General features: G+C 70.2%; 37 protein-coding genes (1 of these 37 only partly in view). 17 read left to right on the top strand and 20 right to left on the bottom strand.

All coding sequences use genetic code 11. The features are described 5' to 3' along the window. Positions 1–157: 157 nt before the first annotated feature. Positions 158–934 carry a 3'(2'),5'-bisphosphate nucleotidase CysQ gene (locus tag Q1A98_RS17905; RefSeq protein WP_299575963.1) on the bottom strand — a complete coding sequence of 259 codons (777 nt, stop codon included), beginning with the start codon at positions 932–934 and terminating at the stop codon, positions 158–160. A gap of 18 nt (positions 935–952) precedes the next feature. On the opposite strand from Q1A98_RS17905, the gene Q1A98_RS17900 reads away from it, so the two are divergent. The 3 genes from Q1A98_RS17900 to Q1A98_RS17890 all read left to right on the top strand — a co-directional run bounded on the left by Q1A98_RS17900 (position 953) and on the right by Q1A98_RS17890 (position 3,825). Further along, the gene (locus tag Q1A98_RS17900; RefSeq protein WP_299575962.1) at positions 953–1,840 is read left to right on the top strand and encodes a DNA-formamidopyrimidine glycosylase family protein; all 888 of its coding nucleotides are present in this window, start codon (positions 953–955) and stop codon (positions 1,838–1,840) included. Positions 1,841–1,850: 10 nt separating this feature from the next. Further along, positions 1,851–2,591: an SDR family oxidoreductase gene (locus Q1A98_RS17895; RefSeq protein ID WP_299575961.1), complete on the top strand. Its 741-nt coding sequence runs from the start codon at positions 1,851–1,853 to the stop codon at positions 2,589–2,591. A gap of 112 nt (positions 2,592–2,703) precedes the next feature. Then, positions 2,704–3,825, top strand: a complete 1,122-nt coding sequence (locus Q1A98_RS17890; RefSeq protein ID WP_299575960.1) for a diguanylate cyclase — start codon at positions 2,704–2,706, stop codon at positions 3,823–3,825. Between the two features lie 4 nt (positions 3,826–3,829). On the opposite strand, the gene Q1A98_RS17885 is transcribed toward Q1A98_RS17890, so the two are convergent. Genes Q1A98_RS17885 through pgi form a run of 4 tightly spaced genes read right to left on the bottom strand, consistent with a single transcriptional unit; the run spans position 3,830 to position 8,628 of the window. Next, a complete protein-coding gene (locus Q1A98_RS17885; RefSeq protein ID WP_299575959.1) occupies positions 3,830–4,537 on the bottom strand; it encodes a hypothetical protein in 708 nt (235 codons plus the stop codon). Positions 4,538–4,597: 60 nt separating this feature from the next. Beyond that, complete coding sequence (locus tag Q1A98_RS17880; RefSeq protein ID WP_299575958.1) at positions 4,598–5,527, bottom strand: mechanosensitive ion channel family protein; 930 nt, start codon at positions 5,525–5,527, stop codon at positions 4,598–4,600. Between the two features lie 43 nt (positions 5,528–5,570). Continuing rightward, positions 5,571–6,875, bottom strand: coding sequence for a hypothetical protein (locus tag Q1A98_RS17875; protein WP_299575957.1), 1,305 nt, complete (start codon positions 6,873–6,875; stop codon positions 5,571–5,573). Between the two features lie 7 nt (positions 6,876–6,882). Then, positions 6,883–8,628, bottom strand: a complete 1,746-nt coding sequence (gene pgi / locus Q1A98_RS17870) for a glucose-6-phosphate isomerase (protein WP_299575956.1) — start codon at positions 8,626–8,628, stop codon at positions 6,883–6,885. A 142-nt stretch (positions 8,629–8,770) separates the two neighbouring features. On the opposite strand from pgi, the gene Q1A98_RS17865 reads away from it, so the two are divergent. Both Q1A98_RS17865 and Q1A98_RS17860 read left to right on the top strand, forming a co-directional pair. Beyond that, complete coding sequence (locus Q1A98_RS17865) at positions 8,771–9,625, top strand: Stf0 family sulfotransferase (protein ID WP_299575955.1); 855 nt, start codon at positions 8,771–8,773, stop codon at positions 9,623–9,625. After that, entirely contained in the window at positions 9,622–10,503 is an 882-nt protein-coding gene (locus Q1A98_RS17860) for a formylglycine-generating enzyme family protein (protein ID WP_299575954.1), read from the top strand. The genes Q1A98_RS17865 and Q1A98_RS17860 overlap by 4 nt, the downstream gene beginning before the upstream one ends. Positions 10,504–10,517: 14 nt before the next feature. Here Q1A98_RS17860 and Q1A98_RS17855 read toward each other — a convergent pair whose 3' ends face one another. Together Q1A98_RS17855 and Q1A98_RS17850 are read right to left on the bottom strand one after the other, a co-directional pair. Next, positions 10,518–11,657 (bottom strand): PQQ-dependent sugar dehydrogenase, encoded by a 1,140-nt coding sequence (locus Q1A98_RS17855; protein WP_299575989.1) that lies wholly within the window; start codon positions 11,655–11,657, stop codon positions 10,518–10,520. Between the two features lie 129 nt (positions 11,658–11,786). Beyond that, positions 11,787–12,407, bottom strand: coding sequence for a TetR/AcrR family transcriptional regulator (locus Q1A98_RS17850; RefSeq protein WP_299575953.1), 621 nt, complete (start codon positions 12,405–12,407; stop codon positions 11,787–11,789). A gap of 212 nt (positions 12,408–12,619) precedes the next feature. Here Q1A98_RS17850 and Q1A98_RS17845 point away from each other — a divergent pair, with 212 nt between their 5' ends. From Q1A98_RS17845 to Q1A98_RS17835, 3 genes are read left to right on the top strand one after another with little or no spacing between them, the layout of a single operon-like run. After that, positions 12,620–13,423: an SDR family oxidoreductase gene (locus Q1A98_RS17845; protein ID WP_299575952.1), complete on the top strand. Its 804-nt coding sequence runs from the start codon at positions 12,620–12,622 to the stop codon at positions 13,421–13,423. Between the two features lie 37 nt (positions 13,424–13,460). Further along, positions 13,461–14,993 (top strand): long-chain fatty acid--CoA ligase, encoded by a 1,533-nt coding sequence (locus Q1A98_RS17840; protein ID WP_299575950.1) that lies wholly within the window; start codon positions 13,461–13,463, stop codon positions 14,991–14,993. A 27-nt stretch (positions 14,994–15,020) separates the two neighbouring features. After that, entirely contained in the window at positions 15,021–16,016 is a 996-nt protein-coding gene (locus tag Q1A98_RS17835; protein ID WP_299575948.1) for an LLM class flavin-dependent oxidoreductase, read from the top strand. Between the two features lie 8 nt (positions 16,017–16,024). Here the strand turns inward: Q1A98_RS17835 and Q1A98_RS17830 are convergent, their stop codons facing one another. Next, on the bottom strand, positions 16,025–16,789 hold the full coding sequence (locus Q1A98_RS17830; protein ID WP_299575946.1) for an SDR family NAD(P)-dependent oxidoreductase: 765 nt from the start codon (positions 16,787–16,789) through the stop codon (positions 16,025–16,027). Between the two features lie 102 nt (positions 16,790–16,891). Here Q1A98_RS17830 and Q1A98_RS17825 point away from each other — a divergent pair, with 102 nt between their 5' ends. Further along, positions 16,892–17,740, top strand: a complete 849-nt coding sequence (locus tag Q1A98_RS17825) for a helix-turn-helix transcriptional regulator (RefSeq protein ID WP_299575945.1) — start codon at positions 16,892–16,894, stop codon at positions 17,738–17,740. Between the two features lie 10 nt (positions 17,741–17,750). On the opposite strand, the gene Q1A98_RS17820 is transcribed toward Q1A98_RS17825, so the two are convergent. Next, positions 17,751–19,136 carry a sulfatase gene (locus Q1A98_RS17820; protein WP_299575943.1) on the bottom strand — a complete coding sequence of 462 codons (1,386 nt, stop codon included), beginning with the start codon at positions 19,134–19,136 and terminating at the stop codon, positions 17,751–17,753. Then, positions 19,133–19,456: a chorismate mutase gene (locus Q1A98_RS17815; protein ID WP_299575941.1), complete on the bottom strand. Its 324-nt coding sequence runs from the start codon at positions 19,454–19,456 to the stop codon at positions 19,133–19,135. Before Q1A98_RS17815 ends, Q1A98_RS17820 begins: the two co-directional genes overlap by 4 nt. Before the next feature lie 35 nt (positions 19,457–19,491). On the opposite strand from Q1A98_RS17815, the gene Q1A98_RS17810 reads away from it, so the two are divergent. Then, complete coding sequence (locus Q1A98_RS17810) at positions 19,492–21,324, top strand: hypothetical protein (RefSeq protein ID WP_299575939.1); 1,833 nt, start codon at positions 19,492–19,494, stop codon at positions 21,322–21,324. Positions 21,325–21,328: 4 nt separating this feature from the next. Here Q1A98_RS17810 and Q1A98_RS17805 read toward each other — a convergent pair whose 3' ends face one another. Beyond that, positions 21,329–21,718, bottom strand: a complete 390-nt coding sequence (locus Q1A98_RS17805; protein WP_299575938.1) for a nuclear transport factor 2 family protein — start codon at positions 21,716–21,718, stop codon at positions 21,329–21,331. Beyond that, entirely contained in the window at positions 21,715–22,557 is an 843-nt protein-coding gene (locus Q1A98_RS17800; RefSeq protein WP_299575937.1) for an NmrA family NAD(P)-binding protein, read from the bottom strand. Before Q1A98_RS17800 ends, Q1A98_RS17805 begins: the two co-directional genes overlap by 4 nt. Before the next feature lie 50 nt (positions 22,558–22,607). Here Q1A98_RS17800 and Q1A98_RS17795 point away from each other — a divergent pair, with 50 nt between their 5' ends. Together Q1A98_RS17795 and pcrA are read left to right on the top strand one after the other, a co-directional pair. Beyond that, positions 22,608–23,222: a TetR/AcrR family transcriptional regulator gene (locus Q1A98_RS17795; RefSeq protein ID WP_299575936.1), complete on the top strand. Its 615-nt coding sequence runs from the start codon at positions 22,608–22,610 to the stop codon at positions 23,220–23,222. Positions 23,223–23,281: 59 nt separating this feature from the next. Further along, positions 23,282–25,765 (top strand): DNA helicase PcrA, encoded by a 2,484-nt coding sequence (gene pcrA, locus Q1A98_RS17790; RefSeq protein WP_299575935.1) that lies wholly within the window; start codon positions 23,282–23,284, stop codon positions 25,763–25,765. A gap of 239 nt (positions 25,766–26,004) precedes the next feature. Here the strand turns inward: pcrA and Q1A98_RS17785 are convergent, their stop codons facing one another. Next, a complete protein-coding gene (locus tag Q1A98_RS17785; protein ID WP_299575933.1) occupies positions 26,005–27,039 on the bottom strand; it encodes a M23 family metallopeptidase in 1,035 nt (344 codons plus the stop codon). A 441-nt stretch (positions 27,040–27,480) separates the two neighbouring features. On the opposite strand from Q1A98_RS17785, the gene sucC reads away from it, so the two are divergent. From sucC to Q1A98_RS17770, 3 genes are all read left to right on the top strand, one after another. Further along, positions 27,481–28,644, top strand: a complete 1,164-nt coding sequence (sucC, locus tag Q1A98_RS17780) for an ADP-forming succinate--CoA ligase subunit beta (RefSeq protein WP_299575931.1) — start codon at positions 27,481–27,483, stop codon at positions 28,642–28,644. Positions 28,645–28,657: 13 nt separating this feature from the next. Continuing rightward, positions 28,658–29,560 (top strand): succinate--CoA ligase subunit alpha, encoded by a 903-nt coding sequence (gene sucD / locus Q1A98_RS17775; RefSeq protein ID WP_299575929.1) that lies wholly within the window; start codon positions 28,658–28,660, stop codon positions 29,558–29,560. A 79-nt stretch (positions 29,561–29,639) separates the two neighbouring features. Further along, entirely contained in the window at positions 29,640–30,656 is a 1,017-nt protein-coding gene (locus tag Q1A98_RS17770; protein WP_299575928.1) for a zinc-binding alcohol dehydrogenase family protein, read from the top strand. Positions 30,657–30,760: 104 nt separating this feature from the next. Here Q1A98_RS17770 and Q1A98_RS17765 read toward each other — a convergent pair whose 3' ends face one another. From Q1A98_RS17765 to Q1A98_RS17735, 7 genes are all read right to left on the bottom strand, one after another. Continuing rightward, positions 30,761–31,306: a class I SAM-dependent methyltransferase gene (locus Q1A98_RS17765; protein ID WP_299575926.1), complete on the bottom strand. Its 546-nt coding sequence runs from the start codon at positions 31,304–31,306 to the stop codon at positions 30,761–30,763. A 185-nt stretch (positions 31,307–31,491) separates the two neighbouring features. Continuing rightward, the gene (locus Q1A98_RS17760) at positions 31,492–31,980 is read right to left on the bottom strand and encodes a DinB family protein (RefSeq protein WP_299575924.1); all 489 of its coding nucleotides are present in this window, start codon (positions 31,978–31,980) and stop codon (positions 31,492–31,494) included. A 41-nt stretch (positions 31,981–32,021) separates the two neighbouring features. Continuing rightward, the gene (locus tag Q1A98_RS17755) at positions 32,022–33,464 is read right to left on the bottom strand and encodes an ABC transporter permease (RefSeq protein WP_299575922.1); all 1,443 of its coding nucleotides are present in this window, start codon (positions 33,462–33,464) and stop codon (positions 32,022–32,024) included. 107 nt (positions 33,465–33,571) lie between these two features. Further along, positions 33,572–34,339: a heliorhodopsin HeR gene (gene heR, locus Q1A98_RS17750; protein WP_299575920.1), complete on the bottom strand. Its 768-nt coding sequence runs from the start codon at positions 34,337–34,339 to the stop codon at positions 33,572–33,574. Between the two features lie 200 nt (positions 34,340–34,539). Further along, positions 34,540–36,153: a carboxylesterase family protein gene (locus Q1A98_RS17745; RefSeq protein ID WP_299575918.1), complete on the bottom strand. Its 1,614-nt coding sequence runs from the start codon at positions 36,151–36,153 to the stop codon at positions 34,540–34,542. 33 nt (positions 36,154–36,186) lie between these two features. Continuing rightward, positions 36,187–36,777, bottom strand: coding sequence for a TetR/AcrR family transcriptional regulator (locus Q1A98_RS17740; RefSeq protein WP_299575916.1), 591 nt, complete (start codon positions 36,775–36,777; stop codon positions 36,187–36,189). Positions 36,778–36,833: 56 nt separating this feature from the next. Continuing rightward, entirely contained in the window at positions 36,834–40,391 is a 3,558-nt protein-coding gene (locus Q1A98_RS17735) for an indolepyruvate ferredoxin oxidoreductase family protein (RefSeq protein WP_299575914.1), read from the bottom strand. A gap of 139 nt (positions 40,392–40,530) precedes the next feature. On the opposite strand from Q1A98_RS17735, the gene Q1A98_RS17730 reads away from it, so the two are divergent. Together Q1A98_RS17730 and Q1A98_RS17725 are read left to right on the top strand one after the other, a co-directional pair. Continuing rightward, entirely contained in the window at positions 40,531–42,555 is a 2,025-nt protein-coding gene (locus Q1A98_RS17730) for an acetoacetate--CoA ligase (protein WP_299575912.1), read from the top strand. A 132-nt stretch (positions 42,556–42,687) separates the two neighbouring features. Then, on the top strand, positions 42,688–43,451 hold the 5' portion of the coding sequence (locus Q1A98_RS17725) for a DUF5336 domain-containing protein (protein WP_299575910.1). Its footprint extends 658 nt past the window's final position; only the first 764 of its 1,422 coding nucleotides appear in the window; its start codon is at positions 42,688–42,690; its stop codon lies off the right edge, out of view.

The following is a 43,451-nucleotide window of genomic DNA, read 5'->3' as shown; positions in this document are numbered from 1 at the left end:
CCGCGAAATCCACCACCACATCACCGCACCACATGCCCCGCTGGCGACTTGACTCTTATAGGAGCATCGCTCGGCGGGATCTATCGCACGGTGGGCGGGATGTACCGCACGCTCGACGGGATCGGGTGCACGCTCGGCGGATCGGGGTGGGGGCGGTTCAGAAGATCTCGTCGAGGGCGGCGAGGACACGGTCGGCGATCTCGGGCCGACAGATGACGAAGTCGCGTACATACGGCCGAGGGTGGTTGTAGCGCAACGGCGTCCCGTCGAAGGTGCTGCAGTGCAACCCCGCTGCGGCGGCCACACCGACGGGTGCGCAGTTGTCCCACTCGTACTGACCCCCGCCGTGGACGTAGGCGTCGGCGTCGCCTCGGACGACGGCCATCGCCTTCGCGCCCGCGGAACCCAGGGAGTAGGGCCGCAGTGCGAGTCGGTCGGCGACCCAGCTGGTCTCGTAGGTGAGGCCGTGGCGCGAGACGACCATCCGGCCCGACGCCTCGTCGGGGATCGCGACGTCGTCGGTCGAGAACAGCTCACCCGTCGCCGGTAGTGAGACCGCGCAGTCGGTGGGTACACCGTCGACGGTCAGGGCGACGTGCACCGCCCAGTCGTCGCGGCCGGCGGCGTACTCGCGGGTGCCGTCGAGCGGGTCGATGATCCAGACCCGCTGTGCTCCCAGGCGTTCACCGGTGTCGCGGGCCTCCTCCGACAGCACCGCGTCGCCCGGACGGTGCCGACGCAGCACCGCGGCGATCCAGGCCTGCGCCAACGCGTCGCCCATGTCGCCGAGGAGACGTCCCTCCAGCAGGCTGTCGTGGCGCGCGGCGACCAGCAGCTCACCCGCGCCCTGCGCGATCGACGCGGCCAACCCGGCGTCGTCGAGCGTCGCCCGGACACCCCTCGCCCCGAAGTCCGCCCCCGGAGTCCTCGCCATCAGTGCAGACTAGATGCCATGCCGGAGCTGCCCGAGGTGCAGGCCATCGCCGACTACGTCGACGGTCGCGCTGCCGGACTGCCGATCCGACGGGTCGACGTCGCCTCTCTCGCCGTGTTGAAGACCGCCGACCCGCCGTACTCCGCCCTCGCCGGGAGGGTCGTCGCCCGGGTGGGCCGCATCGGCAAGTACCTGGTCATCACCACCGACCCCGCCGAGCCCGGACCCGACCCGGATCCGATCCATCTCGTCATCCATCTCTCGCGGGCCGGGTGGCTGCGGTGGTCGACGTCGCTGTCGCAGACACCGCCACGTCCGGGCGGCAAGGGGCCGATCGCGCTGCGGGTGCACTGTGGTCTGCCCGGGGAAGGGTTCGACGTCACCGAGGCGGGCACCCAGAAACGCCTCGCCGTGTGGATCGTCCGTGCCGTCGCCGACGTCGACCGCATCGCGTCCCTCGGACCCGACGCGCTCGCCCTGACGCGCGAGGAGTTCGCCGCCCTGCTCGCCGGGACCGGCTCGCGGGTCAAGACCCTGCTCACCGACCAGCGGATCATCAGCGGGATCGGCAACGCCTACAGCGACGAGATCCTCCACACCGCGAAGCTCTCGCCGTTCGCGACCGCGAAGTCCCTCGACACCGACGCCGTCGAGCGGCTGTGGGTCGCCATGCACGCCGTGCTCTCCGACGCGATCGTCCGACTGGAGGGCCAGGAGGTGGCGACGATGAAGTCGGAGAAGCGATCCGGGCTGCGCGTGCACGCCCGGACCGGCATGCCCTGCCCGGTGTGCGGCGACACAGTGCACGAGGTCTCCTTCGCCGACCGCTCGTTCCAGTACTGCCCGACCTGTCAGACCGGCGGGAAGGTGCTCGCCGATCGACGGATGTCGCGGCTGCTCAAGTAGATTCCCCCCGGTGACCCGACAGTCGATCCTCATCACCGGTGCCAGTTCCGGTCTCGGCGAGGGCATGGCCCGCGCCTTCGCGCAGCGTGGCCGCTCCCTTGCACTGGCCGCTCGCCGCGTCGACCGCCTCGAGACCCTCGCCGCCGAACTGTCCGGCTCGGCACAGACCGTCGAGGTCGCCGAACTCGACGTCACCGACACCGACCGTGTTCCCGTCGTCTTCGACGACCTCGCGAACCGACTCGGCGGGCTCGACCGCATCATCGTCAACGCCGGCCTCGGCAAGGGCGCCCCGCTCGGAACCGGCCGTGCCGACGCCAACATCGAGACCGTCCAGACCAACCTCATCGGCGCGCTCGCGCAGGTCGAGGCGGCCATGGCGATCTTCCGCGCCCAGGACCACGGCCATCTCGTGCTCATCAGCTCCATGAGTGCGGTCCGCGGCCTGCCCAAGGCGCAGACCGCCTACTCGGCGTCGAAGGCCGGCCTCACCGCGATCGGCGAGGGGCTGCAGGCCGAGCTGCGCTCGTCGCCGATCCGGGTCAGCATCCTGCTGCCCGGGTACATCTCCACCGACATCAACGCCGGCGTCCGCAGTCCGATGATGGTCGACCGGGACAAGGGTGTCCCAGCCCTCGTCGCCGCGGTGGAACGCGAGCCGCTGCGCGAGGCGGTGCCGCGGTGGCCGTGGACCGCCGTCGACCTGGCGTTGAGCCACCTCCCGGGGGTCATCACACGCCGCATGGTGTGACTGCGGTGTGAGTTAGCATCAGCGCACGTCGCAGGTTGTGCGGCGTCACAGTGCACGGCGGGTGTGACGGCATGCCCGGGTCGCAGGGGGCGAGGGCGATGGAGGGGGAGTCGTGATCCGACTGCCCGTGGCGCTCGAACAGCTCGGTTGGGTCCTCGGCCACTGGTGGCGTCGCAGCGACCAGTTCGCGTTCCTCAGCGCATATCTGGCCGACCGCCAGCTCATCGACCCCGCGCGGCTCCTGGTCGCGGTCACCAGCGGCCTGCTGTGCCTCGTGCCGATCGTCTACGTGAGCGGCGGCGACACCTCCGGTGTGTGGACGGCGATCGGCGTCGTCAGCGCGGTGCTCGGCGTGGGGGCCGCCGCGATGTGGGTGCTGCTGCCCTGGCCGTCGGCGACGCGGTCACGACTGTGGGTCGTCGCGTGTGACGTGGCGACCGTCGCCGGGATCGTCGCGCAGTCGAAGTCCCTGGGCGGGATCTACGGCTGCACGGTGCTCGGGGTGATCGCCGGGTACATCGCCGTGTTCCACGGCGCCCGCATGCTGATCGGCCACCTGCTGCTGTCCGTCGTGACGACGGTGCTCGTCGCCTGGTGGACGGTGGAGTCGGGACAGTCCGGGACCGCTCTGGCCACCGTCGCCGTCGCCCAGGTGATCGCCGCCCTCGTCGCCGTCCCGATCGCCACGCAGTTCCTGCTGGAGACGCTCTCGTCGGAGGCGGCGGCGTCGGAGGTGGACACGTTGACCGGTGTCCTCAACCGCCGCGGCCTCGACCGCGCGCTCGAGCGGATGACGGCGATGAACGACCGCGGGGTCGCGATCATCGTCGCCGACCTCGACAACTTCAAGGAGATCAACGACCGGTGGGGACACCGGCACGGGGACGTCGTGCTCGCCGAGATCGCCGCGCGACTGCGTCAGGCGGTCGGCACCAGCGGAGTCGTCGCGCGGATCGGCGGCGACGAGTTCGTCATCGCCGACAGCCTGCGCTGGACCGATCCGCAGCGCCTGGCCAACCACGTCCTGCACACCATCGCGACGGTGACCGATCCCGTCGTCACCGCGAGCGTCGGGGTGGTCCACATGACCGGTGACATCACCGGTGCCGGTCGCCTGATGACCACGTCGCTCTACACCGAGCTGGCCGACGCCGCGATGTACGAGGCGAAGCGGTCGGGCGGGAACACCGTGCGCACCCGCGTCCACCACCACCAGGGTGGTCAGTCGTGGTGACGCCTCAGGAGGTCGGCGCCGCCGACGCGGCAGGGGTGCCGGGCGCCGACCACACGACCGGGGTGGCCTTGTAGTCGTCGGCCGGGTCGGTCGTCGTCTGGGCCCAGTAGATGACCCGGTTCAGCTCGACGCCGTTGTCGGCGACGGCGATGAAGCACGTCGCCCACGACTGTCCGCGGGTCGGGTTCTTCGGCGGGTCCGTCTGCACGCACTGGCGCAGCCCGTCGGGCGGGTCGACGGACCGCGTCGCGGTCTTGCCGTCCGGGCTGCCCGCCAGACCGACCACCGACGGCACGTCGACGATGCGGTCGACCAACGAGGTGACCGTGACGTGCACGTAGAAGGGGACGCCGCCGTCGGTCACGGACTCGGGGAGGTCGCCGGACACACCGGGTTCGATCCCCGTGACCGTCACCATCGCGAGCTGCCCACCGGGCCGGAACGCGTTCGCGGGCAGGTAGGCACTCTGTCCGAACTGCAACGTCGCGCCGGGCGCGGTGCGGTCGACGGGACCGGCGGGGGCGGTGACGTTCGCCGACACCGGCACGGACACGCTGGGCCGCGCAGGAGTGCCCGACTCGTCGGCGGTCGTCCCCGAGGTGCACCCGGCGACCAGTGCGGCCGCACCCGCCGCGGCGACCACCGCGCCCGCCCATCGGGTGGGCATCCGTCGTATCGATCGGGCGGCGGCGGCCGACGGCATCGCTGTCATGGTCAGATCGTAAAGGCCCAGGTGCGTCGGACCGGCGATTGCTGCGGCGCCGCGTGCCCGTCAGACGTCGGCGGCAGCGAGGGCGGCTGTGGCCGGGCGGGCGATCTGGTGCTCGTCGAACGCCAGGAGAACGGCTTCGCGGATGCGGCGAGCCACCGCCCACTGCGCGCTGGGGGAGGTCGTGACCGTCATCCGCAGCGTGACCGTGGTCGCCGAGATGTCCTGCACCCCCAGCATCTGCGGCGCACCGAGGACGTCGGCGGCGACGGCGGCGTCGCGTACGGCCTCCCGCGCCGCGCTCAGCGCGACGACCTGCGCCCGCGCGACGTCGGCGTCGTGGCCGACCGGGATCTCGATGCGGGCGACGGCGTGGTCCTGGCTCATGTTGCCGACGCGGACGATCTCGCCGTTGCGGACGTACCAGAGCGTGCCGTCGATGTCGCGGACGGTGGTGATCCGCAGTCCGACCGTCTCGACCTCCCCGGTCGCCTCGCCGAGATCGACCACGTCACCGACGCCGTACTGGTCCTCCAGGAGCATGAACACGCCGGACACGAAGTCCTTCACCAGGTTCTGTGCGCCGAAGCCGATGGCGAGCCCGATGATCCCGGCCGACGCCAGGAAGGGGGCGATGTTCACCCCCACCACCGAGAACACCGAGAGGACCACCCAGACGAGCAGGATGACCGAGACGACGGACTTCAGGACCGAGCCGATGGTCTCCGCGCGTTGTTGGCGGCGTTCGACGACCGTCGGGTCGCGCAGACCGGCCGGCGTCCGGTCGCGCAGGTGCCGGACGAGGGCCGGCACCGCCTTCGGCGACTCGGGGCGGACGCCGCGGGGCCGTCGCGTCGCCCGGTTGATCATCCGGTGTGCCACCCAGCGCACCAGGAGGGCGACCACCAGGTAGACGGCGATCCGGATGGGCGTCTCGATCAGCCAGTGTCGGTTGGTCTCTGTCCAGGTGAATGCGAGTGTGTCCGTCGTCATCGGCCCCGACCATACGGATCGGACAGGACGAACGAAACCGGGCTCACCAGGGTCGGTGGCGAAGCCCCCAGGTACGCAGCGTCTTTGCGATCACGTCGTCGTCGGTGACGCCCGTCAGATCGAAGGCGATGGTGACGCGCGCCGACGACCGTGCCATCCACGCCCCGACACCGACTTTCGCCGCGGACCGGTTCGTCGTCACGGCGCGCACCGCGAGGCCGTCCGACGGGTGACCGCCCACGCCGAGGAACGCGTCGGGCAGCACACCCAGGCTCGACGCCAGGCCGTCGTCCATCCCGGGGTCGCCGGTCACGCGGGCGGCGATCCGGTCGCCGACGAGCTGCATCAGTTCGTCGGGCATACCGCCGGGCGAACCGATGACCGCCGCCAGCGGATCCGACGGCCGGGCGTCGGAGGCGACGGCGTGCTCGCGCGCGCGGGCCGCGACACGGCGGATCCGCTCGGCGAGGTCGGGGAGTGCGTCGTCGGCGGCGACGGTCACGACGGAGCTGCCGACCGACCCGTCGGGCATCGCGACGGGCACGGCGACCCGTACCGTGTCCCGGTTGTGCACCGACCGCGCGCACGCGGCCACCAGCGCGACGAACACGGCGGTGGCCGTGGTGTTCTCGCGCTCCACGACCGCCGCGAAGTCGTCGGCATCGACGTCGACGACGGTGGTGCGGTGCACTGCCTGTGCGAGCGTGGGCGTGGCCGCCGCGGTGGTGTGTGCCGCCCCGAGCAGCTCGTCACGGACCGTGCGGTCCACGCAGGCACGGGCGAGCGACATCACCACCGCGACCACGACGTGGAACCACAGGGTGATCGCGTCGCGGAGGTCGTCACGCAGTCGCGGCGGCGCCGGTGGTGGCGGGGGATCGCTCACCGTGGGGCCGGTGGCCAGCGACGCCTCGGCGATCGCCACCATCCCCACACCGCCGGTGACGAGATGTGAACAACTCAGCGTGACAACGGATCCGCCGCCCTCGACGTGGCCGAGCGCGAGTTCCCACACGGGTCCGTGGTCGACGTTGAGCGGGGTGCACGCCCGCTCGTCCGCCCAGGTGACCACGCTGTCGGACGGGATCGGGATCTCGTCGACCACGAGTGGCGTGACGCGCGCGCCGCCGACCAGGCACCGCCGCGCGAAGGGCACCCGCGACGAGTACACCCGGCGCGTGAGGGCCCCGGCGGACAACGCGGCGTGCATCGCGGCGAGGTCGTCGGGCTCGACGCGTTCGGTGAACCGCCAGACACCCTGCATCACCGACGATGGACCCCGCCCGTGGTGGCCGCGGTAGAACATGTCGTCCACCACGGAGAAGCGCGTGGCCGCCGGCTGTGTCACGAGAGGATCAGACGCTCCGACCCCGGTGCTCGCGGTACCAGCGGATCAGCGCGTCGGTCGACGAGTCGTCCTGCTGCGCAGGGGCCTCCGCCTGTTCGAGGACGGCCAGCAACTCCTTGGCCTGGGTCTTGCCCAGCTCCACACCCCACTGGTCGAAGGAGTTGATCCCCCAGATCGCGCCCTCGACGAACACCTGGTGCTCGTAGAGCGCGATGAGCTGGCCCAGCACCGACGGCGTCAGCTCGGGCGCGATGATCGATGTCGACGGACGATTGCCCGGCATCACCTTGTGCGCCACCACGTGCGGGTCGACACCCTCGGCGGCGATCTCGTCGGCGGTCTTGCCGAACGCCAGCACCTTGGTCTGCGCGAAGTAGTTGCTCATCAGCAGGTCGTGCATCGACCCCGGCTCGCCGCCGTCGGACGACTCGACGGGCAGATCGTCGGTGGGGGTGGCGAATCCGATGAAGTCGGCCGGGACGAGACGCGTGCCCTGGTGTAGCAGCTGGTAGAAGGCGTGCTGTCCGTTGGTCCCCGGTTCGCCCCAGAAGATCTCACCGGTGTCGGTGGTGACGTGGTGGCCGTGGGAGTCGACCGACTTGCCGTTCGACTCCATGGTCAGCTGCTGCAGGTAGGCGGCGAACCGCGCCATGTCGTTGGAGTACGGCAGCACCACCCGCGACTGAGCGCCCCAGAAGTTGTTGTACCAGAGGCCGATCAGGCCGAGGATGACCGGCGCGTTCTGGTGCAGCGGCGCCGACCGGAAGTGGCGGTCGACGACGTTGAACCCGTGCAGGAAGTCCGCGAACGCCTCCTTGCCGATCGCGGCCATCACCGACAGCCCGATCGCGGAGTCGACCGAGTAGCGGCCGCCCACCCAGTCCCAGAACCCGAACATCTGATCGGTGTCGATGCCGAAGTCGGCGACCTTCTCGGCCGCCGTGCTGACGGCGACGAAATGCTTGGCCACGGCGTCGTTCTTGGTGTCCGACTCGTCGAGACCGAGCCCGCGGAGCAGCCACGCGCGCGCCGCGGCCGCGTTGGTGAGGGTCTCCAGCGTGCTGAAGGTCTTCGACGCGATGACGAACAGGGTGGTGGCCGGGTCGAGGTCGGCGAGGGTGCCGACGAGGTCGGCGGGGTCGACGTTGGAGACGAACCGACAGGAGATGCCGGCGTCGGCGTAGTGCCGCAGCGCCTGGTAGACCATCGCCGGGCCGAGGTCGGACCCGCCGATGCCGATGTTGACGACGGTGGTGATGCGCTCGCCGGTGTGGCCGGTCCACTCACCGCTGCGCAGACGGTCGGTGAAGGCGCCCATGCGGTCGAGGACCTCGTGGACGTCGGCGACGACGTCCTGCCCGTCGACCTTGAGCGTCGCCTCCCTCGGCAGCCGAAGCGCGGTGTGCAGCACCGCGCGGTCCTCGGAGGTGTTGATGTGCTCGCCCCAGAACATCGCGTCGCGCTTGTCCTCGAGGTGGGTCTCGCGGGCCAGCGAGAACAGCAGGTCGAGCGTCTCGCGCAGCACGCGGTGCTTGGAGTAGTCGATGTGGAGGTCGCCGACGTCGATGGTGAGCTCGCGTCCGCGGTCGGGGTCGACGGCGAACACCTCCCGCAGGTGCATCGCGTACACGTGCGGTTGATGGGCCGACAGCTCCCGCCAGGCGGTGCTGCCGGTCACGTCGTGGTCGTGCCCCGACTGGTGGTCCTCGGGCCTCGGCTCGGCCTGGTTCCTGCTCGTGCGCTCGCTCGCCATGCATCCGACCCTTCGAACTCGCGGTCCCGCGATGCGGGGTCCCCCCGGTGATGCCCAGCCTAGTGGCGTCGGGTTCGGATCACCGTGGGCGGTGTGGGGTACACGGGGCGCGCGTCGATGGTCCGGCTTCTAGTCTGGGGCGGTGAGCGGACCCGATCGTCCCGAACTCGATCGTGCCTATCTGGTGTGCGCGAGCCAGCGCAGCGGTAGCACGCTGCTCGTCGAGTCGCTGCGCGTCACCGGCGTCGCCGGGCGTCCTGCGGAATTCTTCGAGTACCTGCCCGACACGTCCCTTCCGCCGCAGTCGCCGGACTGGTTCGTCGGCGTCCACGACCCCGCGATCGACGCGCTCCTCGCACCCGTGCGACCCGGTCGTCCCGACACCCGCGACGCGTGGCACTGGCGCGACGACGTGCGCGCGCAGGGTGTCGGCGCGAACGGAGTGTGGGGCGGCAAGTTGATGTGGAACCAGACGTCGGTGCTGTGTCACCGGGTCCGGGACCTGCTCGGTGGGCGGGAGCCCCTCCTGCGCGAGGCGGTCGGTGCGGTGGTCGGTGTCGACCCGGTCTGGGTGTACGTCCATCGCGCAGACGTCGCCGGCCAAGCCGTGTCGATGTGGCGGGCGGTGCAGACCCAGGAGTGGACGGCCGGCGCGTCCGAGCGCGACAAGCACGCGCAGTACCACCTCGGCGCGATCGCCCATCTCGCCGAGTACATCGTCGCGCAGCAGCGTGCGTGGGACGGCTGGTTCGCCCGGGAGGGGATCGATCCGGTGCGGATCGAGTTCGACGAACTCGTCGCCGACCCGACCGCGACCACCGGCCGGGTCCTCGACGTCCTCGGCCTCGACCCGCAGCTCGCGCCGCCCCCACCGCTGCACCGGCAGGGCGACGACCGATCGCGCGAATGGGTCGCGCGGTACCGCGAGGAGGCCGCCGAGCACGGCTATCCGGTCTCGACCGCGCACCCCCACGCCGTCCCCGCCACGGAGCGGTGAGCGCGCGCCACGTCGTCGACCAGCGCCCGGTGCCGGGCGGACGGTTCGCGATGGGTGACACCCACGGCGAAGGACTCCCGCCGGACGGTGAGACGCCGGTGCACACGGTCGTGATCGAGGGGTTCGCCGTCGACGAGACCACGGTCCGCAATCGCGATTTCGCCGCGTTCGTCGCGGACACCGGCCACACCACCACCGCGGAGACGGCGGGCTCGTCGACGGTGTTCCACGCGTTGGTCGCCCCCGAGGACCGGGCGATACTCGGCGCCTCGCTCGACGCCCCGTGGTGGCTCGCCGTCGCGGGCGCGGACTGGCGGCACCCGGCCGGTCCGGCGTCGGATGTGGACGGCCTCGACGAGCACCCTGTGGTGCACGTGTCCTTCGACGACGCGATCGCATACTGCGCGTGGGCCGGTCGCGCGCTGCCCACCGAGGCGCAGTGGGAGATGGCCGCGCGCGGTGGGCTGCCCGGGGCGCGGTTCCCCTGGGGGGACGAGCGGTCGCCCGACGGCCGGACCATGTGTCGCATCTACACGCCGTCGTTCTGGGGTGCCCCGTTCCCCGCCGAGCCGGGCACGCATGTCGGTATGGCACCCACGCTGCCGGCGTCGGCGTTGCCGCCCAACGGCTTCGGGCTGCGTCAGGTCATCGGCAACGTGTGGGAGTGGTGCGCCGACCGCTTCGACCCGCGGTACTACCGGCGCTCACCCGACGCCGACCCGGCCGGTGCCGAGCGCGGGGGAGCGCGCGTACTGCGCGGTGGGTCATACCTCTGCGACGACTCCTGGTGCCGCCGCTACCGCGTCGCCGCCCGCTCCCACAGCACCCCCACCTCGACCGCCGGCAACGTCGGCTTCCGGACCGTCTCGCGCCGCTGAGCCCGCGGCGGGCGTCAGGCCGCCGGGCGAACGCGCAGGATCCGGTCCGCTCCGCCGCCGTTGTCGGTGGTGACGAGCAGTGACCCGTCGCGGTCGATCCCGAGGCCGCGGAGGCGTCCGTTCGAGTCCCGGAGTGCATCAGTGCGCTCGACCACCCGGCGTCCGTCGTCGGACAGAGTCAGCACGACCAGTCGCCGGCCCTGCTGGGTCGAGATCACCGCCGCCCCGGACAGTTCGCCCCATCCGGCAGGAAGGAAGGCGATCGCCGGTGTGGCGAGCGTCGGAGCGCCGGAGGACCACACCGCACCGATCGCACCCGGGACGCGCACGGGGTCGGTCATGGGCACGGACTCGTCGTAGATTCCCGGGATCCGGTCTGGGCGGTAGCCGTAGTTGCCGCCCGGTTGCAACAGATTGAGCTCGTCGTCGCGGCTGGTGCCCTGTTCGATCGAGTACAACCGACCGGTGCCGGGTTGCAGCGCGATCCCCTGGACATTGCGGTGCCCGAGTGAGTGAATCGGTGTGCCCGGGATCGTCCCGCCGGCAGGGGAACCCGCTGTCGTGACGTGCAGGACCTTGCCGCCCAACGACGTCGGGCTCTGCGGGTACGACGGCACGGCGTTGTCGCCGGTACCGATCCACAGGGTGCCGTCGGCTGCGGTGGTGAGCCCGCACCCTGCGTGGCGGCCACCGGAGTTGACCGGGATCCCACCGAGGACCGTGCGCGAGCGGGTCATCGACGACCAGTCGTCGGCCACCCGCCAGGCCACCACCCGGATCTCCTGTCCGGTGTTCGGGAACGGTAGTGGCAGGTTGACCAGCGACCCGGTGCCCACCGCTGCGTCGGCGGTCTTCTCCGCCTGGCACGAGTAGAGGGTCCGGTTCGACGTGAAGCCGCGGTCGAGGGCCAGGCCCATGAGTCCGGCCTCGTTGGTGACGAACAGCCGGGACTGGTCGGCCCGCACCGTGAGCGTCGCACCTCCGGGACGTACCGCGACGAAACGGCCGCTCCGCTCGCCGGTGATCATCGTGCCGTCCGGGGCGACCTCCACGTCCCAGGGCTTGTCGAGGCCGGAGGCGACGGTGCTCACCGACAGCGGTGATGCGGCATGGGTGGGCCCGGCCGTCGCGAGGCCGCAGCCCAGCGCGGTGATCGCGCCGAGCGCGACGGCGTGCAGGCGGCGTGAGCTGCGACTGATCGACACTTCATCACCGTAACTCCGACATTCACGTCAATACAGGCGTTCGAGCCGTCGATCTGGGGCCGCCGTGCCCGACGTCCGTCAGAGGGCGTCGAAGGCCTCGTCGAGAAGTGTTCGCGCGTGGGTCATCTCGGGGTCGGTGCCGTCGAGGAGGTTGTCGAGCCCCTGCTGGAAGATCCCGTCGAGGGTGACGTACACCAGCTGCCGGGACAGTCGTGCCGGTTCCCCACGGAGCTCGCAGTACCGGTTCACGACGTTCCAGATCATGTCGGTCCGGCGGGCCTCGATCTCGCTCACCTCGTCGCGCAACGACGCCTCGTACCGGGTCTGGTTGCGCAGGTCGTACCAGAGGCGGTGCAGCGACGAATCCGACTGCAACGTCGCGACGAACATGGTCGAGAACTCGCGGCGGAGCTCCTCGGCGGTGGTCGCCGAGGCGACGGCCTCGTCGTACCGCGTGACGCACACGGCCTCGAAGATCCGTACCGCCTCGGCGATGAGGTCCAGCTTGTCGCGGAAGTAGTAGTGCAGCACGCCGTGTGAGAACGCCGAGTTCTGTGCGATCTCCCGCAGGCTGGTGCGCGCGTAGCCCAGCTCGGCGAGCGTCTTGAGCGTCGCGGTCGCGAGCTCGCTGCGCCGCGCGGCGAACTTGTCCGGGCCCCGCAGGCCCGACCGCGCGTCAGGTCGCGTGGCTGTGGTCATCGGCCGAGTGTACGGCCCGAATCGGTCCTGACGTGCATCTCGGGTGAGCCGGACGCGAATGTCTTGACGACTGTCCTGAGAATTCTTGACAGGTGTCCACAAAATCCTTGACACCTGTCAAAGCACGTTCCTAGTGTGATCTCGATCGCAGTCACCGCTGATCGTGACCGGCCTCATGCGCCGGGCGCGCTTCGAACAGAAGGGCACACCCCATGACGAGTTACGACCTCTCCGGCCGCACGGCGCTGGTCACCGGCGGCGCGCAGGGCCTGGGTGCCGGGATGGCGTCCGCCCTGGCGGAGGCGGGCGCGGCGGTCGCCGTCGCCGACATCAACGACGACCTCGGGCAGGAGACGGTCGCGGGTCTGCGGTCGGCGGGGGCGAAGGCCGAGTTCGTCCACCTCGACGTCCGCGAGGACTCCCAGTGGGAGGCGGCGACATCGGCCGCGGTGGCGGCTCTCGGTGGTCTGGACATCGTGGTCAACAACGCCGGCGTCGAGGTGACCGACCTGCTCGTCGACTTCGACGCCGACGCGGCGTCGACCCTGCTCTCGGTGAACGTCCTCGGCACCGCGCTCGGCATCAAGCACGCGTTCCGCGCGATGCGTCCCGGCGGGGCAGCGGGCGCCGGTGGGGCGGTCGTGAACATCGCCTCGGTGGCCGCGACGATCGCATTCCCCGGGATCGCGATGTACTCCGCGTCGAAGTCCGCCATCGACCGTTTGACCCGTGTGGCCGCGGCCGAGTCCGGCAAGCTCGGCTACGGCGTCCGGATCAACTGCATCTACCCGGGCCTCACCCCGACGGCCATGGGCAACAAGCTCGCCGTCGAGACGGCGGGACTCGGCCTGTTCGAGTCGCCCGAGGCGGCCGCGGGCGCGGTCGCCGAGCTCACCCCACTCGGACGTCTCGGGCAGGTCGACGACATGGCCGACGCCGTGGTCTTCCTGTCGTCCGACGCGGCGAAGTTCATCACCGGTGCCGGCCTCCCCGTCGACGGCGGGATGGGGATGTGAGACCCCTCCGGTCCCCGCACCGAGGTCGGGTTCGCCTGTGACGCTGGCGTTCTACCTCGACAAGGGCGCATCGCTCGGGCCTGACGCGCCGTGCCTGACGCTGCGCGGCGAGTCGATGAGCTACGGCGACGTCGTCGACCTGTCCCACGCGGTGGCCCGGGCGCTGCGGCGGTCGGGCGTGCGGCCGGGGGACAAGGTCGGCATCCTCTCGGCCAACCATCCGACCTCGTTCGCGTGCATCTTCGGCATCGCCCGCGCCGGCGCGGTGTGGTGTCCGATCAACCCTCGCAACGCCGCCCAGGAGAACGCCGACCTGCTCGAACTGTTCGACTGCACCACCCTGCTGTTCCAGCCCGCGTTCGACGACCTCGTCGCCGAGATCGCCCCACGGCTGCCGACGCTCACCACCCGGGTGCGCTTCGGCGACACGGACGACAGCGCAGTCGGTTTCGACGACTGGTGTGCGGCGGCCGCCGCCGACCACGCCGTGGACGACCGGCCCGTCGAGGACGTGGTCGCGCTCGTCGGCACAGGCGGCACGACCGGCCGGCCGAAGGGTGTGATGCTCACCGACCGCAACCTGCAGACGATGTCGTCGATCGTCCTCATGCGCTACCCGTTCGACGGCCGCCCCCGATATCTCGCGTTGGCGCCGCTCACCCACGCGGCCGGGGTGCTCTGCTTCCCGATCATGGCGCTCGGCGGCGAGATCGTCGTGATGGACCACCCTGACGTCGGCGAGTTTTTGGCGCTCGTCGAGCGACACCGGATCACGCACACGTTCCTGCCGCCCACGCTGATCTACATGGTTCTCGCGCACGAGGCGCTCGACACGACGGATGTGTCCTCGCTGCAATGCTTCTGGTACGGCGCGGCACCCATCTCGACGACCCGCCTGGCCGAGGCGCTGGACCGGATGGGTCCGATGGCGCAGCTGTTCGGCCAGTCCGAGGCGCCGATGATGATCTCCACGCTCGCACCCGACGAACACCGATCGCCCGACGGGAGCATCGACGAGACCCGGCTCGCCTCGGCGGGTTTCCCGTCGCCGCTGGTGGCCGTTGCGATCCTGGACGAGGACGGCACACCCGTGCCGACCGGTACGCGCGGGGAGGTCTGCGTCCGTGGGCCGTTGGTGATGGCCGGGTACTACCGCAACCCCGAGGCGACCGCGGCCGCGTCATCCCACGGCTGGCACCACACCGGTGACATCGGCTACCTCGACGACGACGGACTGCTGTTCATCGTCGATCGGGCCAAGGACATGATCATCACCGGTGGCTTCAACGTGTACTCCGCGGAGGTGGAGCAGGCCCTCATGGCCCACGACACCGTCCGCGACTGTGCCGTCGTGGGACTCCCCGACGAGAAGTGGGGCGAGAAGGTCACGGCCGTGGTGCTTCTCCACGACGGCGCATCGACGACCCCCGGCGACCTCATCGACTTCGTCAAGTCCCGCATCGGGTCGGTCAAGGCGCCCAAACAGATCGAGGTCTGGCCGGACCTGCCCCGCTCGACCGTCGGGAAGATCCTCAAGACCGACATCCGCTCCGCGCTCGCCCCGCACTGACCATCCGATCCACCCGAGGAGGACCCCATGCTCGAACTCGCCCTGTACCTGCCCAACTTCCGTGAGAAGATCACCGTCGCCGAGCTCGAGGACATGACGCGACTCGCGGAGGACCTCGAATACGAGTCGGTGTGGACCCTCGACCGCATCATCGTCCCGGAGGCGTCCGACCGCGCCGAGATGGAGTACGCGTTCGGCATGATGCACGAGCTGCCCAAGCAGCTGCCCGTCTCGTCGAGAGGCGAGTTCTTGCAGGGATTCCCGCTCATCCCCTGGCTGGCGGCGAAGACATCGGAGGTCCGCATCGGGATGAGCATCATCGACACCCCGTACCGCGCGCCCGGTGTCCTCGCCGCGGAACTCGCGACGATCGACCACCTCAGCAACGGCCGCCTGAACGTGGCCGTCGGATCCGGCTGGATGCCCGAGGAGTTCGCGGCCGCGAGTGCCGCCCACATCTTCCCGCGGCGTCACCAGCACCTGCGCGAGACGATCGAGATCATGCAGGGCATCTGGGCCAACGAGGTGTTCGAGTACCACGGCGAGTTCGCCGACTTCGGGCCGAGCGGCTTCGGTATGAAGCCGCTGCAGTCCCCGCGTCCGCCGATGTACTTCAGCGGTCTGAAGGACGCGAAGCGCGCGGCGAAGCGGGTGGCGAAGTACGGCCTCGACGGGTGGATCGGGATCCAGGACTCGCCCGAGGAGATCGCCTCCTGGCGTTCGGGTATCGCCACCGAACTCGACGCGCTCGACACCTCACGGACGGTCGACGACCTCGACATCGCCAGCATGATCTGGACCGTCATCACCGACGTCGACATGGACGACACCCCGGCCGGCAAGGCGACCAACCTGCTCGTCGGATCCGAGCGACAGGTGACCGACATGCTCAAGCGCTATCGGGAGGCCGGCCTCACCAAGCTCCTCATGTGGCCGCCGTTCGCCGACGTGCCGACCGAGAAGTCGATGGACGACATGAAGCGCCTCAAGAACGACATCTTGCCGAAGATCGAGTCGATGTAGGGGCGTCGTCAGGACGAATGCGTGGCGGTGATCCCGCCGTCCACCTCGAGCACGGTGCCGTGCACGTAGGACGACGCGTCCGAGGCCAACCAGGCGACGGCCGCCGCGACGTCGTCGGGGGTCCCGGATCGACGAGCGGGGATCACCGCGGTCAGCGCGTCGATCGCGTCGGAGGTCTCGTCGTTGATCGGGGTGCGGGTGGCCCCGGGCGCGACACAGTTGACCCGTACCCCCCGGGGTCCGAACTCCGCCGCCCAGCACCGCGCGAGCTCCTGTTCCGCGGCCTTGCTGGCGGCGTAGAGACCCACGAACGGGTGGCCGACCTCGGCCATCCACGATCCGATGACGATGATCGAGCCGGACCCGCGCTCGACCATCCCGGGGGCGAGGGCGGCGGTGAGGACATGCGGCGCACGGACGTTGACCGCCAAGGTCGTCTGGAGTTCGTCGTCGTCGAGCCCCGGGGTGTCCTTGACGATGCACACCGCAGCGTTGTGCACCAGCAGGTCGAGGTGGCCCCCTGCGGCCACGACGGCCGCATGTGCGAACGCGCGCAACTCGTCCGGGTCCGCTGTCAGGTCGCTCGGCACGAAGACCGCGGATCCTCGGTCGTCGGTGATCTCGTCGATGACCGCCTGTGCTCGAGCGCGGTCCCGGCCGGTGATGACGACATGCATGCCGTCGGCGGCGAGGGCCCGGGCGGTCGCAGCCCCGATGCCGCTCGTCGAGCCGGTGACGAGTGCGGTGCGCCGTGCTGTTGTCGGTGTGCTCATGCCGACCACACAACATCCCGCCGGCGACGTCCGCCACGACGTGCTCTGCCGGGGCACCGTATGACCACCCTCATCCGGCGCGCGGTGCCTACTGTCGACCACGTGGACGGTGACGGTTCTCTGGGGAGGTTCCTCCGCGCTCGGCGTGACCGGCTGACCCCGGCGGAGGCCGGCATCACCGCGTTCCCAGGTCCGCGGCGTGTGCCCGGACTGCGCAAGGAGGAACTTGCGTATCTCGCCGGCATGTCCGTCGACCACTACAGCCGGATCGAGCAGGGCCGGCAACGCCACGTGGGCCCGCAGGTCCGCGCAGCTCTCGCCCGCGCGCTGCGCCTCGACGCGACCGAGATCGCGCATCTCGACGCTCTGGCCGCCGCATCCGGGGCACCGGGTCGGTCGCGGTCCCGCCCGGCCGAGCACCAGCGTCCCGCGCCGGGGTTGCTCCGGGTGATGACGGCGCTCGACGGACTCCCTGCGATCCTGCTCGGCCATCGCGGTGACGTCCTGGCACGCACCGCGATGCTGGAGGCGGTCATCGAGACGGCCATGCCGCCGGGTGCATCGTTCCCACACTGGCTGCTCACCGATCCCCGCGCCCGCGACGTGATCGTCAACTGGGACGCGTTCGCCGAGGCGGCGGTCGGGTCGTTGCGGCTCGAGTCGGGGCGGCGACCACACGACACGCAGCTCGTGCAGCTGATCGCCGAGCTGCGAGCCGCCGACCCCGATGTGGCGCGGTGGTGGGACGACAACTCCGTCAGCGACCGCACCTCGCTGACCAAACACCTCCGCCACAGCGTCGCAGGGCCGTTGAGTTTCGCCATCGAGACGGTGGTCGACCCGCACGATCTCGACCAGCGCCTGGTGATCTACACCGTCGAACCCGACTCGGACACCGCCCGCGCTCTGCCCCTGCTCGCGTCGTGGCGGGCGTCGGGTGTGCGCGCGTGAGGCGTCGCGGTCAGTCCCGCTGGGTGCGCTTCAGCTGACGCTGGTCGCCGAGCGGTCGACGCGAGGGGAGGCTGCGGGTCTTCTCGCGTGCGGCGTCGGTGTCGAGCTGGGCGTGGTGGCGGCGCATGAACTCCGCGGCGATCGCGGTGCCCGTCGTCTCGTCGAGGAGCTGATCGCCCGTTTCGGTCCGCCAGGTGTGCAGGCGGGACGCGAGGTCGTCGCGGATGTCGGCGTGCGCGGGATCCTCGGCGAGGTTCACCCGCTCGAGCGGGTCGACGCGCAGGTCGTACAGCTCGCGCTCCGGTCGCGGGAGGTCCTGGGAGCCGTCGAGCGCCAACGCGGACGGGCTGTCGAGGATGTCCAACGGGAGGCTGAGGGCGGGCCGGCGCGCGTAGTTCTCGATGTAGCGGTGCGTCGCGGTGCGCACCGCACGGATCGGGTCGAAGCTGTCGTGAAATGTCTTCTCGGTGAACACCTCTGACCGCACGACGGATCCGGCGGGCTCACCGAACATCTCGCTCGCGTGGGAGAACCCTTCCATGTCGTCGGGCACATCGAGCCCGAGTGCGTCGAGGATGGTGGGGGACAGGTCGACACCGCTGAACAGGTCGTCGTAGCGATGCGCGTGCACCTGACGGGACGTCGGTGGGCGGATGATGCAGGCGACCCCGGTACCCGCCTCGTACAGCGTCGATTTCGCCCGGGGGAAGGCGACGCCGTGGTCGGTGATGAACACGATCCAGGTGGTCTCGTCGAGGCCGAGTTCGGTGACGGTCGCCAGCAGTCGGCCGACAGCAGCGTCGGCCTTCGTGATCGACGCCTGCAGCCCTGCGATGTCCTCGCGGACGGGACGCGCGTCGGGGAGGAAATCGGGCACGGTGACCCCGGCGGGGTCCTCCGGCGGGTACTCGTCGGCGGGGTAGGGCCGATGGGTCTCGAAGAACCCGGCGGTGAGCAGGAACGGACCGTCGGATGCGTGGGCGCGCAACCACTCCTGGCTGCGCGCGACGACCTGGTCGCAGCGGGAGTCCGAGACGTCCCAGTCGTCGAACCCGATCCGGGCGGGATCGGAACTCTCGTGCTGCATGCCGAACAGCTGCGTGGTCCAGCCCGCCCGCGACAGGATCGCCGGGAGGGTCTGCACGTCGTCGTGATACTCGAAACCGTGGTGCGCGAGGCCGATGAGGCCAGTCGAGTGCGGGTAGCGACCGGTGAACACCGCTCCGCGCGCCGGGGAGCACAGCGGGGCCGCGGCATGCGCGTCGGCGAGGAGGACACCGTCGGCGGCGAGTGCGTCGAGGTGTGGGCTGACGACGCCGGCCGCGCCGTAACACGCGAGATGCCGACCGAGATCGTGCCAGTGGACGAACAGGACGTTCTCGCGGTCGGAGGTCATCGTCCGAGCGGTCCCCGACCGAGGCGGAGCAGCAGCATCGCGAGCGTGTGGCCCTCGCTGCCGAGCGAGGAGAACCGTTCGAGCACCTTCACCTCCCGGCTGTACACCAGCCGCGGGCCACCCGCTGCCATCCGGGTGCGTCCGACCTGCTTGGAGACGTTGCTGCGACGGGTGACCGCGGCCAGGATGATCGCGTCGAGGCGGTCGATCTCCGCGCGCAGCTTGTCGATGTCGTCGCCGATGTGCTCGACGTCGGGACCGAGGTCGTAGGCGGACAGGTCGATCCCGGTGTCACCGTCAGACGTGTCGGGGGTCTCCATCCTGCTGATCTTGCCACGGCTGGTACACACGGTCCGTGGCCCTCTCGACGCCGACGGCGGTCCCCGCCGCCCGTGCGCCCGCAGCTCTGCGGCGGCCTCCTGCGCGCGCCTTGGTCTTCCTCGCCGCCGTCGCGCTGGTAGCCCAGCTCGGCTTGCGGATCTGGACGCTGGTCCGCGGCGACTTCTACTGGGACGACCTGATCCTGATCGCGCGGGCGGGCTCGTCGGACGGACTCGGCTACCTGTTCGAGAACCACGACGGGCACGTGATGCCCGCGGCGTTCGCCGTCGCCCGTGTCCTCACCGCGGTGGCCCCGCTGAGCTGGCCGGTCGCGGCGGTGTCGCTGGTCGTCGGGCAGGCGGTCGTGTCGCTGGTGGTCGGGCGTCTTCTCGTCATCGTCGGGGGAGTGCGGCCGACGACGCTCGCCGTGTTCGTCCTGTTCCTCGCCAGTCCGATGACCGTGCCCGCGTCGGTGTGGTGGGCGGCGGGGCTGAACAGCCTGCCGTTCCTCGCGGCCGCGGCGTGGGTGGCCGGTGACGCCGTACTCGCCTGCCGGGCGGCGCCGCCGGTGGCGCTGCGGACCCTGGCGATCCGGTCGGCGATCGTCGCCGCCGTCGGCGTGGCGTTCTTCGAGAAGGCCGCGCTGATCGGTCCGATCGCGCTGATGGTGGCGGTCCTCTGCGTCCGTCGGGACCGGTTGGTAGGCGGGACGCAGACCGTCCGGACAGCACTCGCGCGATCGCGGGCGCTGTGGGGTGCGCTCGCCGGGGTGACCGCGGTGTGGGCGGTCGGGTTCGTCGTGCTCGCCCACCCGGCGGCCGGCGACCACTCGCTGTCGCAGACGTGGGCACTGGTGTGGCGCGGCCTCACGCGGGGGGTTCTGCCCGCGTTGCTCGGCGGGCCGTGGTCGTGGGCCAGGTGGAACCCGAGCCCACCGTTCGGTGTCGTGTCGACCGGTCTCGTCGTCGCGTCGGCCGTGGTGGTCGTCGGCGTCGTGATCGCCGCGATCGTGCTGCGACGCGGGGCAGGACTCGTCGTCCTCGCAACGGCCGGATACGTCGTCGTCGCGCAGGCCCTGGTCTCGTGGAACCGCAGCAGCACGGGCACCGCGCTGGAGCTGGCGCAGACACTGCGCTACCTGCCCGACAGCGCACTGGTGATCGCGGTGGCCGCGGCACTCGTCCTGTCGTCACCGTCACGACGGGCGGTTTCCCCGCGGCGTGCCGGCACCGTGGGTGTCGCCGCGACGTTCGCTGTGCTGATGTCGTCGGTCGCGTCGACCGTCGCGTTCACCCACAGCTGGGCGGACAACCCGACCGGCGCCTACCTGCGGACCGCCACGTCGTCGCTCGCCGGCATGCGTGACGCCCGCATGTTCGACCAGGCGCTGCCGCTGGAGGTGCTGCTGCCCGTCGCTTACCCCGACAACCAGATCTCGCGGGTGTTCGCCGGACTCCACGACCGGCCGACCTTCGGTGACTGGACCGACCGACTCCTCGTGCTCGACCCGCGGGGCCGTCGCACCGACGGTGCGGTGACCCGGGCCCGCGCGTTCGCCGCGGGATCGGGGACATGCGCCAGACCGGAGGTGACGGGGCTGACGGCGATCCCGCTCGACGGTCCGCTGATCCGGTGGCGGTGGACCGTGGCGGTCGGGTACTGCGCGACCGGTGACGGGCGGATCGAGGTGCGCATCGGCGACAGTGCGCCGGTGACCGTGCCGGTGCGGTCGGGTCTGCACCCGCTCTACGTGCAGGCACGCGGGTCCGGGGACACCGTCTCCGTGCGACCGCTGACCCCCGGCCTCGGCGTGCACTTCTCGGCGGGCCAGGTCGGCGAGGTGTACGACCCGGCGCTGCTGGGCTGACCGCTCACGGGAGCCGGGTGGGGTCCCAGTACTCGCGCATCCAGCGGATGCGCCCGTCTGAGCCGACGGCGAACCGGACGATGTAGTCCTGCTCGTAGCGACCGCCGTCGCCCGTGGCCGCCGACCCGTGCATCTCGACGACCCACTCCTCGCCGTCGTCGGGGCTCGCCACGCGGCGGACCACCTCGTCGCTGAACTCCCAGTCGCTCCAGCCGGTCAGTGCGGCGAAATAGCCGACGATCGCGTCGATCCCGACGAGGCGGGTGGGCGTCCCGAGGGAGCCGGCGTAGGGGAACTCGAGCGTCCCGTCGGGCTCCCAGATGTCCACCAGTGCGGAGACGTCGCCGGTGGCCGCCTGCAGGTGGCGTCGGTGGACAGGTGGCAGAACGCTCATGCCGCTCTCCGCCAGATCGCGGCGTTCGCGGTGAGGTACTCGCGCAGAGACCGAGCCGGGCGGCCCGTGACGGTGGCCACCGCGTCGGACACGGTGCCCTCGCCGCCGACGCGCAGATGGTTCTCGAGCCCCGCGAGGAACGGGACGAAGTCGGACGGCATCCCCGCGGCGAGCATCAGCTGTTCGACGCGATCGACGGTGACCCGCTCGTGCACGATGGTCCGCCCGGTGACATCGGAGAGCGCGGCCGCGACGTCGTCGTAGGTGAGTGCCTCGGGGCCGGTGACGAGGTGCTCTGCCTGATGCGCGGTGGTGTCGACGAGAGCGTGGGCGGCCACCGCCGCGATGTCCTCGGCGTCGACGAACGCCACGCGGCCGTCGTCGACCGAGGTGGGGAGGCTGTCGTGGGCGGCGAGGTGGTCGCCCAGGTAGTGGCCGGGTTCGAGGTTCTGCATGAACCACGACGGGCGGATCACCGCCCACTCGGGGGTCTCGCTCGCGATGAGGTCGTGCACCTCGCCCAGGCCGGGATCACCGCGGTCGATGACCGACGCGCTCTGCAGGACGAAGCGGCGCACACCCGACTCCAGCGCGACACGCACCAGTCGGCCCATGGGGTCCGCGGGTGCGGCGGACCCGACCGGGGGCAGCAGGTAGACGGCGGACGCGCCCTCGACCAGGGGGCGGAACGTCGCGTCGTCGGTCCAGTCGAAGTGGTGGGTGCCCGACCTGCTCGCGGCGCGGACGGGGACGCCGCGCCCATGGAGCTGACGCGTCAGGCGGGAGCCGACGGTGCCTGTGGCACCGATGACGGCGACCGGGAGCTGTGGCGTGGGCATGTCGCGGAGCCTACACGAGACGAGACCGTATCGTCTCGTATGCTGACCTCGTGGCATTCCCCGTACCCAGTTCGCGTCGATCCGGCCCAGCGCGCAGCAGTGAGACCAGTGACGCGATCCGGGACGCCCTCGTCGTCGAACTCGCTGCTCGCGGCGTCGACCGGACCTCGATCGACGCCGTGGCGAGCAGGGCGGGGGTGGGAAAGGCGGCCATCTACAGACGATGGCCCGACAAGGAGTCGATGATCCTCGACGTGCTGGGCGGGTACGCCACGGCGACCGAGCTGTGGGCGGACACCGGTTCCCTCGGCGAGGACCTGAGGGCCTTCTTCGGCCGGTGCGCCGAACACCTCGCCGAACCGACCGTCGCGCGGATCGTGTCGGACCTGCTCGCCCGCGTCGTCCGTGACGAGGACTTCGCGCGGGCCCTGCACGAGCGCGTCGGGTCGGTGCGACGCGACCGCGGGATCGCGATGATCGACCGCGCCGTCGACCGCGGTGAACTCCCCGTCGACTGCGACCGCGAACTCGCCGCCGACCTCGTCCTCGCGCCGCTCTACTGGCGATTGGTCGTCACCCGCGGCGAGATCGACGACGGGTACATCGACCGGTTGGTCGCGGTGACGATCGCCGCGATCAGTGCGGGAGTGTCGCCATCGCGATAGAACACCTGTGCGCATGGCGCGCGCCGTCTGTCTGACCACGCGGGTAGTCTCGATCCCTGATGAAATCCGCACCGCAGCCGTCGCTTCCCGGACTCACCAGGGGCGATCCATCGGTCTCGGGGGTGTCCGACGAGACCCTCACCGACCGCGCCCGCGAACTCCTCGACGGGCTCAACCCGCAGCAGCAGGCCGCGGTGCGCCATTCCGGGTCGCCACTGCTGATCGTGGCCGGCGCCGGGTCGGGCAAGACCGCGGTGCTGACGCGTCGTATCGCCTATCTCCTGGCCCAGCGGGACGTGTCGCCGGGCGAGGTCCTGGCCATCACGTTCACCAACAAGGCCGCCGCGGAGATGCGGGAACGGGTGGCGTCGCTCGTCGGTCCCCGGGCCAACCGGATGTGGGTCTCGACCTTCCATTCGACGTGTGTGCGGATCCTGCGCGCGCAGGCCGCGCTGATCGCCAGCCGGAACTCGAACTTCTCCATCTACGACGCCGACGACTCCAAGCGCCTGATCGCGATGATCGTCCGCGACCTCGACCTGGACCCGAAGAAGTTCTCGCCGCGCGGTGCGGGCATCCACATCTCGAACCTCAAGAACGAGCTGATCGACCCCGCGACAGCGAGCGCGCAGGCGTCGGAGTCCGACGACGACACGCTGATCACCCTCGCCGACATCTACACGCAGTACCAGCGCCGCCTGGCCGCGGCGAACGCCTTCGACTTCGACGACCTCATCGGCGAGACGGTCACACTGCTGCAGACCCACCCGGAGGTCGCCGAGTACTACCGCCGCCGGTTCCGCCATGTCCTCGTCGACGAGTACCAGGACACCAACCACGCGCAGTACGTCCTTGTCCGCGAGCTCGTCGGGACCGGCGAAGGAGCGGTGACGCCGTCGGAACTGTGCGTCGTCGGTGACGCCGACCAGTCGATCTACGCGTTCCGTGGTGCGACGATCCGCAACATCGAGGAGTTCGAGCGCGACTTCCCCGACACCGAGACCATCCTGCTGGAGCAGAACTACCGGTCGACGCAGACCATCCTGTCGGCGGCCAACGCCGTCATCGCGCGCAACCCGAACCGCCGCGAGAAGAAGTTGTGGACCGACTCCGGCGACGGTGAGTTGATCGTCGGGTACGTCGCCGACACGGAGCGCGACGAGGCGTCGTTCATCGCCGGTGAGATCGACCGCCTCACCGACACAGGCGAGTTCGCCTACTCCGACGTCGCGGTGTTCTACCGCACGAACAGCGGTTCGCGTGCGCTGGAGGAGGTGTTCATCCGTCTCGGCATCGCCTACAAGGTGGTCGGCGGTGTGCGCTTCTACGAGCGGCGCGAGGTCCGCGACATCGTCGCCTACCTGCGTGTCGTGGCCAACCCCGAGGACACCGTCAGCCTTCGACGGATCGTCAACGTACCCAAGCGGGCCATCGGTGACCGCGCGCAAGCGTGCGTCGCCGTACATTCGGAGAATGCCGGGATCAGCTACTACCAGGCGCTCATCGACGCCGCCGCCGGCAACGTCCCCATGCTCAACTCGCGTGCGGTGAAGCAGATCTCGGGCTTCGTCGACCTCATCGAAGGACTGCGCAACGACTTCCTCGCCATCTTCGCGTCCGGTGACGCCGAGGACGCGGACACAGTGTCCGTCGACGCCGGTCGGGAGAACGCCGACATCGGTGACCTCGTCGAGGCGATCGTGGCGCGGTCGGGCTACCGCGACGAGCTCGAGGGCTCGTCGGACCCGCAGGACGGCGCGCGTCTGGACAACCTCGAGGAACTCGTCTCCGTCGCACGGGAGTTCAGCATCGACGCCGCGTCCCTGGCGCCGGAGGACCGGCCGGACCCTGCCGACGGTGAACCGGAGCCGGGGTCGTTGGCGGCGTTCCTCGAGCGGGTGTCGCTCGTCGCCGACGCCGACCAGGTGCCCGACAGCGAGTCGGGTCTGGTCACCCTGATGACCCTGCACACCGCGAAGGGCCTCGAGTTCCCGGTCGTGTTCGTCACCGGCTGGGAGGACGGACAGTTCCCGCACATGCGCGCCCTCGGCGACCCCGCGGAGCTCAGCGAGGAGCGACGCCTCGCCTACGTCGGGATCACCCGTGCGCGCCAGCGGCTCTACGTGACGCGGGCGATGGTGCGGTCGGCGTGGGGACAGCCGGTCTCGAACCCGGAATCCCGCTTCCTGCAGGAGATCCCACAGCACCTGATCGACTGGCAGCGCACCGAGCCGAGGCGCCGCGAGCGGTCGTTCGGCAGCTCCGGTGGCTTCTTCGGTGCCGGCTCGTACCGATCGGGGTCGGGGGAGTCGGGCTCGTCGGGGATGCGTGGCCGGTCGTCGTACTCGTCGGACCCGACGCGTGGTCGCAACGCGCAGGTGTCGGTGTCGGTGGGTGACCGCGTGACGCACGCCAAGTACGGGATGGGCAAGGTCGTCGCCAAGGAGGGATCAGGCGCGACCGAGCGCGTCACCTTCGACTTCGGCAGCGGCGGACGCATCACCCTGATGTCGCTCGGCGGACTCCCCGTCGAGAAGCTCTAGACGCCCACTCGACGTCCGCAACCGCCCACTCGACGGGCTGACACGCCGTCTGTTGGGCATCAGGGACCGTCTGTTGGGCAGTAGGAACCATTCGTTGAGCGGTCGGGACGTCGTGAGACCGGTCAGATCGCGGTGGCTGCCCACTCGGGAGTTCCGCGTGCCCAACGGGTGGTTCCCAGCGCCCAACAGACGGCGTGGGTCGCGGGGTGCCGGTCGAGGGTGAGGTGTGGTGCGGTTGCTCAGCCGGTGTATGCGGGCTGGCGGATGCCGTGTGCGGCGAGCCAGGGCGTGGGGTCGATCTTCATGCCGTGCTGCCACACCTCGAAGTGGCAGTGGGGGCCGGTGGAGAACCCGTTGCTGCCGACCGCGCCGATGACGTCACCGGCTTCCACGTGCTGGCCCTTGCGGACGCCGACACCGGAGTCGTACATGTGGCCGTACATGGTGATGGTGCCGTCGGGCGCCTCGATCTGGATCCAGTTGCCGAAGCCCTCGGCCGGTCCCGCCTCACGGACGATGCCGTCGGTCGCGGCGTGGATGGGGGTGCCCAACGGTGCGGCGAAGTCGACGCCACCGTGGAACGCTCCCCAGCGGTACGCGAAGCCGGACGTGAACTGGTAGGCGCCGAACGCGACCGGCGACGCGAACAGGGGGCGACGGGCGGCGGCGTCGGCCGCTGCGGCGTCCTTGGCGTACTTGTCGCCCTGCGCGAGCTGGTCGGTGAAGTTCTTCATGTCCGACGGCGCGGTGCCCGGTGTGATGCCGGAGTCGCCCTGCAGTGTCGGGTCGACGGGCGCGACGGCGGCGGCGGGGTTCACGGCGGGGTTCGGCGCGTCGGCGTTGTCGGTGTCAGTCGGCTGGGCGGTGTCGATGTGACCCGTCGCGGCCACGACAGCCGCACCCGCGGCAACGGCCAGCAGGGCGGCGCGACCCTTGAGCGCCGACGGTGGCGCAGCCAGGCGATGACGTCCACCCGATCGCGTCGGACGGGCCTGGGTGGCCGGGCGGGGTGCGGGAGCCCGGTAGCCGGTCTCGTCGAGGGTGAAGCGGTGGGCGTCGGCGGTCGCCTCGAACTCGACCTCGGCGATGAGGATGTCCTGCGTGACGTCAGCAGGGAGGGGGCGATACGGGGTGCGTGTGCGGGGTGCGTCCCAATCGGACACGTCGGTGGAGTCCCAGTCGATCGGGATGATCGAGGTGATCTCCTCGGGGCGGGCGTCGTCCGCCAGCTTCGTTCTGTCGACGTCGACGCCCGTGTTCCCTCGTACTGCCAAGACTGCACCTTCCGAGTTCGGCACACAGCGACTCCGCGCGTGATGCACGGAGCATCGCGAGTGCTGTGCCTTCCGGCTTGTCCCCCATGAACGAACGCTGTGCTCGCCGACCCGAATGATCGCGGTCTCGTCGCGGCGCCCTGGCGACGGTAACGAAATGATTGCAGCGTGTGCAACCGCGGGCGAACGGTTCTTCAGCGATGTGAGCTGCCTCACATTTCCTCAGCCCCCGCGAACAGCCGGAATTTTCCGTCTCACGGCCCGAAACAGCCGCAAATCGGCCCGAACGAGCGCTCGGACGGAGGTGCGCGCGCCCGTCAGAGTGACCTGGGCCACGTCGATCGGATGCGCGTCCGGTGGCCGCACACCACGGCGATAACCTCTCTCACGGTGCTCGCGGCCACAGACGAAGCCCGGGCGAATCTGGAGATGGTGAGCTGAATGGATCTCTTCGAATACCAGGCGAAGGAACTCTTCGCCAAGCACGAGGTTCCGACATCCGCCGGCCGCGTGACCGACACCGTCGAGGGAGCTCGGCAGATCGCCGAGGAAATCGGCAAGCCGGTCATGGTCAAGGCCCAGGTGAAGGTCGGCGGCCGTGGCAAGGCGGGCGGCGTCAAGTACTCCGCCGACGCCGATGAGGCGCAGGCGAACGCCGAGGCGATCCTCGGCCTCGACATCAAGGGCCATGTCGTCAAGAAGCTCCTCGTGGCCGAGGCCAGCGACATCGCGGAGGAGTACTACATCTCCTTCCTGCTCGACCGCACGAACCGCACCTACCTCGCGATGTGCTCCGTCGAGGGTGGCGTCGAGATCGAGGTGACCGCCGAGGAGAACCCCGACGCGCTCGCCCGCGTCCCGGTCGACGCCGTGAAGGGTGTCGACGTCGCCTTCGCTCGTGAGATCGCCGAGAAGGGCAAGCTCCCCGCCGAGGTGCTCGACGCCGCAGCACACACCATCCAGAAGCTCTGGGAGGTGTTCATCGGCGAGGACGCCACCCTCGTCGAGGTCAACCCGCTGGTGCGCACCCCCGACGACCAGATCCTCGCCCTCGACGGCAAGGTCACCCTGGACGCGAACGCCGACTTCCGTCAGCCCGACCACGCGGAGTTCGAGGACAAGGACGCCACCGATCCCCTCGAGCTGAAGGCCAAGGAGAACGACCTCAACTACGTCAAGCTCGACGGCCAGGTCGGCATCATCGGCAACGGCGCGGGTCTGGTCATGTCGACCCTCGACGTCGTCGCCTACGCCGGTGAGAAGCACGGCGGCGTGAAGCCCGCCAACTTCCTTGACATCGGCGGCGGCGCCTCGGCCGAGGTCATGGCCGCCGGACTCGACGTCATCCTCGGCGACTCGCAGGTCAAGAGCGTCTTCGTCAACGTCTTCGGTGGCATCACCGCGTGCGACGCGGTCGCCAACGGCATCGTCTCCGCGCTGAAGATCCTCGGCGACGACGCGAACAAGCCCCTCGTGGTCCGTCTCGACGGCAACAACGTCGAGGAGGGCCGACGGATCCTCGACGAGGCGAACCATCCGCTCGTCACCCTGGCCGACACCATGGATTTCGGCGCCGACAAGGCCGCCGAACTGGCGAGCAAGTAAAGGACGAGAAGACATGTCGATTTTCCTCACCAAGGACTCCAAGGTCATCGTCCAGGGCATCACCGGCGGCGAGGGCACCAAGCACACCAAGTTGATGCTCAAGGCCGGCACCCAGGTCGTCGGCGGCGTCAACGCCCGCAAGGCCGGCACCACCGTCAACCACCAGGCCAAGGACGGCTCCGACGTTGAGCTGCCCGTGTTCGGGTCGGTCTCGGAGGCGATGGAGAAGACGGGCGCCGACGTCTCCATCGCGTTCGTCCCGCCGAAGTTCGCCAAGGACGCCATCATCGAGGCGATCGACGCGGAGATCCCGCTGCTCGTCGTCATCACCGAGGGCATCCCCGTGCAGGACTCCGCCTACGCGTGGGCCTACAACAAGAGCAAGGGCGAGAAGACCCGCATCATCGGACCCAACTGCCCCGGCATCATCACTCCCGAGGAGTCGCTCGTCGGGATCACGCCGGCGAACATCGCGGGCAAGGGTGGCATCGGCCTCGTGTCGAAGTCGGGCACCCTGACCTACCAGATGATGTACGAGCTGCGGGACATCGGTTTCTCGACGGCCATCGGCATCGGTGGTGACCCCGTGATCGGCACCACGCACATCGACGCCATCGAGGCGTTCGAGGCCGACCCCGACACCAAGGTCATCGTGATGATCGGCGAGATCGGTGGCGACGCCGAGGAGCGCGCCGCCGACTACATCAAGGCCAACGTGAGCAAGCCCGTCGTCGGGTACGTCGCCGGGTTCACCGCTCCCGAGGGCAAGACGATGGGCCACGCCGGCGCCATCGTGTCCGGCAGCTCGGGCACCGCGCAGGCCAAGAAGGACGCGCTGGAGGCGGCCGGCGTCAAGGTCGGCAAGACCCCGACCGAGACCGCCGAGCTCGCCCGCGAGCTGTACAAGGCTCTCTGACAGCAGGTCTCGCGACAGCCCCGCCCGGTCCCGGGCGGGGCTGTCGTCGTCTGCGGGGTGCCGCGCCTACCGTCGGGGTATGACCGCGTCCATCCCGCAGACCATCACCTCCATCGCCGCGACCGCCCCCGGACCCGTCGACGCCGACACGTCCTTCGTCGTCGTCGAAGCCGACACCCCGAGCCCGACCGGACACGACCTGCTCGTCGAGGTGCGGGCGGTGTCGGTCAATCCGGTCGACGTGAAGGTGCGCAGCAGTTTCGACGCCGACGCGGCGCCGAAGGTCCTCGGGTTCGACGCCGCCGGGGTCGTCGTGGCCGTCGGTCCCGAGGTGACCACGCGGGCGGTCGGGGACGAGGTCTACTACGCCGGCTCCATCGCGCGACCGGGCACCAACACCAGCCACCACCTCGTCGACGAACGCATCGTCGGGCGTAAGCCGTCCTCGCTGGATTTCGCGGAGGCCGCGGCACTGCCGCTCACCACGATCACGGCGTGGGAGGCGTTGTTCGACGTCCTCGAGATCTCGGAGGGTGCGGGCGGGACGATCCTCGTCACCGGCGGTGCCGGCGGGACGGGTTCGATGGTCACTCAACTCGCGCGGTCCCTCACCGATCTGACCGTGGTCGCGACCGCGTCGCGCGACGAGTCCCGCGACTGGGCGGCACGGATGGGCGCCAAGCACGTCGTCGACCGCCACGATCTCGTCGCCGCGGTGCACGCGGTGGCCCCGGACGGCGTCGACCACGTCTTCTCCGCCTTCTCCGAGGGCAACGTCGAGGCTTACGCCGACCTGCTGCGGGTGCGCGGGGCTGTCGTGGCGATCGACGACCCCGAGGGGTTGGACACCATGCCGCTCAAGGACAAAGCCCAGAGCTGGCGGTGGGAGTTCATGTTCGCGCGACCGTTGCACGAGCCCGAGAGCGATGCGCAGAAACGCATCCTCGACCGCGTCGCCGACCTCGTCGACGAGGGGAAGGTCGTGACGACGCTGACCCGGACCCTCTCGCCGCTCGGCGTCGACACCCTGCGCGAGGCGCACCAGCTCCTCGAGTCGTCGAGCACGATCGGCAAGGTCGTCATCACCGCAGGCTGACTCCCCGAGCGTGCATCAGATCCCGCCGACCGTGCGGTAGATCTCGCCGAGCGGGCACCAGATCTCGCCGAGCGGGCACCAGATCTCTCCGAGCGTGCCGACGGTCAGCGGCGCGCGGTCCCGACGGACATCCGCGCGACGAGGTCCGGCCCCTTGTGGACGACGGCGACCTCGTGGGGCTCGAATCCATGCGCCCGCAGGAGGTCCGGCGCGTCCCGCGTGAGATGGCATCCGCCGGCGACCGCACCCCACACGGGCTCGATCCGTCTCTGCCACCGGGCGGTGGACGGGCGCGGGGACACGCCGTGTTCGACGAAGTGGACTGCGCCGCCAGGGCGCAGCACCCTGTGCATCTCGGCGACCGCGGCGTCGACGTCAGGGATCGTGCACAGCGTCCAGGTGCTGAGGACGCAGTCGACGGACGCGTCTGAAAGGTCGATCCGCGCACCGTCGAGGCCGACGAACTCGACGGGCACCGGCGACGTGGCGATCCTGTCGGCGGCCAGTCCGCGTGCGCCGGACGACGGTTCGACGGCGAGCACCCGGGTGAGCGTCGGTGGGTAGAAGGGGATGTTCGGTCCGGTGCCGAACCCGACCTCGAGGACCACGCCCTGGAGCCCGCGGCACACCTGTGCGCGTAGATCGACCACGTGGCGACCCAGCGCGATGTCGATGACGCGAGGCAGTACGACTGCACGCTCGACGCGATCTGGTGCACGCTCGACGGGATCTGGTGCACGCTCGACGGGATCTGGTGCACGCTCGACGCGATCTGGTGCACGCTCGACGGGATCTGGTGCCCGCTCGGCGAGGGGTTTCCGCCCGCTCGGCGTGGTCAGCGGGCGGCGAGGATCTGTTCGCGGAGGATGTCGGCGTGGCCGCAGTGGTGGGCCAACTCGCGCAGGACGTGAAGGTGCGAGTCCCACAGGGGATGCGGTCGGCGTCCGGTGACGATCGTGTCGAGACCCATGGACGCGATAGCCAGTCGGGATTCCGCGCAGACGGTGAGGAATCCCGACAACACCGACTCGATGGTGTCGGTGTCGTCGAGGATCCAGGAGTCCTCGGCGGCCTCGGGCAGACCCATGTCCGCGCGCGAGCGACCGGTGATGTCCTGGTCGTACCAGATGCGTTGGGCGAAGGTGACGTGCTTCAGCAGTCCCAGAAGCGTGGTTCGCGACGGCACCAGCGAACGCCGTGCCTCCTCGTCGGTCAGCCCGTCGAGGCTCTCTGCGAGGTGGTCACGGTGCTCGTCGATGAGGTCGTCGATCCGACGCCGTACGGGGTGTCCGGGATCGCCGGAACGCGCGGCCAGGTCGTCCATGGCTCCAGTAGAGCCGACCTGGCCGCGCGAAGCGAGCCGATTCAGTGGTGCGCCGTGCCGTTCGACGAGTGCCCGTTCGTCGACGCGTCGACGACCCGGCGGCGGTTGATCATCTCGCGCACCTGGTGTTCCAGTTCGTCGGTCGCGAGCGATCCACCGGTCCCGCTGCGGCCCAGACCGTTTCCGCCGAGCATCGGGTCACCGCCGAAGTCGGACTCGAGGTCGACGATGGAGTAGTGCGATTGCCTGCTGCCGGCCGCGACACGGTCGCGCGACGGTCCGCGGTCGCTCGATGCGGCGACACCGCCGTCGTCGCGGCTGCCCGTCGCATCGTCATCACCCTGGGTGTCGTCGTCCGACTCGGAGTCGAGGCCGTGCTGGGCGAGGATGCGCTCACGATCGGCCATGGCCTTCTCGGCCATCGCGCCCTGGGCGGCCGCCATCATCGTCGTCTTGCCGGCGAGGATGCGGTCGAACTCCTTGCTCTCGCGCCACCGCTTGCCGACGATCATCGTGACGACGCCGAGTACCGCGTATCCGGCCATCAGCAGGAACGGCTGCCAATAGGGCTCGCCGACGCCGTAGAGGACGCGCTTGATCATCTCGGTGATGCCGTGCCCGACGACCAGAGGGTTCAGGTCGCCGAAGATCCGCGGGACCATCCACACCGGGTAGGCCGCGCCCGACGACGGGATGGAGAGGAAGACGAACATCGTCAGCGCGATCGCCGTGATGAAGCGCCCGAAGAAGTATGCGAGACCGTTCACCGCCAGGCCGATCGCGAGGATCCACAGGAACGAGATCCCCATCATCTGCCAGATGTGCGCGCTGTCGTAGACGCCGATCACGAGTGACGCGAGCACGTTCGTGATGACCGACGCCACGAGTGCTCCACCGGCGAGGATCCCGACGCGGGTGAGGTGGCTCAGCGGGTTGCCCATCATGCCGATGAACATCGCGACCATGTACCCGCCGATGCACCACGAGAGCATCAGGTACATCGCACCGAGGCCGTAGGAGTCACCCGACGGCAGGGGGGCGATGTCGGTGATCTTCGGTGCGGTGCCCGCCTGGCTGAAGGCCGTGGTGAAGGTCGACTTCATCAGCTGCGCCGCCTGGAACTGGTGGGCGCTGGCGATGGTCACCTCCGGCGCGCCCGAGCGCGTCGTCGGGAAGGTCACCGCCGCGGCGGCGCTGCCATCCCGGACGGCCTCGGTGGCGTCCGCCTGGTCCTGGACGAACCGGAAGTCGAACATGCCCGGGGACGCCTGGCTGAAACGGTCGGTGAACTGCGACGCGGCCGGCGAGTTCACGACGGCGACCGGGGCGTCGTGGATCTTCGGCGAGTGGAACGCCGCGAGGTAGCAGAAGCTGAACATGATGAGGAAGAAGACCGGCAGCCACAGCTGGAGGCCGATCAGCTGCAGCGCCGGGGGCAGCTTGCTGTAGTGCGCACGCCAGCGTGTGGTCAGCGAGGAGAGCATCGCAGGATCCCTTCGTCTCGATCAGGGGAGGTATGAATGCGTACTACAACTACGTGCAATGCCCAACTAATTCCCGCCGACAACGAAAATCTGCCGGCGATGTCACGTCACCCGGCCAGCGATCCGCCGAAGATCTGCCATGCGAGCAGTGACTTCGCGACCAGGCTGAGCACCAGGTATGTCTTCTCGCCGAACGCGTAGCTGCGCCAGGGGCCGATCTCGCGATACTGCAGCCACTGGTTGACCGCGAACGTCGAGAAGAAGATCAGCAGGGAGACGAACACCCCGACGACGAACCCGGGGACGCCGCTCCCCGCGCCGACGAAGTTGACGACGATGACGATCCACGGCACGACGCCCGCGACGCAGCCGAACCAGAACGGCAGCATCGTCGTGTGGTCGCGGCCCGGCGGGTTGGCCTTCTCCTGCAACCAACCGAACAGGATCATCGCCACGTTCGCGCCGAACACCGCGACCACCGCGTCGATGTTGGTGACGCCGAAATAGAAGGCGATGAGCACGATCATGATCGACGCACTGACCGAGTACTCGATCCACCGGAAGCGGTTGATTCCGCGCCGCAGGTCGTTCTCGTAGAGCCGTCGCCCGACCGTCGCGGTGACGAGGTGGTCGACGGCGGCGAGCGCGAGGAACACCGCGATCGCGACGCCGATCGAGACGTCGAACAGCTTCTCTGGCGCCGGAGGCGCGGTTCCCGGGGGACCGACCGGGAACGTCGACGTGACGGTGATCGAGAAGCCGTTCGCGAGGACCAGCACGGCGATGGCCTGTGCGGCGTGCAGGACGGTGAGCCCGATGTTCCACCGCCACAGTCCAGCCAGGCGCTCGTCGGTGATGCCGCTCGCGATGGTCATGAGGTGGACGCTATGCCCGGCCCGGTCGTCGGTACAGGTCTCTTCCCACGTCGCCGGGAGATCGAGACCTGGGTCTCGACACGGTCACGACCGCCGGCGTCCACAACCGACACCGATCAGGATCGCCGCGCGCACGATGCACGCTCCGCTGCTGACCGGTGTTGGTTGTGGACAGCCGGCACGCCCGCGCGGTCGGCGCGTCACCTGGGGCTGACGCCCGACCAGAAAGAGCACTGATGGTCGGTGGCGTGGTCGACCACGCGCACTCCGGACGAGGTGAACCCGAGGACGGGAGCCGAATCCGGGGTGGTGCGCGGCCACGCGGGAGCCCCCGACGCGGTCGGCGTGCCGGTGTGCGCGAACGACGACCAGTACTCGATCATCGTGCGCGACAACGCCGCCTGCGGATCCCGGGGGACGAGGTCCCGCCCGTCGAGGTCGAAGACGTAGGGCAGGTCGTTCGCGTGGAACGCGGCCTTCGGGATCTGGGGTGACGACCCGCCGCTCACGTTCGGGCCGGTCTCGTCGGAGAACTCGTAGGTGTAGACGGGCGCGTGCTGCGCGTACTGCCGGTTCGAGCGCACCGTCGGGCAGGCCCAACCGGCGTCGGTGAAGGTCCGTGCCACGGCCGCCGGCGCCGAGGCGAAGCGGGACAGTGGGTATCGCGCGGCAACCTCGCCGGACCGTGCGCCGTAGGCGGCGCGGAGGTCACCCGGGAAGGACGCCGTCGTGAATGCCGACGGGTTCACCGCGAGAGCGCCGGCGACGAAGGCGTCGTTCTCGTCGCGGTTGCCGCCGGAGATGATCGGGATGCGCAAGGTGTCACCGTCGGCGACGGCCTGGCGAGGATCACGGGGGAGCAGCGGGGTCCCGTAGGCCAGGGTGTTGCTGAAATTCTCGTTCTGCGTCAACAGCGTGGTCGCCGGCAGCGCACGCAGGCACGCGACGGCGGTGGTGCCCTGGCAGCCGAGCGTTCGTGCCGTGTCGACGCCGGTCGCCACCGCCTCCGGCGCCGACGCGTACGGCCGTTGCTGGGGCACACCGGGATACAGCGCACCGGTCGGGAACACGAGCGCACACGACCCCGACGAGACGATGGCCTTGTCGATGAGGCCCCGGGCCGACGGCGAGGTCAGCGCGGCACAGGTCGACATCCCGCCGGCGGACTCGCCGAAGACGGTCACGTTGTCGGGGTCGCCGCCGAACGCGGCCGCGTTGCGCTGCACCCACCGCAGGGACTCGAGTTGGTCGGCGAGCCCGAAGTCGCCGCCGCCCTGCAGATCCGGCAGACCGAGGTACCCGAAGATGCCCAGTCGGTAGTTCACCGTGACCACCATGACGTCACCGGTGTCGGCGAGCCGCTGGGCGTCGTACGCGGCACCCGAACCGGACGTGTAGCCGCCGCCGTGCCACCACACCATCACCGGGAGGCGGCTGCCCGGGGCGGTCGACCGTGGTGTCGTGACGTTCAGGAACAGACAGTCCTCGCTCGGTGCGGGCAACCCCGGCAGCGGTGCCGACTGTTCGCACGGTGCGCCGGGTCGGGTGGCGTCGACCGGTGTGTCGCGGGAGTCGACGGCCTGCGGGAGCGTCCATCGCCGCTCGCCGGTGGGCGGCTGTGCGTAGCGCACACCGAGGAACTGTCGCGTGTTCCCGACATCGGCCCCGGTGAGCGTCCCGCTGCTGGTGGTGACCACGGTGGGGGCGGGCGTCGGTGACGACGAGGGCGTCGACGGGTCGTCCGAACCGCACGCGGCGGTGAGCAGTGTTGCTGCGACGGCGACGGCCATCACGGCTCGCGACGGGTGGGACATGATGCCTCCCTGGTCGGTTCGTGCGCTGTTCGGTCAGAGGTGGTCTGCGCCGAGGAGCGCGCGCATGGCGGCCTCGATCTCTGCCCCGAGGCCTGTGGTGTCGACGTCGGCGGTTATGCGGGCGAGGGCTTCGTCGAGCGCGGCGCGCAGCATCGCGGCGGCGAGCCGGCCGTCGACGGCTCGGAACTCGCCGCCGGCGTGGCCACGCTCGACGATCGCGGCGACTCGCTCGATCTCGTCGGCGTGCTCACGGTGTCCCGATCGGTTGGGCGAGTCCGGGTCGTCGGACACGAACAGCGCTGACAGGACACGCATCTCGCGGGGGTACCGGGTGTAGAACGCGATGCTGCCGTGGATCATCGCGGCGATCGCCGCGGTCGCTGTCGCCGCGGACTCCGTGTCGGGTGCGACGACCTCGCGTCCGAGCGCATAGACATGCTCGACCACCGCCTCGAACAGCGGTGCCCGACCGGCGACGTGATAATTGATGACCCCTCGGCTCACCCCCGCACGTCGGGAGATCTGCACCAGCGATGCAGCACCGACGCCGACCTCGTCGATCACCTCGATCGCGGCCTCGACGAGTTGTCGACGCCGCGCCTGAGCGATGACCGAGGTGCTCACCCGACCCATTCTGACACCCCTGACAAGAATTTGCCAGGGGTGTCAGAAATCAGGGGTCAGACGCCGAGGCGCTCCCGCTGGGCGGCGAACTGTTCGCGGTAGCGGGCGACGGTGGCCATCTTGATGTCCTCGTAACCGCGAACCATGTCGGGCAGGTCGAGCAGGGCGGCGACCGCCGGCAGGTCGTCGCGCGACAGGCCGTCGGCGCCCAGGGCCCGGGTGAGTGTCCGCAGGAGGTCGCGGTACTCCTCGACCAGAGCGCGCTCGGTCCGCCGGATCTCGCTGCGCCCGAACGGGTCCAGCGCGGTCCCGCGGAGACGCTTGAACCGCGCCAGGCCGTGCAGCGCCTTCTGCGTCGTCGGGCCGAGAGCGATCTTGCGACGCATCCCCATCGCCCGCAGGGCCGGTGGGTGCAGACGGACGTCCACGCGGGCGTCTGCGCCGAAGGTGTCGGCGACCTCGCGGGCGAACGCGTCGTCGGCGGACAGACGGGCCACCTCGTACTCGTCCTTGTAGGCCATCAACTTGTACAGGCCCCGCACGGCCGCGGCGGTGACCGCGGTGGAGGCGAACGGCCGTTCTGCGGCCATCACCGCGCGGACGTCGGCGGCGAACTGCCGGGCGTACCGCTCACTCTGATAGCCGACGAGGTCGTCGATGCGCAGCAGCAGAGCCGCACGCAGGTCGTCGTCGACGTCACCGAACCCCGCGACGAGGTCGCGGGCGAACGCCGACGGCTCGACGACCGGCGCCGCCGGGTGTACGGCCTCGATCGCCGCGGTGACCGCAGACGGATCCGCGACGAGTTGTCGTCCGCGCCGGAACGCCTGGACGTTCGCGTCCACGGCGACGCCGTTGACGCCGATGGCCTGTTCGATCGCGGTGTCCGAGATCGGCAGCGCGCCGGTCTGATACGCGACACCGACCATGAGCATGTTGGCGAACTGCTCGTCGCCGAACAGAGCGGTGGCGGTCGCGGCCGGGTCGACGAAGACGGCCCGAGCGACGTGCTCGGTGACCCGATCGACGATGCTCGACCGCGCGGGGAACCCGACGGCGGTGTCGATCACCATGGCACCCGTGGGGATCTCGCTGGTCGACACCACCGCGACGGTGAGGTCGGGGTCGGCGACGCGGATGTTCACCGGGTCGACACCGACGAGCGGATCGCACGCGAGGTACAGGTCGCAGTCGCCGGTCGCGACCTTCGCGGCCTGGTCGACGTGCGGGCGCGTGGCCAGCTTGAGGTCGCCGACCACCGCACCACCCTTCTGCGCGAGACCCGTCATGTCGACGGTGCGGGCGTGCAGGCCGTCGAGCGACGCCGCGGTGGCCAGCACCTGGCAGACGGTCACGACACCGGTGCCGCCGATGCCGGTGGTGCGCATCCGGAACCCGTGCTCCGACAACCTCGACGGCGTGACAGGCGGCTGGACGACGTCGGCGCCGATGTCGGCGACGCGCCGACGGGTCACCCCGCTCCCGGGGGTGACGGTCACGAACGACGGGCAGTCGCCGTCGAGGCAGGACATGTCGAGGTTGCAGGAGCTCTGGTCGATCCGCGTCTTGCGGCCGAACTCCGTCTGCACCGGATGTACCGACAGGCAGTTGCTCTTCTGCCCGCAGTCGCCGCAGCCCTCGCAGATGCGTTCGTTGATCATCACCCGGGTGGTCGGTGTCGGCGTGGTCCCGCGCTTGCGGCCGCGACGCTTCTCGGCCGCGCAGTGCTGGTCGTGCACCAACACCGTCACACCGTCGACGGCGGCGAGTTCGGTCTGTACCGCGAGCATGTCGTCGCGGTGCCGGACGGACACACCGGGCGCCAGGTCGAGCGCGCGGGTGCGGTCGGGGTCGTCGGAGGTGACGACGACACGGGACACGCCCTCCGCCTGCAGGAGTCGGGTCAGCGGCCCCAGTCCCTGCGCGCCGACGGCGTCCTGTCCACCGGTCATCGCGACGGTCCCGTTGTAGAGGAGCTTGTAGGTGATGCGTTCCCCTGAGGCGACCGCGGCACGCAGCGCGAGCGATCCGGAGTGCATGAAGGTGCCGTCGCCGACGTTCTGCACGAAGTGCTGCTCGCCGACGAACGGTGCGATGCCCAGCCACTGCGCACCCTCGCCACCCATCTGGGTGACGCCGGTGATGTCACCGACCTGGGCGGGATCCATCAGCAGAACCATGGCGTGACAACCGATCCCGGCGCCGACGAGGGTGTCGGGGGTGACTTTCGTCGAGCTGTTGTGCGGGCAGCCCGAACAGAAATAGGGGGTGCGCACCGCGAGCGGGAGCTCGATACGGGTGCGGCGGCGGCTCTGTCGCTCCAGCCAGTCGACCGCGGCCGGGACGTGATGAGCCCGGGCGAGGCGGTTCGCCAGCCCCCGCGTCACGGCGTCGACGTCGAGCTCGCCGAAGCGTGAGAACAGGGTGGCGCCCCGCTCGTCGGTCTTGCCCACGATGGAGGCCAGGCCACCGGCTCGCGCGCGGTCGAACAGGATGTCGCGCATCATCGTCTCGATGAAGTCACGCTTCTCCTCGACCACGATGATCTCGTCGAGGCCGGACACGAACTCGTCGAGGATCGACCGTTCGAACGGGTAGACCATCCCGAGCTTGAGGATGCGGATGCCGAGGCGTCCGAGCTCGTCGTCGCCGATCCCGATGAGCCGCAACGCCTCCCGCACGTCGAGGTAGGTCTTGCCGGCGGCGACGATGCCGATGCGATCGTCGGCGGTGCGCGTCACGATCCGGTTCAGACGGTTGAGACGGGCGTACTCCTCGGCGCGCGGCTTACGGATGGTGAGCTGGTTCTGCTCGAGCTCCATCAACTCCGCACCGAGCAGCCGACCGCTGGGGATGTGCGGGCTGTCGCCGAGTGCTCCGAGGTCGGGGACGATCCTGTCGGGGGAGACCTCGGCGGTCGAGGCGCCGTCGGCGACGTGCGCGGAGATCTTCAGCGACGTCCACAGACCGGAGACCCGGGACATCAGTGCGGCGTGCACGCCGAAGTCGAGGATGTCCTGCGAGTCGGCCGGGTAGAGCACCGGCATGTAGAGGTCGGCCAGGGCCATCTCCGACGCGCAGGGGACCGTCGAGCTCTTCGCTCCCGGGTCGTCGCCGACGAGCGCGACCGCGCCGCCGCGGTGGTGGGTGCCGATGAGGTTCGCGTGCCGCAGGGCGTCGGAGGCGCGGTCGAGGCCGGGGGCCTTGCCGTACCAGTAGCCGACGACGCCGTCGCGCGCCGTGCCGTCGGCGGTGGGGGCGAGGGTGGCGACGCGTGCGGCGACCTGCGACCCCATCACCGACGTGGCGCCGAGTTCTTCGTTGAGGGCGGGCCGGTGGGTGACGTCGAGCGGTGCGAGGAGCGCACGGCGACGGGCGAGTTCGAGGTCGAAGCCGGCGAGCGGCGACCCCTCGTAGCCGGAGACGAAGGAGGCGGTGTGCAGACCGCTGCGACGGTCGATGCGGGCGCGGTCGCCGATCATGCGCACCAGCGCCTGGATGCCCGTCAGGTAGACGGTTCCCGACGAGCGCGTGTAGCGGTCGTCGAGGGAGTACCGGGACTGCGGCGCTGCGGTGCCGCCGCCGCGCGGCGTCGGTTCGGTCGTGAGGGTCATGGGGTCTCCTGGCCTGCTCATATGTGTCCGTCCACGCCCGGGGGTGGTGGGCGCAGCGACGGAGTGTTGTGTGTCGGTGCCCACACCGTATGTCGTGAGGTGACCACTGTCACTCGACGGGGCGGGGGATGATGTCGCGGTGACCGAGCACCCCGGCGAGATGTCCGCCGTCGACCGTTTCGTCGCCCAGTTGCCGCCGCAGGCCCGACCCGACGACGGGACCCTCGTCGCCGACGACCCGGTGCGGGACTACGCCCGCGTGTGGGAGTGGAGCGTCGCGAACCCCGGCGAGTTCTGGCGAGCCCTGTGGGTGTTCACCGGGATGCGCAGCCGGTCCGGCGAGCAGATCACCGACGCCACCCCGCTCGACCGGGTGCTCGCATCCGACGTGATGCCCGGCGCGGTGTGGTTCCCGGGGGTGGAGCTCAACTACGTCGACCCCGTCCTCGCCGCGTGCGCGACCGCCGACGGTGAGGCCGCTGCGATCGTCGGTGTCGCCGAGGACGGGACCCGCACCGTGCACACCTGGGCGGACCTGCCCGGGCAGATCGGTGCGGTCGCGCAGTGGCTGCGCGAGTCCGGGGTCCGACGGGGTGATGTCGTCGCCGCCTACCTGCCTGACATCGCCGAGGCGATGGTGGCGTTCCTCGCGACCGCGTCCATCGGAGCAGTGTGGTCGGGGTGCGGCGCCGACTACGCGCCCGAGGGCGCCGCGGCCCGTCTCGGACAGCTGAAACCGACCGTTCTCGTCGTCGCCGACGGCTATCTCTTCGGCGGGAGATGGCGCGACAAGCGCGCCGACGCCCAGGCCCTCGTCGACGCCATGGACACCGTCACCACCGTCGGCACCGTCACCACGGCCGACGACGCGCAGCCGTGGACCCTCGGTGGGGCCACCACCGTCGACCTGCGTGAGGTGATGGCGCACCCCACCGATCCCGTCGTCGAGGCGGTGCCGTTCGACCACCCGCTGTGGGTGCTGTTCAGTTCCGGCACCACAGGCCGCCCCAAGGGCATCGTCCACGGGCACGGCGGGGTGGTGCTCGAGCACCTCAAGGTGCTTCTCCTGCACGCAGGACTGGAGCCGGGCGACGTCTTCTTCTGGCACACCGCGTTGAGCTGGATGATGTGGAACTACCGCGTCGGCGCGCTGCTGGCCGGGGTGAGCGTGGTCTGCTACTCGGGCTCGCCGCTGTACCCCGACGCCGACCGCCTCTGGCAGATCGTCGAGTCCGAGCGCGTCGCCTATCTCGGCACCAGCCCGGGACAGATCCAGGCGTCGCGCAAGGCCGGACTGCGACCCGGCGAGACACACGAACTGTCGCTGCTGCGGACCGTCGGGAGCACCGGGTCGACGTTGGCCGCCGACCTCTTCGAGTGGATCCCGGACGCCGTCGGTGCTCACGTCTCCGTGTCGTCGGTGAGCGGCGGCACCGACGTCGTCACCGCGTTCGCGGGCGGATCGGTCGGCATCCCCGTCGTCCCCGGTGAGCTGTCCGTCCGCTACCTCGGCGCGGCGGTGCACAGCTGGTCCGCGGACCGTCGCGAGCTCGTCGACGAGGTCGGGGAGATGGTGATCACCGCGCCCATGCCGTCGATGCCGGTCGGCTTCTGGGACGACGAGGACGGGTCCCGGTATCGCGCTGCCTACTTCGAGCACGAGTGGGAGGGCGAGCAGTCGTCGGAGCCGGTGTGGCGGCACGGCGACTGGGTGACCGTCACCGCGCGCGGCTCGCTCGTCATCCACGGTCGCAGTGACGCCACCCTCAACCGGCACGGCATCCGGATGGGGTCCGCCGACATCTACGAGGTGGTCGAGGCCGTGCCCGAGGTCGCCGAGGCATTCGTGCTCGGGGTCGACGGCCCCGAGGGCGCCTACTGGATGCCGCTGTTCGTCACGCTCGTTCCCGACGCCGACGGGCTCGACGACGGCCTGCGTGACCGGATCCGCGACACCATCCGCACCCGGCTGTCGCCCCGGCACGTGCCCGACGAGATCGTCGAGGCCCCCGGCATCCCGCACACCCGCACCGGCAAGAAGCTCGAGGTGCCGGTCACCGGGATCCTGGCCGGACGCGACGACGTCGCGCTCGACCCACGGTCGGTCGACGATCCCGACCTGCTCGACTTCTACCGGGAGGCCGGTGCCGCACACCGCTGGTGACCTGCGATGACAAACGCCTGTACAGGATGTCGACAGGCCTCGTCAGGCGCGCCCGGTACGTTAGCGTGGCAGTACGTCCGGGCGCCGGTGCGAACCTGCGCCCGACCATCCGATCTCGGTGAGGAGAGTGCAGTGACGTATCCATCCGGTGGGGGCACCGACGAGAACTCCGGCGCGACACCGTCGCAGCCGGGCCAGGGCCAGTCGCGGCCCGCGGACCAGGCCGGACAGTCGGGCTGGGGGCAGACCCCGGGTCAGGGCGGTCAGGCGACTCCGGGTCAGGGCGGTCAGGCGACCGGCGGCCAGAACTACGGCGGCCAGCAGTACGGCGGCTCGCCATACGGACAGTCCTACGGCACCGGCCAGACCCCGTCGGGTCAGACCTACGGCGGCCAGTCGTACGGCGGGCAGTCGTACGGCGGCCAGTCCTACGGGTCGTCGCCCTACGGCCAGCAGTCCGGCGCCGGCGGGTACGGCTACGGCGGGCAGGCAGCGAGCGGACAGCCCACCGGGTACGGCGCCCCGTCCGGCTACGGCCAGGGCGGCCAGCCCGGCTACAGCGGTCAGCAGGGCTACGGCCAGCAGCCCGGATACGGCGCGACGGGATCGCCCTACGGACAGCAGGGTGGATACGGACAGGGCTACGGCCAGCAGGCCGGCTACGGCCAACAGGGCTATGGCCAGCAGAACTACGGTCAGCAGGGCGGCTACGGCCAGCAGGGCTACGGCCAGCAGCCACCGAAGCCCAAGCGTGAGCCCGGGCTCCCCGCCGACATCGGCAAGTACCTCGTCTACGTCATCGGTGTCCTCGGCATCGTGAACCTGTTCCTCGGGTTCACCACCGCGGTGCAGTTCGCCGACGGCAGCGACGCGTCCAGCACCCTGTTCCAGTCTGT

The sequence above is a fragment of the uncultured Williamsia sp. genome (assembly GCF_947494875.1).
Taxonomy (GTDB): Bacteria; Actinomycetota; Actinomycetes; order Mycobacteriales; family Mycobacteriaceae; genus Williamsia_A.
Note: the sequence above shows the minus strand (reverse complement) of the source record. Positions and strands in the feature narration are given on the sequence as shown.

Bases quoted from the DNA above. Each gene is read 5' to 3' on its own strand.
- Q1A98_RS17905 (WP_299575963.1), bottom strand. From the start codon at position 934: ATGGCGAGGACTCCGGGGGCGGACTTCGGGGCGAGGGGTGTCCGGGCG.
- Q1A98_RS17900 (WP_299575962.1), top strand. From the start codon at position 953: ATGCCGGAGCTGCCCGAGGTGCAGGCCATCGCCGACTACGTCGACGGT.
- Q1A98_RS17885 (WP_299575959.1), bottom strand. From the start codon at position 4,537: ATGACAGCGATGCCGTCGGCCGCCGCCGCCCGATCGATACGACGGATG.
- Q1A98_RS17880 (WP_299575958.1), bottom strand. From the start codon at position 5,527: ATGACGACGGACACACTCGCATTCACCTGGACAGAGACCAACCGACAC.
- pgi (WP_299575956.1), bottom strand. From the start codon at position 8,628: ATGGCGAGCGAGCGCACGAGCAGGAACCAGGCCGAGCCGAGGCCCGAG.
- Q1A98_RS17850 (WP_299575953.1), bottom strand. From the start codon at position 12,407: ATGACCACAGCCACGCGACCTGACGCGCGGTCGGGCCTGCGGGGCCCG.
- Q1A98_RS17845 (WP_299575952.1), top strand. From the start codon at position 12,620: ATGACGAGTTACGACCTCTCCGGCCGCACGGCGCTGGTCACCGGCGGC.
- Q1A98_RS17835 (WP_299575948.1), top strand. From the start codon at position 15,021: ATGCTCGAACTCGCCCTGTACCTGCCCAACTTCCGTGAGAAGATCACC.
- Q1A98_RS17830 (WP_299575946.1), bottom strand. From the start codon at position 16,789: ATGAGCACACCGACAACAGCACGGCGCACCGCACTCGTCACCGGCTCG.
- Q1A98_RS17820 (WP_299575943.1), bottom strand. From the start codon at position 19,136: ATGACCTCCGACCGCGAGAACGTCCTGTTCGTCCACTGGCACGATCTC.
- Q1A98_RS17815 (WP_299575941.1), bottom strand. From the start codon at position 19,456: ATGGAGACCCCCGACACGTCTGACGGTGACACCGGGATCGACCTGTCC.
- Q1A98_RS17805 (WP_299575938.1), bottom strand. From the start codon at position 21,718: ATGAGCGTTCTGCCACCTGTCCACCGACGCCACCTGCAGGCGGCCACC.
- Q1A98_RS17800 (WP_299575937.1), bottom strand. From the start codon at position 22,557: ATGCCCACGCCACAGCTCCCGGTCGCCGTCATCGGTGCCACAGGCACC.
- pcrA (WP_299575935.1), top strand. From the start codon at position 23,282: ATGAAATCCGCACCGCAGCCGTCGCTTCCCGGACTCACCAGGGGCGAT.
- sucC (WP_299575931.1), top strand. From the start codon at position 27,481: ATGGATCTCTTCGAATACCAGGCGAAGGAACTCTTCGCCAAGCACGAG.
- sucD (WP_299575929.1), top strand. From the start codon at position 28,658: ATGTCGATTTTCCTCACCAAGGACTCCAAGGTCATCGTCCAGGGCATC.
- Q1A98_RS17770 (WP_299575928.1), top strand. From the start codon at position 29,640: ATGACCGCGTCCATCCCGCAGACCATCACCTCCATCGCCGCGACCGCC.
- Q1A98_RS17760 (WP_299575924.1), bottom strand. From the start codon at position 31,980: ATGGACGACCTGGCCGCGCGTTCCGGCGATCCCGGACACCCCGTACGG.
- Q1A98_RS17755 (WP_299575922.1), bottom strand. From the start codon at position 33,464: ATGCTCTCCTCGCTGACCACACGCTGGCGTGCGCACTACAGCAAGCTG.
- heR (WP_299575920.1), bottom strand. From the start codon at position 34,339: ATGACCATCGCGAGCGGCATCACCGACGAGCGCCTGGCTGGACTGTGG.
- Q1A98_RS17745 (WP_299575918.1), bottom strand. From the start codon at position 36,153: ATGTCCCACCCGTCGCGAGCCGTGATGGCCGTCGCCGTCGCAGCAACA.
- Q1A98_RS17735 (WP_299575914.1), bottom strand. From the start codon at position 40,391: ATGACCCTCACGACCGAACCGACGCCGCGCGGCGGCGGCACCGCAGCG.